The organism is Thiomonas sp. 13-64-67, assembly GCF_002282795.1.
Taxonomy (GTDB): Bacteria; Pseudomonadota; Gammaproteobacteria; order Burkholderiales; family Burkholderiaceae_C; genus Thiomonas; species Thiomonas arsenitoxydans.
In genome coordinates this window covers 1853-48750 of record NZ_NCKP01000016.1, presented here as the reverse complement: position 1 = coordinate 48750, position 46898 = coordinate 1853, and the positions used below count along the sequence as shown (strand labels likewise).

At 62.1% G+C, this 46898-nt stretch carries 40 protein-coding genes, 1 tRNA gene and 2 pseudogenes; 29 read left to right on the top strand and 14 right to left on the bottom strand.

The genetic code is table 11. The features are described 5' to 3' along the window. Positions 1 to 607 precede the first annotated feature (607 nt). Positions 608 to 2116 (top strand): YfjI family protein, encoded by a 1509-nt coding sequence (locus tag B7X30_RS06530; RefSeq protein WP_286729950.1) that lies wholly within the window; start codon positions 608 to 610, stop codon positions 2114 to 2116. A gap of 1185 nt (positions 2117 to 3301) precedes the next feature. Here B7X30_RS06530 and B7X30_RS06525 read toward each other — a convergent pair. The 3 genes from B7X30_RS06525 to B7X30_RS06515 all read right to left on the bottom strand — a co-directional run bounded on the left by B7X30_RS06525 (position 3302) and on the right by B7X30_RS06515 (position 5580). Then, positions 3302 to 3994, bottom strand: a complete 693-nt coding sequence (locus B7X30_RS06525; RefSeq protein WP_286729949.1) for a tyrosine-type recombinase/integrase — start codon at positions 3992 to 3994, stop codon at positions 3302 to 3304. Positions 3995 to 4036: 42 nt separating this feature from the next. Further along, positions 4037 to 4417, bottom strand: a complete 381-nt coding sequence (locus tag B7X30_RS06520) for an Arm DNA-binding domain-containing protein (RefSeq protein ID WP_286729948.1) — start codon at positions 4415 to 4417, stop codon at positions 4037 to 4039. A 215-nt stretch (positions 4418 to 4632) separates the two neighbouring features. Next, positions 4633 to 5580 (bottom strand): LysR family transcriptional regulator, encoded by a 948-nt coding sequence (locus B7X30_RS06515; RefSeq protein WP_286729947.1) that lies wholly within the window; start codon positions 5578 to 5580, stop codon positions 4633 to 4635. Between the two features lie 93 nt (positions 5581 to 5673). Here B7X30_RS06515 and B7X30_RS06510 point away from each other — a divergent pair, with 93 nt between their 5' ends. The 5 genes from B7X30_RS06510 to B7X30_RS06490 all read left to right on the top strand — a co-directional run bounded on the left by B7X30_RS06510 (position 5674) and on the right by B7X30_RS06490 (position 13466). Then, positions 5674 to 7059 carry a ribulose-bisphosphate carboxylase gene (locus B7X30_RS06510; RefSeq protein WP_156052524.1) on the top strand — a complete coding sequence of 462 codons (1386 nt, stop codon included), beginning with the start codon at positions 5674 to 5676 and terminating at the stop codon, positions 7057 to 7059. A 78-nt stretch (positions 7060 to 7137) separates the two neighbouring features. Further along, the gene (locus B7X30_RS06505; RefSeq protein WP_156052525.1) at positions 7138 to 7944 is read left to right on the top strand and encodes a CbbQ/NirQ/NorQ/GpvN family protein; all 807 of its coding nucleotides are present in this window, start codon (positions 7138 to 7140) and stop codon (positions 7942 to 7944) included. A 22-nt stretch (positions 7945 to 7966) separates the two neighbouring features. Next, entirely contained in the window at positions 7967 to 10228 is a 2262-nt protein-coding gene (locus tag B7X30_RS06500) for a nitric oxide reductase activation protein NorD (RefSeq protein ID WP_286729945.1), read from the top strand. A gap of 108 nt (positions 10229 to 10336) precedes the next feature. Then, complete coding sequence (locus B7X30_RS06495) at positions 10337 to 12865, top strand: ABC transporter permease (RefSeq protein WP_286729943.1); 2529 nt, start codon at positions 10337 to 10339, stop codon at positions 12863 to 12865. A 133-nt stretch (positions 12866 to 12998) separates the two neighbouring features. Continuing rightward, positions 12999 to 13466, top strand: a complete 468-nt coding sequence (locus B7X30_RS06490; protein WP_013106003.1) for a group II truncated hemoglobin — start codon at positions 12999 to 13001, stop codon at positions 13464 to 13466. Positions 13467 to 13531: 65 nt separating this feature from the next. On the opposite strand, the gene B7X30_RS06485 is transcribed toward B7X30_RS06490, so the two are convergent. Both B7X30_RS06485 and radC read right to left on the bottom strand, forming a co-directional pair. Then, a complete protein-coding gene (locus tag B7X30_RS06485) occupies positions 13532 to 14251 on the bottom strand; it encodes a Smr/MutS family protein (protein ID WP_286729941.1) in 720 nt (239 codons plus the stop codon). Further along, positions 14248 to 14928, bottom strand: coding sequence for a RadC family protein (gene radC, locus B7X30_RS06480; RefSeq protein WP_156052530.1), 681 nt, complete (start codon positions 14926 to 14928; stop codon positions 14248 to 14250). Before radC ends, B7X30_RS06485 begins: the two co-directional genes overlap by 4 nt. A gap of 80 nt (positions 14929 to 15008) precedes the next feature. Between radC and B7X30_RS06475 the strand changes: the two genes are divergently transcribed. The 4 genes from B7X30_RS06475 to B7X30_RS06460 all read left to right on the top strand — a co-directional run bounded on the left by B7X30_RS06475 (position 15009) and on the right by B7X30_RS06460 (position 18002). Beyond that, on the top strand, positions 15009 to 15473 hold the full coding sequence (locus tag B7X30_RS06475) for an FKBP-type peptidyl-prolyl cis-trans isomerase (RefSeq protein ID WP_286729939.1): 465 nt from the start codon (positions 15009 to 15011) through the stop codon (positions 15471 to 15473). After that, positions 15470 to 16456 carry a 4-hydroxy-3-methylbut-2-enyl diphosphate reductase gene (gene ispH / locus B7X30_RS06470; protein ID WP_286729937.1) on the top strand — a complete coding sequence of 329 codons (987 nt, stop codon included), beginning with the start codon at positions 15470 to 15472 and terminating at the stop codon, positions 16454 to 16456. The genes B7X30_RS06475 and ispH overlap by 4 nt, the downstream gene beginning before the upstream one ends. 85 nt (positions 16457 to 16541) lie before the next feature. Continuing rightward, positions 16542 to 17834, top strand: coding sequence for a serine--tRNA ligase (gene serS / locus B7X30_RS06465; RefSeq protein ID WP_156052533.1), 1293 nt, complete (start codon positions 16542 to 16544; stop codon positions 17832 to 17834). A 78-nt stretch (positions 17835 to 17912) separates the two neighbouring features. Then, a tRNA-Ser gene (locus tag B7X30_RS06460) sits at positions 17913 to 18002 on the top strand. Between the two features lie 342 nt (positions 18003 to 18344). On the opposite strand, the gene lspA is transcribed toward B7X30_RS06460, so the two are convergent. The 3 genes and pseudogenes from lspA to B7X30_RS06445 all read right to left on the bottom strand — a co-directional run bounded on the left by lspA (position 18345) and on the right by B7X30_RS06445 (position 22856). Next, positions 18345 to 18872, bottom strand: coding sequence for a signal peptidase II (gene lspA, locus B7X30_RS06455; protein WP_286729935.1), 528 nt, complete (start codon positions 18870 to 18872; stop codon positions 18345 to 18347). Between the two features lie 13 nt (positions 18873 to 18885). Next, positions 18886 to 21746, bottom strand: a pseudogene (gene ileS, locus B7X30_RS06450) (isoleucine--tRNA ligase). A gap of 138 nt (positions 21747 to 21884) precedes the next feature. Then, positions 21885 to 22856, bottom strand: a complete 972-nt coding sequence (locus tag B7X30_RS06445; RefSeq protein ID WP_286729933.1) for a bifunctional riboflavin kinase/FAD synthetase — start codon at positions 22854 to 22856, stop codon at positions 21885 to 21887. Here B7X30_RS06445 and B7X30_RS06440 point away from each other — a divergent pair. The 3 genes from B7X30_RS06440 (at position 22833) to B7X30_RS06430 (ending at position 24092) form a co-directional block, all read left to right on the top strand. After that, positions 22833 to 23054 carry a hypothetical protein gene (locus B7X30_RS06440; protein ID WP_286729932.1) on the top strand — a complete coding sequence of 74 codons (222 nt, stop codon included), beginning with the start codon at positions 22833 to 22835 and terminating at the stop codon, positions 23052 to 23054. The genes B7X30_RS06445 and B7X30_RS06440 overlap by 24 nt on opposite strands. 164 nt (positions 23055 to 23218) lie before the next feature. Then, on the top strand, positions 23219 to 23422 hold the full coding sequence (locus tag B7X30_RS06435; RefSeq protein WP_013105664.1) for a cold-shock protein: 204 nt from the start codon (positions 23219 to 23221) through the stop codon (positions 23420 to 23422). 106 nt (positions 23423 to 23528) lie between these two features. Further along, a complete protein-coding gene (locus tag B7X30_RS06430; protein ID WP_286729930.1) occupies positions 23529 to 24092 on the top strand; it encodes a DedA family protein in 564 nt (187 codons plus the stop codon). On the opposite strand, the gene B7X30_RS06425 is transcribed toward B7X30_RS06430, so the two are convergent. The 4 genes from B7X30_RS06425 to B7X30_RS06410 form a co-directional block, all read right to left on the bottom strand. Continuing rightward, a complete protein-coding gene (locus B7X30_RS06425) occupies positions 24081 to 25310 on the bottom strand; it encodes a tryptophan--tRNA ligase (protein ID WP_286729928.1) in 1230 nt (409 codons plus the stop codon). The genes B7X30_RS06430 and B7X30_RS06425 overlap by 12 nt on opposite strands. 36 nt (positions 25311 to 25346) lie before the next feature. Next, entirely contained in the window at positions 25347 to 26006 is a 660-nt protein-coding gene (locus B7X30_RS06420; protein ID WP_286729926.1) for a site-2 protease family protein, read from the bottom strand. A 90-nt stretch (positions 26007 to 26096) separates the two neighbouring features. Further along, on the bottom strand, positions 26097 to 26732 hold the full coding sequence (locus B7X30_RS06415) for an L-threonylcarbamoyladenylate synthase (RefSeq protein WP_286729924.1): 636 nt from the start codon (positions 26730 to 26732) through the stop codon (positions 26097 to 26099). Positions 26733 to 26743: 11 nt separating this feature from the next. Then, a complete protein-coding gene (locus B7X30_RS06410) occupies positions 26744 to 27595 on the bottom strand; it encodes a 3',5'-nucleoside bisphosphate phosphatase (protein WP_286729923.1) in 852 nt (283 codons plus the stop codon). A gap of 38 nt (positions 27596 to 27633) precedes the next feature. Between B7X30_RS06410 and B7X30_RS06405 the strand changes: the two genes are divergently transcribed. Then, a complete protein-coding gene (locus tag B7X30_RS06405; protein ID WP_286729921.1) occupies positions 27634 to 28122 on the top strand; it encodes an aminoacyl-tRNA deacylase in 489 nt (162 codons plus the stop codon). Positions 28123 to 28133: 11 nt separating this feature from the next. Next, positions 28134 to 28766 (top strand): glycerol-3-phosphate 1-O-acyltransferase PlsY, encoded by a 633-nt coding sequence (gene plsY, locus B7X30_RS06400; RefSeq protein ID WP_286729919.1) that lies wholly within the window; start codon positions 28134 to 28136, stop codon positions 28764 to 28766. A gap of 14 nt (positions 28767 to 28780) precedes the next feature. On the opposite strand, the gene B7X30_RS06395 is transcribed toward plsY, so the two are convergent. Then, positions 28781 to 29461, bottom strand: coding sequence for a retropepsin-like aspartic protease family protein (locus B7X30_RS06395; protein WP_013105672.1), 681 nt, complete (start codon positions 29459 to 29461; stop codon positions 28781 to 28783). A gap of 6 nt (positions 29462 to 29467) precedes the next feature. Next, positions 29468 to 29953, bottom strand: a complete 486-nt coding sequence (locus tag B7X30_RS06390; RefSeq protein WP_013105673.1) for a YajQ family cyclic di-GMP-binding protein — start codon at positions 29951 to 29953, stop codon at positions 29468 to 29470. A gap of 43 nt (positions 29954 to 29996) precedes the next feature. On the opposite strand from B7X30_RS06390, the gene murB reads away from it, so the two are divergent. From murB to B7X30_RS06320, 14 genes and pseudogenes are all read left to right on the top strand, one after another. Further along, entirely contained in the window at positions 29997 to 31022 is a 1026-nt protein-coding gene (gene murB, locus B7X30_RS06385) for a UDP-N-acetylmuramate dehydrogenase (protein ID WP_286729916.1), read from the top strand. Next, the gene (locus tag B7X30_RS06380; protein ID WP_286729914.1) at positions 31022 to 31360 is read left to right on the top strand and encodes a DUF4282 domain-containing protein; all 339 of its coding nucleotides are present in this window, start codon (positions 31022 to 31024) and stop codon (positions 31358 to 31360) included. Before murB ends, B7X30_RS06380 begins: the two co-directional genes overlap by 1 nt. Before the next feature lie 22 nt (positions 31361 to 31382). Continuing rightward, the gene (gene def / locus B7X30_RS06375) at positions 31383 to 31916 is read left to right on the top strand and encodes a peptide deformylase (protein ID WP_286729913.1); all 534 of its coding nucleotides are present in this window, start codon (positions 31383 to 31385) and stop codon (positions 31914 to 31916) included. A gap of 278 nt (positions 31917 to 32194) precedes the next feature. Then, on the top strand, positions 32195 to 35047 hold the full coding sequence (locus tag B7X30_RS06370) for a 2-oxoglutarate dehydrogenase E1 component (RefSeq protein WP_286729911.1): 2853 nt from the start codon (positions 32195 to 32197) through the stop codon (positions 35045 to 35047). A gap of 135 nt (positions 35048 to 35182) precedes the next feature. Then, positions 35183 to 36505: a 2-oxoglutarate dehydrogenase complex dihydrolipoyllysine-residue succinyltransferase gene (gene odhB, locus B7X30_RS06365; protein ID WP_286729910.1), complete on the top strand. Its 1323-nt coding sequence runs from the start codon at positions 35183 to 35185 to the stop codon at positions 36503 to 36505. A gap of 73 nt (positions 36506 to 36578) precedes the next feature. Continuing rightward, a complete protein-coding gene (gene lpdA, locus B7X30_RS06360; protein WP_286729908.1) occupies positions 36579 to 38012 on the top strand; it encodes a dihydrolipoyl dehydrogenase in 1434 nt (477 codons plus the stop codon). Positions 38013 to 38022: 10 nt separating this feature from the next. Further along, positions 38023 to 39120, top strand: coding sequence for a cell division protein ZapE (gene zapE / locus B7X30_RS06355; RefSeq protein ID WP_276728648.1), 1098 nt, complete (start codon positions 38023 to 38025; stop codon positions 39118 to 39120). After that, entirely contained in the window at positions 39117 to 39836 is a 720-nt protein-coding gene (locus B7X30_RS06350; protein ID WP_286729907.1) for a hypothetical protein, read from the top strand. Before zapE ends, B7X30_RS06350 begins: the two co-directional genes overlap by 4 nt. 66 nt (positions 39837 to 39902) lie before the next feature. Then, the gene (locus tag B7X30_RS06345) at positions 39903 to 41189 is read left to right on the top strand and encodes a mechanosensitive ion channel family protein (RefSeq protein WP_286729906.1); all 1287 of its coding nucleotides are present in this window, start codon (positions 39903 to 39905) and stop codon (positions 41187 to 41189) included. A gap of 73 nt (positions 41190 to 41262) precedes the next feature. Continuing rightward, positions 41263 to 42906: an acyl-CoA synthetase gene (locus tag B7X30_RS06340; protein ID WP_286729904.1), complete on the top strand. Its 1644-nt coding sequence runs from the start codon at positions 41263 to 41265 to the stop codon at positions 42904 to 42906. A 206-nt stretch (positions 42907 to 43112) separates the two neighbouring features. Further along, positions 43113 to 43862: an electron transfer flavoprotein subunit beta/FixA family protein gene (locus tag B7X30_RS06335; protein ID WP_286729903.1), complete on the top strand. Its 750-nt coding sequence runs from the start codon at positions 43113 to 43115 to the stop codon at positions 43860 to 43862. 51 nt (positions 43863 to 43913) lie between these two features. Next, entirely contained in the window at positions 43914 to 44846 is a 933-nt protein-coding gene (locus B7X30_RS06330; RefSeq protein ID WP_286729901.1) for an electron transfer flavoprotein subunit alpha/FixB family protein, read from the top strand. Positions 44847 to 44936: 90 nt separating this feature from the next. Next, positions 44937 to 46721, top strand: coding sequence for an acyl-CoA dehydrogenase (locus B7X30_RS06325; RefSeq protein WP_286729899.1), 1785 nt, complete (start codon positions 44937 to 44939; stop codon positions 46719 to 46721). A gap of 1 nt (position 46722) precedes the next feature. Next, positions 46723 to 46898: pseudogene (locus B7X30_RS06320) on the top strand (nitronate monooxygenase); the annotation flags it as partial.

The window sequence follows — 46898 nt, the reverse complement described above, 5'->3', positions numbered from 1 at the left end:
CGATCTGGAAAAGCGAGCGCTTCTGCAGGTCGCGGCCAGCTATTTGGTCAAGGTGGACTACGTGAGACGCCTGACGCTGGAGGGGGCGTATCGAACCTTCGGGAGAGGGGAGGTGTCCGCCGTGAGGTGCATGCGCTTGGGAAGGCCCAGCAACAAAGAACGGCACGTCGACGATCTATGCAGTCGCTCATTGGGGTGATTGGCTGGGGGTGGGCGGTGCGAGCCGATCACTGGAGGCAAGACAGCAAGGGTCGTCCCTGTCAAATGTGTAAAAGATCGTATCTGATTGACAACCTCTCCGACGACCTTTGCGTGATATTGCCTTTGATTGTGTTAATAGCCATAAGGATTAGTCGGGTAATTATCAATCAAGCCCCATCAAAAATGCTCAAGATGGTGTAGCAATGCGCAAAGCTCTGGCCCCATTTGCCATCAAGAAAAGCGGCCCCTAGCATGGGCCGGTGTTCTTTTTCTGGAGGGCAAAGATCAATTTAACTCAGGTCGGAGAGAACCACAAAAATTTACACGGATGCTCGCCAAGACGATATGTCGAGTGCGTACCTGATGTGGTTTCTTGATTGCAAATTTCAATTTTTAGGGATCCTTAATGGTGAATAAAGTTACGTATTTTCCTTCGCTCCACTTGCCCTATTCGCTCCACCAGAAAGTTGGGCAAGTGGCCCATTTAACACAGGCCGCGCCGTATTTAGTGGCGGTGACCGGATTGATGATGGCGTCTTTTTCTGTGCAATATTTGATCGATGTAGAGCGAGAGGGGGGCGGCACGTCGTCGGTCGGATTGAGCGCGGTGATTTTGGCAGAATCCGGCGCGCGAAAGACAACTGTCGCATCGCATTTTTTAGGTCCTGTCCGTGAATTTGAAAAAAAAGCGTTAGTTCGGTCAGCGCAGGCGCAGATCGATTTTGAATCCGAGCTGAGTGTGTGGGACGCGAAACGAAAAGGCATTCTCGCGGAAATTCGTGAGCGAACGAGGGCAGGGGAAGGTTCAGAGGATTTCGAATCCATACTACTCGATCTAGACCGAAAAAAACCCGAACCTCCCATTCAGGTGCAAGCGATATATCAGGATTTTTCGCCGGAGGGACTATTGCAAGGCATCGCAGGACGATGGCCAAGTGCCGCCATTATCTCCGATGAGGCCTCTGAACTATTGCGGGGGCGCTCATTCAGCGACTTGGCATTATTGAATAAGCTTTGGGATGGAGAGCATTCGATTCGAAATCGGGTCGACGAGTACGTGCCATTAAGGTGGCCAACGCGATTGACGACTTTGCTTATGGTTCAACCGGGGGAATTTTCTCGATTCATGACCAAGCGAGGCGATTCGGCGCGGGACATTGGAAGCTTGGCGCGCATGCTGATTTGTTCACCTCCCTCGACGCAGGGGGGGCGGTTTGTCAATCCGCAAGGGACGGTATCGCTAGAGGCGTTGGAATATGAGGCACGCGTTCACCAGTTGCTGGACCTGACCTTCGAGCGGATTTCTACGGGGAAAACTCACCGGGACGTGATGCGGATGTCGTACCCTGCCCGTTTGCGGTGGGTGGATTTTTACAACGAGATTGAGGAACGACTCGGCCCTGGGCGTGATTTGCAGAATCTGGGGGCCTTCGGATCAAAAATTGCCGAGAATGCCCTGCGTATTGCTGCGGTGCTGCAGTATTTCGACAACGGGGCGCTTGAAATATCCGATGCCTTGATGCAGGCTGGAGTTGAAATCGCTAGGTATTTTCTTTTTCAGCATGGGTGGCTTTTTGCGGCACCTTCTGCTCATATCAATATTTCTGATGCGCAGATTCTCTTTAATCGACTTTGCCTATGGAGTACCAGAACTGGCAAGCAAGGTTGGTCGCGCTCACAGATCCTCAGGAATCTTCCATACGCACTGCGAAGTGGCGGGCGCGGCGTTGCGGCGCTGCAGGCTTTGATCGGGATGGGATGGCTTTTTGAGGCTTTTGAGGTGCCGCCAGCCCAGTCACGCCGACCGCTAATCTGGCTCAACCCACAGGTATTTGCCCAGTCCATGGCCGTGCAGCCTTGGCAGCAAATGGTGCCTGGGTTGCCCCAAGGTGGTCTTGCGACGGTGGTGATGTGACCGCGAACACTGCGAGTCGCTGCGAAGTCGCAGCGACTCGCTTGGTGTCATGGCTGTTGGTTCAAAGTGCTGGCGAATTGGGTCCCACACTATAGGCCATGCCGCGCGAGGCTCTTTGCCTTCGATAGGGCGTGCGCCGCAGCGAAGTGCGCAGGGTTTGCGGTGGCTCGGCGGCTGTTTGCGGCTAGGGGTATTGGTTGCTTGCTTTCTTGGCGGCAGTGAGTTAAAATTAAGTTTTATCAGAAGTTCGAAGGAGAAGGGCAGAGGTTAGAAGGTATTTGAAAGATTTTCCCCAATCGCGCTCAGGCGCTTGCCAGATGTAGTATTATGCTAGCATAAATGATACAGAATATTTAAAGCCCGCGCAGCGCTGCGCGGGCTGGATATAGGTGTGGTATCGGTGCCCGTTGATCACGGGGTGCGCTCCGAACAAATCGTTGATTGCCACCTCATCCAAATACATCCGGAGCAAAGGCTTCGGAACATCCGCTCCGCAGTAATTGCGGTCTCCGGAACCGGCGAATTCGGCTGATCACCCGTTTCGCCCCGGCGATAATCCCAAGATATATGCCCTTTTCATGCGAAGGGGCGGGATTTCGATTCACGCCGGACGCCAGTGTATAGAATACCCGCCCTCCCTTTTCACTCATTATTTCTGATCTGGCGGCCGGGAACTTAACAATGTTTTCTAATAAACAAAATCAAAATTTATCTGATGTAAATTTCAATAAGTGCCAACTTGTGAGTAAACGGATAGCCGCTTTGTTTTTGTGCATTTCACGTTCAAAACTGGCTTACCTGACAAATCCGAACCACAAGTATTATGACCCGGATTTTCCGAAGCCAATTCTTGTCGGGAGGTCTGTCAGGTTTGATGTTGCTGACTTGCTTGCGTATGTTGCGCTCAAGAAATAGTGTTTGACTCAGATGGCCGCACCACATCGGTGCGGCCATTTTTTTCCTATGCGGCGGCGCTTGTAGGTGTATAGCGAAGAAGTAGGTTGCTTTATTGAGAAGCGAATCACTCAGGTGGATTTTTCTGATTCGCTCCTATATTGCACGCCCTGAGCGCAATTGGCTCTTTCGCCTTTCTCCCTGGTTTGTGACGCGACAAACGATTCCCAGGCATTCATCATCGGGCGACGTTGGTCGAGTAGATCGGTTCGGTGATAGGCTGCTTCTACCTTATTGGCCACAGTATGTGCAAAGAGCTCTCTCGGCGAGGTCACGGGGATACCCCTGCTCACTACACCAGTCCCGGAATGAAGAGCGAAAGCCATGTGCGGTTGCGCAACGATCTGGCACGTCACTCGGTGCATTAACGCGCCGCAGGAAACTCGTTAGCACCATATCGGACAACGGGCCTTCGGCATAGGGAGCTGGGAATACAAGACTCGGGTGATAGCCATCCTGTCCGCGAAGAATTTCCAAGGCACGCGGCGCGAGCGGCACACGATGAGGCATCTTTGCTTTCATGCGGGTTGCGGGAATCGTCCAGATCGCTTTGTCCAAATCGATCTCATCCCACGTCATCCCCCGCAGCTCTCCAGATCGGCAGGCGGTAAGAATCAGCAACTCCAGCATGGCACGTGATTGGTCTTGTCGAGCGCGCCGCCCCAAGTGCTCTGCGACGAACTTCGGAATGTCTCGCCACGGCATAGCGGGTTGATGCTGCACGCGCACCGCTTTGCCAGGCTGCTGGGGGAGTAGGTGGTGTACCACGTCTACCGGATTCGAAGTGCAATAGCCATGCGCCCATCCCCAGGCGATGACCGCATGCAGACGTTGCTTGATCCGGCTGGCAGTCTCAGCCTTGCCAATCCAGATCGGACGCAGCACGTTGGCAATGTGTGCCGGTTGAATTTGATCCAGGGTCATCTGCCCGATTTCGGGAAACGCATATTGCTCAAGCGTGTTGATCTATTGCTGCGCATGCTTGGGATTTTTCCAACCGGGGCAAAGCTCCTCATGCAGGATGCGCGCGGCTTCCTCGAAAGTTGGTGGCCTGATATGGGCCTTGGCTGCCGCCTGGGCTTTGATCTGCAGCGGATCGTCGCCTGCAGCAAGCTGCTCGCGCATGGCCAGAGCCCGTTTGCCTGCTTCGGCGATGCCGATCTCGGGATACGAACCCACGCCAGCGTTTCGCCGTTTCCCGGTCACCGGGCTGACGTACCGGAATACCCACTTACCCTGGCCTTTGACGCTGGACGGATGCAGGGTCAGGCCCGTGACGCCGCCGTGGGCGATAGGGCCATCAGAGAGCTTGAGGTTGCGCGCTTTGAGTTCGGAAATCACAGCCATGGTCAGTATCCATCAAGGGGTCGCGGAGCGTGTCCGGTATGCCATCCAGTATGCCATGAAGTGATGATTTCTCTTGAGCAGATTTTGGCGCTCTTGATCTTTCAGACTCCTAAGTTATTGAAAAATAGATGATATTTGAGCTGTTGTGATTGACGTTGATGGCTAATTAAGCAGACGTCCACTCCGCCAATAAAATCAATGGGTTAGCGATTTCGCTAACCCATTTTTGTTTCTGCGGCTGCCATGATGCTTGGCCCTTTACTTAGCACGAGTTCGGCGAAGGCTTGGGCGGCGGGGCTGAGTCGTTTACCGTCGCGCTGCACCAGAAACCACTGGCGCTTGAGCGGAAAACCTTCGACGTCGAGGACGCTCAACTGGCCAGATGTGAGTTCCGCTTGGACCGTGTGCAGCGAGACCAATCCCACGCCCAGACCGGCTTCGACGGCGTGTTTGATCGCCTCGTTTTTGTTCATTTCCATGGTCGGCTTGAACGGTAACTGTCGTTCTCGGATGAAGTTCTCCAGGGCGCCGCGGGTGCCTGATGCGGGTTCCCGCACGACCAGTGGCTCTTCGAGCAGGCGCTTTAGGGGGATTGCGCGTTTTCTGGCGAGCGAGTGGTCGGGGGCGGCGATGATGACCAGCGGGTTGTCCATGAAGGGTTGCGCGCTGAGTTGATATCCCTCGGGCGGCGTGCCCATCAGCGCGAGATCGCTGACGTTCTCGGTTAAGTGACGCAGCAGGGTTTCGCGGTTGACGACATTCAGGCTGACCTCGACGTCTGGAAACTGGCGTCGAAACAGCGCCATAAGGCGAGCGGCAAATACGCTGGCCGTGCTGGCGACAGACACCGTCAGCACGCCGCCTCTGAGTCCTTTCAAGTTGGACAGAGACTGTTCGAGGTCGTTTAGTTCGCGGGTGACGATTCCGGCGCTGCGCAGGGCGACGTTGCCAGCTTCGGTGAGTCGGATTTTTTTGCCCGCATGCTCGAACAGGGGCATATCGAGCAAATTCTCCAATTGTTTGATCTGCATCGAAACAGCAGGCTGGGTGAGATGTAGCTTTTCGCTGGCGCGCGAAAAACTGCCGCAGTCCGCTACAGCTTGGAGAATTTCGAGTTGCCGGAAGGTGATTCTGATCATCAGTGAAAAATTCTCTAACTGCAAAAAAGTCTTAGTTTACCTTATGAACTAAGCGATCCTATAGTTGATTTTTTTCAACCCACCCGGCCGACAAAGGCCAACGCACAGAGGAACGACATGGCTCACGATCAATCCAGCCGCTACGCCAATCTCGATCTCAAGGAATCGGATCTGATCGCCGGTGGCAAGCACATCCTTGTTGCCTACAAAATGAAGCCCAAAGCGGGCTATGACTATCTGGCGACGGCGGCGCACTTTGCGGCCGAATCGTCCACCGGCACCAATGTGGAAGTCAGCACGACGGACGATTTCACCAAGGGGGTCGATGCCCTGGTTTATTACATCGATGAGGCCACGGAAGACATGCGCATCGCCTATCCGATCGAACTGTTCGATCGGAATGTGATCGACGGCCGCTTCATGATCGTGTCCTTCCTCACGCTGGTGATCGGCAACAACCAGGGTATGGGGGATGTCGAGTACGGCAAGATGATCGATTTCTATGTGCCCGAGCGCGCGATCCAGATGTTCGACGGCCCGGCCACCGACATCTCCAACTTGTGGCGCATTCTGGGTCGGCCGATCAAGGACGGCGGCTACATCGCCGGCACCATCATCAAGCCCAAGTTGGGTCTGCGCCCGGAGCCATTTGCCCAGGCGGCCTATCAGTTCTGGCTGGGAGGCGATTTCATCAAGAACGACGAGCCGCAGGGCAACCAGGTGTTCGCCCCGGTGAAAAAGGTGATTCCGCTGGTCTATGACGCCATGAAACGCGCGCAAGACGAGACTGGCGAGGCCAAGCTGTTCTCCATGAACATCACCGCGGACGACTATCACGAGATGTGCGCCCGCGCTGACTTCGCGCTGGAAGTCTTCGGTCCCGATGCTGACAAGCTGGCCTTCCTGGTGGACGGCTACGTGGGCGGCCCCGGCATGGTCACCACCGCGCGTCGCCAGTATCCGAACCAGTACTTGCACTATCACCGTGCGGGTCACGGCGCCATCACCTCGCCCAGTTCCAAGCGCGGCTACACCGCCTTTGTGCTGGCCAAGATGAGTCGGCTGCAGGGGGCTTCGGGCATTCACGTCGGCACCATGGGTTACGGCAAGATGGAAGGCGAGGGCGACGACCGCAACATCGCCTACATGATCGAGCGCGACGAGTGCCAAGGCCCGGTCTACTTCCAGAAGTGGTACGGCATGAAGCCCACCACCCCCATCATCTCCGGCGGCATGAACGCGCTGCGCCTGCCCGGCTTCTTCGAGAACCTGGGCCACGGCAACGTGATCAACACCGCGGGCGGCGGCTCCTACGGCCACATCGACTCGCCAGCGGCTGGCGCCAAGTCGCTGCGCCAGGCCTATGAGTGCTGGAAGGCCGGAGCCGATCCGATCGAGTACGCCAAGGAACACAAAGAGTTCGCGCGCGCATTCGAATCCTTCCCGGGCGATGCCGACAAGCTCTTCCCGGGCTGGCGCGACAAACTGGGCGTCCACAAATAAGCCGCTCCTGACGACGTCGTTTTTGAAGGTTTCAGCGCCCCCGGTTTCACGGGGGCGTGTTGTTTTGGAGGTGGATGCATGAGCATTGACGCGCAGCAGTACCGGGTTCAAGCAGAGCCCTATTACCAGCCGCAGGGCCGCGAGGTGGCCTTGTTTGAGGCCGCCTACCGCAATCGTTTGCCGGTCATGGTCAAGGGGCCGACGGGATGCGGCAAATCGCGCTTTGTCGAGCACATGGCGTGGCGGCTGGGCAAGCCGCTCATCACCGTGGCCTGCAACGAAGACATGACGGCGAGCGATCTGGTCGGACGTTATCTGCTCGAAGGCGGCGGCACGCGCTGGCTCGATGGGCCGCTGACCACCGCCGCGCGCATCGGCGCGATCTGCTACCTCGACGAAATTGTCGAGGCGCGTCAGGACACCACCGTGGTCATCCACCCGCTGACCGACCACCGCCGCACCCTGCCGCTCGACAAGAAGGGCGAGCTGATTCAGGCGCATCCCGATTTTCAGTTGGTGATTTCGTATAACCCGGGCTATCAGTCGCTGATGAAGGATCTGAAGCAGTCCACCAAACAGCGCTTCACCGCCTTCGATTTCGACTACCCCGAGGCCGGGCTCGAAACCACCATTCTGTGCAAGGAAAGCGGCCTCGACGCCGAGACTGCCGCCAAGCTGGTGAAAATCGGCCACGCCGCGCGCAACCTCAAGGGGCACGGTCTCGACGAGGGCATTTCCACACGCCTGATGGTGTACGCCGCGCAGTTGATCCACGACGGCGTTGATGCAGGAGACGCCTGCCGCATGGCGCTGGTGCGCCCCATCACCGACGATGCCGACATTCGCCAGACGCTCGATCACGCCATCGACGTGACCTTCGCCTGAGTGCGGCAAACCAAGCCGAATCATGGTGAGTGACGCCCTGATGGACGATTCGATACGCGCCAGTTGGGCGCGGCTCGACACGCGCTTTCCTCTCGTGGAGGCCATCTTTCCGGCCTGCTTGGCCGATGCCCAGAGCGTGCTCACGCCCGATGGACTGAGCGCCTTCCTCGAAGCGGGCCGCATCATCGGCAAACTGGGGCGGGGCGCCGAGCCTTTGCTGGCCTTTCTGGAAGCCTGGCCGTCCACCGCCCGCGCCGTGGGTGAAGACCTGCTGGCGCCCGTGATGGCCGTGGTGCAAGGGCTGCAAAAATCGCCCAACGGTCGGGCCATCACGCCCTTTTTGCAGACCCTGGCTCCCGTGGCGCAGCGCCTGCAAGCGGGCGAGCAACTCCAGCACTATCTCGATCTCACGCTCGACCTGATGGCGCGCACCACGCGCTCCATCCACGGCTTTCACACCACCTATCCTAGCCCAGGGCTGCCGGACTTTTTCAATCAGGCGCCGACCTTGCTGGCCCAGCTCGACATTGGCGGCTTGCGCCGCTGGGTCGATTACGGCGTGCGCAACTATGCCACCCATCCCGAACGGCAAAAAGATTACTTCAGCCTGCAATCGGCCGACGCGCGCGCCGTGCTGCAGCGCGAGCGCCACGGCACGCTGCTGGTGGATGTAGAGCGCCATCTCGATCTGTATCTGCGCGCCTTGTGGCGGGACGGCGATCTGCTGATCCCTTACTCCACCGCCTTCGACGAACTGCGCAAGCCGGTTCCCTATTACGACCCGCTGGGCATTCGTCTGCCCGATGTGCAAGACGATGCTTTCGGCGTGTCGGGCCTCGATCGTTACCGGGCGATGCTCGCCCACATGGTCGGCCACCGCCGCTGGTCCACCCCGCAGATTGCCGACAACTGGAGCCCGTTTCAGCGCATGGCGGTCGAGTTTTTCGAGGACTGCCGGGTTGAATCCCTGCTGATCCGCGAATACGCCGGACTGCGGCGGCTGTTTCTCGCGCTGCATCCCCGGCCTGTCGAAGACGCCTGCAATCCCGAGACCACGTCCTGTCTGCGCCACCGTCTGGCGATGTTGTCGCGGGCGTTGCTCGACCCCGAGCACGGCTACCGCGACGCCGATCTGAATACCTTCGTTGCCCGCTTTCACGCGCTGATGGCGCAGGGCACCTCATCCACCCGAGACATCGCCGCGCTGGCTCTGGCCTATGTGGCGAAAACCCGCCGCCAGAGCGACCAGTTTGCCAAAGTGCACTTCGACGACACCGTCATCGACTACCGTGACGACAACCGGCATCTTTGGCGCTTCATCGAACAAGGGGACGAGGAAGAGCGCTTCGACGAAACTCGCCGCAACGATGCGCACGACGACTTGCCGCGCCTGCCGCCGCGGCACTATCCCGAATGGGACTATCACAGCCAGACCTATCGGCCCGACTGGGTCAGCGTGTACGAGGGTTTGCATCCGTCTGCACAGGCGGGCGACATCGACCGCTTGCTGCAAAAGCACGCCCCGCTGGCCAAGCGCCTGCAAAGACTGCTGGAACTGCTCAAGCCGCAGGATAAAGTGCGCATTCGCTATCAGGAGGAGGGCAGCGAACTCGATCTCGACGTGGCCATTCGTTCGCTGATCGATTTCAAGGCAGGCTCCAATCCTGATCCGCGCATCAATCTGAGCCACCGCACCAACGGGCGCGATATTGCCGTGACCCTGCTGCTCGACCTCTCCGCCTCCCTCAACGACAAGGTGAAAGGATCAGAGCAGACCATCCTCGAACTCTCGCAGGAAGCCGTCTCGCTGCTCGCCTGGGCGATCGAACGCTTGGGCGATCCGCTGGCGATCGCCGGTTTTCAGTCCAACACCCGGCACGAGGTGCGCTACCTGCACATCAAGGGCTTTGGCGAGCCGTGGGGCGATGAAGTCAAGGCGCGCCTCGCGGCGATGCAGGCCAACTACTCCACCCGCATGGGGGCGGCGCTGCGGCACGCCGCCCACTCGCTGCGCGCGCGCAAGAGCGACAAAAAGCTGCTGCTCGTGCTCACCGACGGCGAACCTGCCGATATCGACGTGCAGGACGAACGCCTGCTCATCGAAGACGCCCGCCAGTCGGTGCGAGAGCTCGAACGCGACGGTCTTTTTACTTACTGCATCAGCCTCGACCCGCGCGCCGATGCCTATGTGTCCGACATTTTTGGCCGCCGCTACACCGTGATCGACAACATCGAGCGCCTGCCCGAGAGATTGCCGGAAGTGTTCCTGGCGCTGACCAAATAGCGCGCGTTCCTCAGCGGTTTCAAATCCTCGCCCCGGCACAGAGTTGGGGGGCTGTGGACAATACGGCCTGTCCCCACCCAGCCTATTCACTCCACGGTCTATCTCTCTATGCAATCCTTGCGACAGCTTTGGCGTGACTGGCGCAGCGGCGAGCTGCGGCTCTTGTTCTTTTCGCTGGTGCTGGCCGTGGCCGCGTTGTCGGCCGTGGGCTTCGTGGCCCAGCGGCTGCAGGGCGCGCTGGTGCGCGATGCTGCGCAGTTGATCGGTGGCGACGTGGTGATCGTCAGCGATCATCCGCTGAAACCGCTGTATTTGCAGCAGGCGCAAGCGCAGGGGCTGCGCTCTATGCAGACGGCGGTGTTTCCCAGCATGGCGCTCGACGTCACGGGTGACCGCACCCGGCTGGTCTCGCTCAAGGCGGTAGGCGCGCATTACCCCTTGATCGCGCAGGTGGTGCTGCGCGACGGGCTGCAGGCGCCGGAGGTGTCGCGCAGCGGGCCGCCCGAGCCCGGTACGGTCTGGGTGAATGCCAGTGTGCTCGGCGCTCTGCGGCTGCAGGTGGGTGATCTGTTGCAGTTGGGCAATGCGCGGTTGCGCATCGCGGCCATTCTGGTGCGCGAGCCCGATACCGGCGCGGGCTTCATCAATTTCGCCCCGCGGGTGATGATGAATCGCGCCGATTTGCCCGCTACCGGGCTGATCCAGCCCGCCAGCCGGGTGACTTATCGCCTCGCGCTGGCTGGGCCATCGCAGGCAGCAGCCGCCTACGCCAAGTGGGCGCAGGAGCAGATTCGCCAAACCTCCGCGCGCGGCATGCGGGTGGAAACCGTGGCCGACAGCGGCCCGGCGCAAGAACAGACGCTCAAGCGCGCCTCTGATTTTCTGCATCTGGTGGCGCTGATTACCGCGCTCATGGCCGCTGTGGCGGTGGCGCAGTCGGCGCGCGACTTTGCGCGCCGACGTTTGCAGCCCTGCGCGGTATTCAAGGCTTTGGGGCTGCGTCAGGGTGTTTTGCTCCGTCGCTACGCCGCCGAGTTTGTCTGGCTGGGCGGCTTTGCGGCGGCGCTGGGGGTGTTGCTCGGCCTGGCGGTGCAGGCGGCGATGATCGGGCTGCTTCACGGGCTGATTCAGGTTCAGGTGCGCGAGCTGCCCGCGCCCGGTTGGGCGCCCGCGTTGTTCGCCGGGGCGACGGGCATGGTGCTGCTGCTGGCCTTTGGCCTGCCCTCGATTCTGCAGTTGGCGCGCATACCGCCCCTGGCGGTGCTGCGCCGCAGTCTGGGCCGCCTGCAGTCCGCGCCGTTCATCACGGTGCTGGCAGGCGTGGGGGCATTCGGCCTGTTGCTGTGGCTGCAGGCCGGCGACCTTCGCCTGGGGCTGATTGCCGCGGGTGGTTTCATCGGCCTGACGCTGGTGTTCGCCTTGCTGGCCTGGCTGATGATGCGGGGTTTGCGGCGCTGGATACGCGGCCATGCGGCGTCATCCGTCGCCGCCGGCGGTTTGATGCAGATGGCGGCGCGTCAGTTGGCCACCCGGCCTTGGAGTGCGGTGATTCAGATCACGGCGCTGAGTCTGGGTTTGTTCGCGCTGGTGTTGCTGGTGCTCATGCGCACCAGTCTGATCGACGCCTGGCGTGCCTCCATACCCGCCAACGCGCCCGACCGCTTTGTCATCAACATCCAACCCGCGCAGAGCCAGGATTTTCTGGCCGCGCTGCGCCGCGATGGCGTGAACCACGAAGACTGGTATCCCATGCTGCGCGGCCGTCTGGTGGCCATCAACGAAAAGCCGGTCTTTGGACGCGACTACGACAGCATCCGCGCCCGCGACCTGATCGACCGCGAATTCAATCTTTCAGCCAGCGCCACCCTGCCCAAGGCCAATACCCTGGTCGCAGGCGACTGGAACGATACCGGCGGGCCCGATGCCAAAGGCCTGTCGGTGGAACAGGGCATCGCCAAAACCCTGGGCTTCAAACTCGGCGACACCCTGACTTTCGACATTGCAGGCCAGCGCGTGACCGCGCCCATCACCAGCGTGCGGCATGTCGATTGGAGCTCCATGCATGCCAACTTCTTTGTGCTGCTGCCGCAGGCCCTGCTGAAAAATCAGCCCGTGACCTATCTGGCCGCCTATCGCGCCCCCGGAGATGCGCAGCGCATGGACGACACCCTGGTGCGGCAGTTTCCCAATCTCACCGTGGTCGATGTCGGCAGCCTGCTCACGCATTTGCGCAAGCTGGTCGAGCAGGTCATCACTGCGGTGCAGTTTTTGTTTTTGTTCGCCCTGGCGGCCGGGCTGGCCGTGCTCGCCGCTTCGCTGGCGTTGTCGCGGCAGGACCGCTCGCGCGAAATGGCGGTGTGGCGCGCCCTGGGCGCTTCTTCGCAGTTGCTGCGGCGTATGGCCCTAGTGGAAATGATGTGGGTCGGCGCGCTGGCCGGACTGCTCGGCGCAGCCGGGGCGGCGGGGGTGAGCGCCGCGCTGGCGCACTGGGTGTTTCTGTTTCCCTGGCAGCCGCCCTGGTGGCTCTGGCCCGCGGCCATGCTGGCGGCCTCCATGCTGGCGATGGCGGCCGGGTGGTGGAGTCTGCGCGATGTGCTGCGCCGGGCGCCGGGTCAGAGTTTGCGCACCTTGACTTGAAAATGAGCTGAAAATCTATTGCCGCTTTGCGGGATGATTGATTGCAGATTGACCTGAGGCAAGTTCTGCCGGGGCGCATCTCCCATAATCGCGATTCTTTTGTTTCAGCCTTGTTTGCAAACTGCTCCGCTCCATGTCAGAAACCATCGCCATCACGCCCGCCGCACCTGTCCCCCAGCCGGTTTCCAGCACGCCTTATCAGCGCCTCGGCGGCGCGGAGGGCGTGCGTCGGCTGGTCGATCATTTCTACGACCTGATGGATCTGGAGCCGCAATATGCCGATCTGCGGGCCATGCATCCCACCAATTCCGAAGAAACGCGGGAGAAGCTCTACCTGTTTCTCAGCGGCTGGCTGGGCGGACCCGATCTGTATTCCCCGCAATATGGGCATCCGCGCCTGCGGATGCGCCACTTTCCCTACGCCATCGGCACCAAGGAGCGCGACGAGTGGATGGCTTGCATGGTGCAGACCCTCAACGAAGTCGAGATGGACGACACACTGCGCCGCCAGTTGCACGAAGCCTTCGCCGGCACGGCCGACTGGATGCGCAACAAAGCCGAGCCCGGCAATATGCCGGCGGGCAATGTGGTGCATGGTTGACCGCTTTGCCCCAATGAGCCCGCCGCTCTGTGCTCTCATCTTCGCTCTCAAATCGCGGGCTTGTTTTAAGCATTGTTTGAACCGCCGCGTCCAGTGCGCCGGGCCGAGCGCAGCAGCACCACCAGAGCGCCGGCGCCGCCATCGCTGGGCCGGGCCTGCACATAGGCCATCACTTCATCGCGCTGCATCAGCCAGCTTCGCACCTTGTGTTTGAGCACCGGCTCGCGCAGCGGCGAACTCAGCCCCTTGCCGTGGATCACCCGCACGCAACGCCATTCGCGCTGCAGCGCGGTGCGTAAAAACTGCCCCAGCGCCTCACGCGCCTCGTCACGGCGCAGACCGTGCAGGTCGATTTCGTTCTGGATCGTCCAGTGCCCCCGGCGCAACTTGCGCAGGGTGTCCGATCCCACGCCTTCTCGCCGCCAGGACAAGGCGGCGTCGGTCTCCAGCAAATGATCCAGATCGAGCTCGTCGGACATCGCCTCTAACAGCACCAACCGTTCGTCGCGTAGCGATTGGTGCGGAATGGGTTTGGGCGGCGCGGGCTGCAATCCTGGCGGGGGAGGGTGGATCGATGCCCCCAAGACCTTGGCGCCCGCAGTGGCCGCGCGAAACAGGGCGCGATCTGCGGAGGTGGGCACAGACTCGGCGGGAGCGGCCGCGATGGGCGGTGGAGTTGGCCCAGGTTTCGTGCGCGCAGGCTGCGGCGGCTGGCGCAGGCGCCGGCGCAAGTCGCGCAATGCGTCCTGGCTGCTTGCCTTGGGCGCAGGCGCGGCGGGTTTCACAACAGACCCCGTTCGGCAAACGAAACCACGCTATGCCGGGTCACCACCAGATGATCGAGCACGCGCACATCCACCAGGGCCAGCGCCGCTTTCAGGGTTTGCGTCAGCGCGCGGTCGGCAGCGGACGGTTCGGCCAGGCCGCTGGGGTGGTTGTGCGCCAGAATCAGCGCGCCGGCATTCAGGCGCAGCGCGGCTTTCACGACCTCGCGCGGGTAGACGCTGGTGCTCGCCAGCGTGCCGCGAGAAAGCTCTTCCGAGGCGATGAGCTGGTGCTGGTTGTCGAGAAACAGCACCGCGAAAATTTCCACCGGTTGCGGCCCGAGCCAGAGTCGCAAATAGTCGCGCACCGCAGCGGGCGAATCGAGCAGGGGTTGCTGCATCATCTGCTCGTTCAGGGTGCGGCGAGCGAGTTCCAGCACGGCGGCAATCTCGGCATATTTGGCCGCGCCCAGTCCTTTGATTTTGCGGAGTTGCTCGGATGAGGCGTTGAGCAGGCCGTGCAGGCCGCCAAACTGATCGAGCAAGGCGGCGGCCAAATCGAGGGCGCTCTGCCCGCGCACCCCGGTGCGCAGCACGATGGCGACCAGTTCGGCGTCGGCCAGGGCGTGCGGGCCGCGCGCCAGCAATTTTTCGCGCGGTCGCGCATCGGCAGGTAGATCGGCGATACGTGTGGCCATGCAGGGTTCCCCCTAAAATGCGGTTTACGTCGCCTTTACGGCTCGCTTTCAGCCGCTATTTTGCCTGCCCGCCCATCATCGTGCCTTGCGTCCAGCCTGATTCCTATCTCACCCTGCATTACCGCCTCAGCGATCCGGGCGGCGTCGATGCGGTCAACACCTTCGGCGGCACGCCCGCGACGTTTACGCTGGGACAGGGGCAACTCAGCCCGGCGCTGGAGGCCTTGCTCGTCGGCCTCGATGAAGACGCGCACACCCGTTTCGATCTGCCTGCGGGCGCAGCTTTTGGCGCGCGCATTCCAGGCTTGCTGCGTTGGGTTTCGCGCAGGGAGGTTGAGCGTGCGCGCGAATATCCCGGGCCCGCGGCGCAGGTCGGCGATGTGATGCGCCTGCGTTTGCCGACCAGTGCGGATGGCGAAGCCGGTCTGCTCACCGCACTGGTGCGTGAAATTGACGAAGCCGGCGACGCGCTGCTGCTCGATTTCAATCATCCCCTGGCCGACTGCCCCACGACGTTCGAGGTCAAGATTCTCGCCGTGCTATGAAGCCAGACGCTTTCGCCTCATCGCCAGACCCTGAAGTTTCAGCGTCCGAACCGCAAGTGTTGCTGGCCAGCCCACGCGGTTTTTGCGCCGGTGTAGACCGGGCCATCGACATTGTCGAGCGCGCGCTGGAACGCTTTGGCGCGCCCATCTATGTGCGCCATGAAATCGTGCACAACACCTATGTGGTCAACGACCTGAAGGCCAAGGGCGCGGTTTTTGTCGAAGAACTCGAACAAGTGCCCAAGGGCGGCACCGTGGTGTTTTCTGCGCACGGGGTGTCGCAGGCCGTGCGTGCGCAGGCGCAGGCGTTGGGCTTACAGGTGTTCGACGCCACTTGTCCGCTGGTTACCAAAGTGCACGTTGAAGTGGCCAAGATGCGGCGCGACGGGCTGGAAATCGTGATGATCGGTCACGCCGGTCATCCAGAGGTCGAAGGCACCATGGGCCAGGCCGAGGGCATCCATCTGGTGCAGACCCTCGACGATGTCGCGCGCCTGAACATTGCCCCCGATGCACCGCTGGCCTTTGTGACTCAAACCACGCTGTCGGTCGATGACGCCGCCGAAATCGTCGCGGCTCTGCGCGCGCGGTTTCCTCAAGTGCATGAGCCGAAAAAGCAAGACATCTGCTACGCCACCCAAAATCGCCAGGACGCGGTGAAGATGCTCGCCCCACAGGTCGATGTGGTCATCGTGGTCGGCAGTCCGACTAGTTCGAATTCCAATCGCCTGCGCGAAGTCGCCCAGCGGATGGGCAAGCCCGCCTACATGGTCGATCAGGTCGAAGACCTGCGCGCGGAGTGGCTGGAGGGCGCGCGCCAGATCGGCCTGACGGCGGGCGCTTCGGCCCCCGAAGCCCTCGTCGATCAGGTCGTGGCCCGGCTGAAGGCATTGGGCGCCGTAGCGGTGCGGCAGCTCGACGGCGTGACCGAATCGGTACAGTTTCCGCTGCCGCGCGGCTTGGTGGTCAAGACCGACTCCTGACCGACTCGCCGCCCAGCCATACGGCGCAAGGCCTGGCCCGGATCGCTCGGCGGCGGCTTCATTTCTCGTTCAACTCAAACGCATCATGCTCGACATCACCCTGCTGCGCAAAGACCTGCCCCACGTCATCGCCCGGCTCGAAACCCGTCAGTCCCCTCAGCCCTTCCTCGATGTGGCCCGCTTTGAAGCCCTCGAAGCCGAGCGCAAAACTCTGCAGAAACAAACCGAAGATCTGCAGGCGCGGCGCAACCTGCTCTCCAAGCAGATCGGGCAGGCCAAAGCCAAAGGTGAGGATGTCGCGCCGATCATGGAAGAGGTCGGCCACATCAAAACCACGCTGGAAGCAGACGCCGCCCGGCTCGATGCCTTGCAAGCCGAACTGCAGGGACTGCTCATGGCCGTTCCCAATTTGCCCGCGGCCGACGTGCCCGTCGGCGCGGATGAGACGCAGAACGTCGAACTGCGCCGATGGGGCACCCCGCGCACGTTTGAATTCCCGGTGCGCGACCACGTCGATGTCGGGGCAGACCTCGGGCTGGACTTCGAGGCCGCAGCGCGCATCTCCGGTTCGCGTTTTGCCGTGCTGCGCGGGCCGATCGCCCGCCTGCACCGGGCCCTTGCCCAGTTCATGCTCGACGTTCACACCACCGAACATGGCTACACCGAAGCCTACGTGCCTTACATCGTGTCGGCGCAAGCGCTGCGCGGCACGGGGCAGCTCCCTAAATTCGAGGAAGACCTCTTCCCCGTGAAGCACGGAGAGGGCGAGAGCCACTACCTCATTCCCACAGCCGAAGTGCCGCTGACCAATCTGGTGCGCGATCAGATCGTCGATGCCGCCCAACTGCCGCTGCGCTTTGTGGCGCATACGCCGTGCTTTCGTTCCGAGGCCGGGTCGGGCGGGCGGGACGTGCGCGGCCTCATCCGCCAACACCAGTTCGACAAAGTCGAGCTCGTCTGGGTGACGCGGGCAGAAGAGTCGGCCACCGCGCTGGAACAACTCACCGCCCACGCCGAGAGCATCCTGCAACGCCTGCAATTGCCCTACCGCACCATCGTCCTCTGCACCGGCGACATGGGCTTCGGTAGCGCGCGCACCCACGATATCGAGGTCTGGCTCCCGGCGCAAAACACCTATCGCGAAATCTCGTCCTGCTCCAATATGGAAGCGTTCCAGGCCCGCCGCATGCAGGCGCGCTATCGCGCCGAGAGCGGCAAGACGGAGCTCGCACACACCCTCAACGGTTCCGGCCTGGCAGTTGGTCGCACGCTCGTGGCGATCCTCGAAAACTACCAACGCGCTGACGGGGGTATCGACATTCCCCAGGCGCTCCAGCCCTACATGGGAGGACTGACCCAGATCGAGCCGCGTGCCTGATATACTTATTGGCTTTTCGCGACCACGACAGCTCGCAAGCTTGAAGCGACCTGTGAAGCGAATAGCAACGAACACCCCGGAAAGGTGGCAGAGTGGTCGAATGTACCTGACTCGAAATCAGGCGTAGGCGCAAGCCTACCGAGGGTTCGAATCCCTCCCTTTCCGCCAATGCACTGAAATAAACCCTTGATTCAACGGGATTCTTTCCTTTCTGGATCGGCGTGGCCTTGTCGGCGGCATTTCCCGCATGGGGCGGTAGTTCAGTTGTGACTTTGCAAGGATGTCTCATCATGCGGGAACTCCGGCAGGAATTGTGGCACCGTCTCCAGGGTCTGCGCGTTGGTCTGACCTGCATCTGCCAGCCGTACCAGTCTGAAGTTAGCGAGGTCCACCAACCAAAAGAGGCATGACGGAAGCTAAAAAAGTAGATTCAGCGGAGAACAGATTATCAGGTTCCTCAAGCAGGTCGAGACTGGACGGCCCATTAAGGAACTGTGCTGCCATGAAAAGTCAAGACCGGTGCTGGCGAGCGCGTCGGAGTTCGTCCACGATCAGCAGCATGGCGCCGATGAAAATCGCCGAGTCGGCCAGATTGAACGCGGGCCAGTGCCGCTGCTGGCCGTTGAGGGTGACGTAAAAGTCGAGGAAGTCGGTCACCTTGCCCCACAGCACGCGGTCGATCACATTGCCCAAGGCCCCGCCGAGAATGCACGCCAGCGCCAGGTTGAACAAAGGCTTTCCCCGGTTGCGGAACATCAGCCATAGGATGAACAGCGAAGCGGCGAGGCTCAGCGCGGTGAAAAACCAGCGCTGCCAACCCGGCGCACTGGCGAGAAACGAGAACGCCGCTCCGGGGTTGTGGATGTAGACCAGATTGAAAAAACCGGTCACCGGATGGCTGCTGTCGAGCGGCAGGTCTTGCCGTACCCACCATTTGGTGAACTGGTCGGCGGCAATGATCGCCAGCGAGACCAGCAGCCAGGGCCAGACCCGGCCGCGCCGGGCGGTGAAGGAGCTGTCAGACAGTGCAGAGGGCATGGGCGGGGGAGTCTCAGGCGAGATGGCGCGGTTCGCCCGCGCCGAAAAGGTTGCTCACGCAGCGTCCGCACAGCGCGGGATGCGCCGGATCGGCATCGACATCTTCGCGCCAGTGCCAGCAGCGTTCGCATTTGGGATGCTTTGTGGGCGTCACCACGATGCGCAGTTCTCCATCGCTCGGATGCAGGCTGGCACGCGAGGTGATGAGCACAAAGCGCAGGTCGTCTCCTAAGCGTTCGAGCAGGGCGTGCTCGGTCTGCGGAGCGTAAATATCGACTTCGGCCTGCAGCGAGGCGCCGATTTTGCCTTGCTCGCGCAAGGCCTCGATTTCCTTGTTGGTCGCCTCTCGTAGGGCGCGAATACGCGCCCACTGATCGAGCAGCACGGCGCTGTCGGTCTGCTCGGGCCACTGCCAATAGGTCTCGACAAAAATGCTCTCGCTCTTGCCGATCAGCGCCCAGGCTTCTTCGGCGGTGAAGCTGAGGAAGGGCGCCATCCAGCGCAGCATGCCTTGGGTGATTTGCCACAGCGCGGTCTGGGCGCTGCGTCGGGGGTGTAGAGGCGGTCTTTCAGGGCGTCGAGATAGAACGCGCCCAGGTCTTCGGAGCAATAGACCTGCAGCTTGGCCACCACCGGGTGGAACTCGTATTGGTCGTAATGCGCCAGGATGACCGATTGCAGATTCTCTGCTTGCGCCAGCGCCCAGCGGTCGAGTTCGAACATCTGGCTCAGCGGTACGGCATGCTGGGCGGGATCGAAGTCGCTGGTATTGGCTAGCAGAAACCGCAGTGTGTTGCGGATGCGGCGATAGCCGTCGACCACGCGGGCGAGGATTTTGTCGTCGCCCGCAATGTCGCCGGAGTAGTCAGAGGCGGCTACCCACAGGCGGATGATCTCCGCGCCCAGCTTGTTGCAGGTCTGCAATGGATCGATGCCATTGCCCAGCGACTTGCTCATCTTGCGGCCCTGGCTGTCCACGGTGAAGCCGTGGGTCAACAGCCCTTTGTAGGGCGCGCGGCCGTAAATGGCGCACGAGGTGAGCAGCGAGGAATGAAACCAGCCGCGGTGTTGGTCATGGCCTTCCAGATAGAGATCGGCCTGCGGGCCTTCGGCATGGCCCGCGCCTGCATGACTGCCCATGAGCACGGTGGTGTGCGTGGTGCCCGAGTCGAACCAGACTTCGAGGATGTCAGCGCTTTTGCTGTAATGCGCCGCGTCGTCTGCGCAACCCACGCGGCCGAGGATGTCGGTGGCGCTGGCCTTGCTCCAGGCCTCGATGCCGCCATGCTCCACCATCTCGGCAGCGACATCGAGGATGTCCATGGTGCGCGGGTGCAGTTCGCCGCTGTCCTTGTGCAGAAAAAACGGGATCGGCACGCCCCAGCTCCGCTGGCGGCTGATGCACCAGTCCGGCCGGTTGGCGATCATGTCGTGCAGGCGCGCCTTGCCGTTCTCGGGGTAAAAACTGGTGTGCTCAATGGCCTCGAGCGCCATCTGCCGCAGCGTTTTCGGCGCCTTGTCCTTGGTGAACACGCCTTCGCCTTCGTCCATGCGGATGAACCATTGCGCCGCCGCGCGATAGATCACCGGCACCTTATGACGCCAGCAGTGCGGGTAGCTGTGGGTGATGCTGTAGGTGGCCATCAGCCGATCCGCCTGACGCAGGGTATCGATGATGTGAGGCACCGCCTTCCAGATGTTCTGCCCGCCGAACAGCGGAAAGTCGGGCGCGTAGTTGCCGTCGCCCTGCACCGGGTTGAGGATGTCCTCATAGGCCATGCCGTGCGCAACGCAGGAGTTGAAGTCGTCGACGCCGTAAGCGGGTGAGGAATGCACGATGCCGGTACCGTCGTCGGCGGTGGCGTAGTCGGCCAGATAGACCGGCGACAGTCGGCGGTAACCCGCATCCACCTCGTAGAGCGGGTGGCGGAACTCCAGCCCGCCCAGCGCCCTGCCGGGCGCGGTGGCCACGGTCGCGCCCTCGGTCTCATAACGCTTCAGGCAGGGGTCGACCAGGCTGGCCGCCAGCACCAGGTAGCCGCGCGGCGTATCGACCAGGGCGTATTCGATTTCCGGGTTGAGATTGAGCGCCTGATTGGCGGGAATCGTCCAGGCGGTCGTCGTCCAGATGACGGCGAAGGCGGGCTTGGCGGCATCGGGTAGCGCGGGCAGGCCAAAAGCCGCAGCGAGTGCCACGCGATCATTCGACTCAAAGGCGACATCGAGCGTCTGCGATTTTTTGTCGGCATATTCGATCTCGAATTCAGCCAGCGATGAACCGCAGTCAAAACACCAGTACACCGGCTTGAGGCCACGGTACACAAAGCCGCGCTCGATTACCCGTTTGAAAGCGCGAATCTCCGCCGCTTCGTTGACGAAATCCATGGTGCGATAGGGATGATCCCAGTCGCCCAGCACGCCCAGTCGCTTGAAATCCGTCCTTTGCTGGTCGATCTGCGCCGTGGCATAGGCGCGGCTCTTGGCCTGCATCTCGTCGCGCGGCAGGCAGCGGCCAAACTGCTTTTCAATGGCGTTTTCGATCGGCAGACCGTGACAGTCCCAACCGGGAATGTAAGCCGCATCAAAGCCGCTCAGCTGACGTGCCTTGACGATCATGTCCTTCAGAATTTTGTTGACCGCATGTCCCATGTGAATCTGACCGTTGGCATACGGCGGGCCGTCGTGCAGCACGAATTTCGGCGCCTCGGAGCGCGCCAGGCGCAGCCTCTGGTAGAGACCGTTTTCGTTCCAGTCCTTGATCCATTGCGGTTCGCGCTTGGGCAGGTCGCCGCGCATGGGGAAGGGGGTGTCTGGCAGGTTCAGGGTGGCCCGGTAATCGGGTTTTTCGGCTGCGGAGGAGTCGGCGTGATCCATGGAATGGCAGTGCTGTGCTGGAGCCCCGAGCAAAGGGTCCAATGAGAAGGAGTGAGCGAGGAAAAAATGAACGGCGATATCACCCGAAGCAACCGATCGTCAAAGCTGGGCGAGTCGGGTGCCCGAGGGCGAGCGCCGTCAAATTCGATCGCGGGTGGTTTGTCGGGCGAGCTGAGCAAACCAGGCACGCGCCTGGTCGCTGTCGTTCTGAATCGCCGCAATCAGTTGAGTCAGGTCGGGGTAATGCGCTTCGTCGCGCAGTTTGTGCATGAGTTCCACCCGGATGAGTTTACCGTAGGCCTCTCCCTGCCAATCGAACACATGCGTTTCCAGCAACACCCGCCCGTCGGTCTCGACGGCCGGTCGTGTTCCCAGGCTTGCCACGGCGGGCAGGGGCGCCAACTCCAGCCCGTGCACCCGGGCGACGAAAACACCGCCAAGCGCGGGGCGTGCGCGATCAAAACGCAGATTCAGCGTAGGAAATCCCAGCTTGCGGCCAAGTTTGGCCCCGTGCAACACATGCCCCGAAATGGCATAGGGGCGACCCAGCAAAACCTGCGCGGTCTCCATGTCACCCGCCTGCAGCGCCTGCCGCACAGCCGAACTCGAGATTCTCAGCGCGGTTTCCGTGACCACAGGCATCTGACGTGCTTCGCCGCCCAGGTTGCGCATCAAGGTATCGAGCTGGGCGAAATCTCCCGCGCGCCTGGCGCCAAAGCGGAAATCATCGCCGACCAGGACGAATTGCGCCTTGAGGCCTTGCCACACGATCTGCGCCACAAACTCCTCTGGAGACAACGCGGCGATGCGGGGATCGAAGCGCAGCACGACAACTTGCTGCACTCCGGCTTCACGCAAGGCGCACAACTTGTCGCGCAAGGTCGAAATATGGCTGGGTGCGGAGTCAGGGTGCCCCTGGAGTGTTGCAAAAAAATCACGCGAGTGCGGCTCGAAAGTCAGCACCGTCGGCACCAGCCCACGCGACCGGGCGACTTGCACCAACTGGTGCAACATGGCGAGATGCCCCCGGTGCACCCCATCGAAATTGCCGATGGTCAGTGCCGTTTGCGAGGCCAACGATTTGTGATGAATTCCTCTAAAAACATGCATAAAAACAATTTGTTAGAGTGTTATTTTGAGAGATTTTTTGAGCTGCTGCGGCAATCAAAAAATTTTAAGGGCGCGCTCCAATCTGATGCGCACGTCGGCGCATCGCTGCGACCTTGCCTGCCTGAAAAACGTCTATTGTCCGCCTTATCCAACACCGCGCCTTTTGCAGGAGTGCACAGAGGGTTTGCCCTGCGCTGAATTGTCGCGCGCGCTGGTTTTTTGCGTGTATAGTTAGTGCGCAGTCGAAACAAGAGCCAAGGTTCTCATTTGCTTGAGAGTTGGCTTGTGTCGGTTTCACAGTAGTGATTTGCCGGGCTTGTTGAAGATTTGCACTTATCTATATTTTCTTTAAAGGTTGATTCATGGCTACCGGTACTGTGAAATGGTTTAACGAGTCCAAGGGCTTCGGCTTCATCAAGCCTGATGAAGGCGGCGAAGATCTGTTCGCGCATTTTTCTGAAATTCAGGCCAAAGGTTTCCGCACTCTGCAGGAAAACCAGCGCGTCGAATTCACGGTGAAGGCTGGCCCGAAAGGTCCCCAGGCTTCTGCCATTCGCCCAATCTAATTTAGGTAGGGCGGCGGCTTCCTGATCAAAAGTCAGGGCGCTGCAAAATCAACCGGCCACTGGCCGGTTTTTTTGTGCGCCAACTATCCCGATAGATCTGTAACCCATGGTCGAGGACTTCGTTCGACATTACGGCTATGCTGCAGTGGCTTTAGGCGCATTTGCCGAGGGAGAGACCGTACTGCTGCTTGCGGGGTATGGGGCCCACCGTGGCTGGCTGGAGTGGCCTTGGGTTGTTTTGGTGGCTGCACTGGCAGCTACTCTGGGGGATCAGTTTTTTTTCTTTCTGGGGCGTTGGTTTGGGCCGCAGTTGGTCCAGCGTTTCTCGGGCCTGGAAAACAATCTGCCCCGCGTTCAGCGCTTGCTGCATCGCGGGGCGCCCTGGGCGATTGTGAGCGTGCGTTTTCTCTATGGCTTGCGCATCGCCGGTCCTGTGCTGATCGGCATGGCGGGCGTAGCACCCTGGCGGTTTGTGCTTTACAACACCATAGGCGCCGCCTTGTGGGCGCCGCTGGTCACGGGGCTGGGATGGTTTTTCGGCGCAGGCGTGGCGGAGTTGGCGTCTCGCTTGCAATGGGCCGAAGAAATCCTGCTGGCTATCGCCATCGTCGGCGTGTTGATCGTCTGGCGTCTGTGGAAACGCCGAGAACGAGCATCTTCAAATCTTTAGGCCCATCGCGTCTCGGACGGCGTGCATGGTTTGTTGTGCCGTGGCGCGCGCCTTGTCGCTACCGTGCGCCAGGATGTCGTGCACCAGCGCGGGGTTGTCGAGGTAGGGCTGCGCCCGCTCGAACATGGGTTGCTGTTCACGCAGGATGGCATCGATGACGGGCTGCTTGCACTCCAGGCAGCCGATGCCCGCCGTGGTGCAGCCGCGTTGCACCCAGTCGCGGGTGGCGTCGTCGGTGTAGGCCAGGTGGAATTGCCAGACGGGGCAGCGTTCGGGCGTGCCGGGATCGGTGCGTTTGACGCGAGCGGGATCGGTGGGCATGCGTTTGATTTTGTGCTCGACGCTCGCGCGCTTCTCCCGGATGGCGATGGAATTGCCGTAGCTCTTGGACATCTTGCGGCCATCCAACCCTGGCAGCTTGGACTCAGGGGTCAGCAGCGCTTCGGGTTCGCGCAGGATTTGCCTGCGACCACCGCTGAGTTGCGCTCGCAAGGCGTCTTTTTCTGCACGCGACAGTTTGCTGGCGGCGATCAGTTCGCGAGCCTGTTCGCGTTTTTCGGTCAGCCCCTCCTGATCGGCGGCACGACGCAGGGCAGCGAGTTGTGCGCGAACGTCCTCGGGCAATTTGGCCGCCGCGGCTCGCGCCTGCGCCTCAACCGCAGGGTCTTTGCCATAGAGGTTGTTGAAACGGCGCGCGATTTCACGGCTCATCTCGATGTGCGGCACCTGATCGGCCCCGACGGGCACAAAACGCGCCAGATAAATGAGGATGTCTGCGGCCTGCAGCAGCGGGTAGCCGAGAAAGCCGTAGGTGGTCAGGTCTTTGTCCTTCAGATTGGCGATCTGATCTTTGTATGTGGGCACACGCTCCAGCCAGGACAAAGGGGTGCCCATACCCAGCAGCAGAAACAGCTCGGCGTGCTCCAGCACCCGGCTTTGTACGAATAGGGTGGCCTTGTTCGGATCGACGCCAGCGGCCAGCCAGTCGATCACCATCTCGGTGGTGTGCGCGTGGATGGTTTCCGGCGTTTCGTAATGGGTGGTCAGCGCGTGCCAGTCGGCGACGAAAAAGTAGCAGTCGTGCGAGTTTTGCAGCTGTGCCCAGTTTTTCAAGGCGCCGTGGTAATGCCCCAGGTGCAGCGCACCCGTGGGGCGCATGCCGGACAAAACGCGATCATCGGCGCTCGTTGCGCCAGCGGCCTGTGCAATAAGAGTCATAAGGAAAAGAGTCGGGTGATGAAGAGAGGGTCGGGCTCAGAGGAGCATCTGAAAGGGGCTGAGCAGAATCTTGAGAACTTGCATGGATAGTGCCATGAGCGGACTGAGCCAGAAGTTGGTGACGATGCCGGTGAGCACCAGCGCCATCACGATGAAAAAGCCGTAGGGTTCGACCCTTGAGACGGCGATGGCTTGCCGCACGGGCAGCAGCCCCACCAGAATGCGGCCGCCATCGAGTGGCGGCAGCGGAAACAGGTTGAACACGAACATCACCAGATTCACCAGAATGCCGGCCTGGGCGACATCGTAAAAATAGACCTCGTTGACGGCGAAGGCGTGCAGGCCGACAAGCAGCAGGCCCCAGAGAAAAGCCTGAAAAAAGTTGGAAGCAGGGCCGGCGAGCGCGACCCAGATCATGTCGCTCTTGGGGTTGCGCAGTCGTCCGAAATTCACTGGGACCGGCTTGGCATAGCCAAAAAGAAAAGCCCCGGAGGTGGCGAAATAGAGAATGAGAGGCACGAGGATGGTGCCGATCGGATCGATGTGCCGCACCGGATTAAGCGATACGCGGCCCATCATGTAGGCGGTGTTGTCGCCGAAGTAGCGCGCCGCATAGCCGTGCGCCGCTTCGTGCAGGGTGATGGCGAAGAGCACCGGCAGGGCGTAGACGGTGACAGCCTGTATGAGTTGATCCATGCGGGAATTGTAGGAAGGGCGTTGTGACAGGGCGGGCCAGGGGCGGCTTGACCCGCCCTGCGCCAAGGATGAAGAGCTTGCTTGCGGGGTTTACTGCAAGGCCGGGAGGCCGAGCGCATCGAGCGGGCCGCGGCCGATGCGAATGACCACGGGCTCGGCGCCGCACAGATCGACCACGGTGGTGGGCTCGCTTGGGCAGGGCCCGGCGTCGAGCACCAGATCGACTTGATGCTCGAGCTGGTCGCGAATGTCGGCGGCGTCGTTCAGCGCGTGTTCGTCTCCGGGTAGAATCAAGGTGGCGGCGAGCAGGGGCTGGGCCATTTCCACCAGCAGGGTGTGGGCAACGGCGTTTTGCGGCACCCGCACGCCGATCGTCTTGCGCGAGGGGTGCGACACCCGGCGCGGCACTTCCTTGGTGGCTTCGAGAATGAAGGTGTACGGCCCGGGCGTGCAGGCGCGGATGAGACGGTATTGCCGGTTGTCCACGCGGGCATAGTTGCCCAGTTCGGACAGGTCGCTGCACAGCAGGGTGAGGTGATGCCGCTCATCCACCTGGCGGATTTGCCGCAGGCGTTGCACGGCGGCTTTGTCGTCGAGATGGCAGACCAGGGCATAAGACGAGTCGGTCGGAATCGCCGCCACGCCACCACTGTGCAGCACGGCGGCGGCTTGCTTGATCAGCCGAAGCTGCGGGTTGTCGGGGTGCAGGTTGAAGTATTGCGCCATGGTGGAGGGGTTCAATGCAGCAAATCCCAGACGGGAGCGAGATCGGCAGGCAGGGGGGCGAGACGCCCGAGGTCGCAGATGCTTTCTCCTGGGCTGTGAAAATCGGAGCCGCGCGAGGCGTAGAAGCCGAATTCCAGCGCGAGCTTGGCGTATTTGCGGGCCTGCGCTGCGGTATGGCTGCCGGTCACCACCTCGATGCCCTGACCGCCCAGCGACTTGAAGCGTTCCAGCAGGGCCCACTCTTCGGTTTCGGTGAAGCGGTAGCGCCCGGGATGAGCGATCACGGTGATTCCCCCGGCGGCGCGAACCCAGCTCAAGGCCTCGTCGAGGCGGGCCCATTCGTGTTCGACATAGCCGGGCTTGCCCGGTGTGAGATAGCGGCTGAACACCTCGTGGGTCTGGCGGCACACGCCGAGTTCCACCAGCAAGCGGGCAAAGTGCGTGCGCGACATCAGCGCCGGATTGCCCGCATAGCGCAGCGCGCCGGCGTACACGTCGGACAGACCCAGATGCTTTTCAAGATCGGCCGCCATGTCTCTTGCGCGTTGGTCGCGACCGGCGCGAATCTGTTGCAGGCCGCCTTGCAAGACCGGATGAGAATCGTCGAAATTCAGCGCCACGATGTGCACGGTCTGCGCGGCAAAAGATACCGAAATTTCCACCCCAGTTACAAAACGCAGACCCAGCGCCTCGGCGCTTTGCCGCGCTTCGGTCAAGCCGCCGAGTTCATCGTGATCGGTGAGCGCCCAGAGATCGACCCCATTCGCATGGGCCCGCTGCGCCAGGGCGGCAGGCGCCAGTGTGCCGTCTGAAACCGTGGAATGACAGTGCAGATCGGGGTTGCGCGCAGAAGAAGCAAACATGATGCCGCATTGTAGGGAGGACGTCTAAACTGCGCCGGATGGGCAAATCTTGTCGACACATCAGCCTGACCCCGGCCACGCAATGGCTGCGCGCGCAAGGCGTGGCCTACACCGAGCATGTGTATGACTACGTCGATCATGGCGGAGCCGCCTGGGGCGCGCAGAGCTTGGGGCTGCCGGTGCACGCGGTGATCAAAACCCTGGTGATGCAAGACGATGCCTCGCAACCGCTGGTCGTGCTCATGCATGGCGACCGGGAGGTCTCGACCAAGCAGTTGGCCCGGGCGATCGGTGCGCGGCAGGTTGAGCCCTGCAAGCCTGAGGTGGCGCAGCGGCATAGCGGGTATCTGGTCGGCGGAACGTCGCCATTTGGACTGCGCAAGGCCATGCCGATTTATGGCGAGCAATCGGTGCGGGCGCTGGAGCGCATCTACATCAATGGCGGGCGGCGCGGCTATTTGCTGGGGCTCTCCCCCGACGTGCTCGACGCGGTTTTGCAGGTGCGCTGGGTGAACTGCGTTCAATAGAATCACAAAGCATGAATACATCGAACGTTGTGGCCCTGATCTTCGCCGGGCTGGCCTATCTGTTGGGATCGCTGTCGTTCGCCGTCTTGGTCAGCCGCGTCATGGGCATGGCCGATCCGCGCACCTACGGTTCGGGCAACCCGGGCGCCACCAATGTGCTGCGCAGCGGCAACAAGCTCGCCGCCATCCTGACCTTACTGCTCGACGCCTTCAAAGGCTGGCTGGCGGTCTGGCTGGGCCTGGTGATCGGTCCTGGCTTCGGGCTTAGCGCGCCGGGTGTGGCCCTGGTGGCTGTGGCCGTGTTTCTGGGGCATCTCTACCCTGTGTTTTTCCATTTCAAGGGCGGCAAAGGCGTGGCGACTGCTGCGGGCGTGTTGCTGGCCGTCCAGCCCTGGCTGGGGCTGGCTACGCTGGCGACCTGGCTGATCGTGGCCGGGTTTTTTCGCTACTCCTCTTTAGCGGCGTTGGTGGCTGCGGTATTCGCGCCGTTTTACTACTGGTTTGGCGGCGGGCTGGCCTGGAACGTCGACCCCGCGCTGCTGCTTGCTCTGGTGATCATCAGCGCGCTGCTGATCTGGCGACACAAAAGCAATATCGGCAAGCTGATGCGCGGCGAAGAAAGCCGCATCGGGCGGAAGAAATAAAAACCGCGCGCCCCTCAATATCGAGGGCTCAGGGTCATGCGGTCGCCGTCGTGTTGCATATTGACCCGCTGCAGAAAGCTCATGCCGAGCAGGGCGTAGGGCATTGGGGTGTTGATCACCACGGCGGGTACGTTGTGCAGCTCAATATGGCCCACGCGCACTTTGTCGAGATCAATCAAGGTTGCAGGGATGGTGCCATTGGCGGTGTTGACGGCCGAGGTTCGCCTATTCTGCAGATTGATTCCCAGCCGCTGGGCTTGTTCGCGGCTGAGGGTGATGCGGGTGGCCCCCGTGTCCACCATCATGCGCAACAGTTCGCCGTTGATGCGGCACTCTGTCACGAACTGTCCGTTTGATTTCGCAAACAGAACGGTGCGCTGCGCGGCCGTCGCCCCCACGCCCAGCGGCGCGGCGCCCAGGCCCAGTTGCATTTTCTGCCCGCTGACTTCCACCGTGGCCTGTTGGTCCGAGAGGGCCAACAGTTTCATGCCTTGCACCGTTTGACCGATGCGCATTGTGCGCGGCGCGCCACCGTCGATCACCAGCAGCGCCTGATCGCCAAATTTTCCGGCCAGACCCACGCTTGCCGCCGCAAAGGCCGGGTTGCCGCCAAGCGCAAAGACCGTGCAGGCTAAGACCCAGCGGGCAGCGCGCGCAGCAGACCAAGGGCGCAGCAGCCTGGCGGATTTGCTCACGCCAGCTCAGTCCCGAAAATTGTTGAATGACAGCGGCGCTTCCTCGATGTCTTTGCGCAGCACCGCCATAGCTGCCTGCAGGTCATCGCGCTTGGCCCCGGTGATGCGCACGATGTCGCCCTGAATCGCTGCGGTCAGTTTGAGCTTGGAACCCTTGATCGCTGCGGTGATCTTTTTCGCCAGCTCCTGCGGAATGCCGGCCTTCACGGTGATGACCTGTTTGACCTTATCTCCGGAAATTTTTTCGATTTTCCCGAGATCGAAAAAGCGTGGGTCGATTTTGCGCTTGGCGGCCTTGGCCATGAGCACATCGCGCACCTGCCCGAGCTGAAAGTCGCTGTCGGCCGTCAGCGTGAGCGCCTTGTCGTTCTGCTCGACCTGGGCGGAACTGCCCTTGAAATCAAAGCGGGTGGCGATTTCCTTCGCCGCTTGATCGCAGGCGTTGCGCACTTCGACAAGATCGGGTTCGAGAACGGCATCGAAAGAGGGCATAAGTGAACCTTGAAGATAATGGACGTTTGATTTGTGGGATTCTATGAGCCTGGAACTCGAAACCGATGTGCCCCTGCGCGCATTCAACACCTTTGGCATCGAAGCCACCGCGCGGCGTCTGGTGCGGGTGCGCAGTGCGCGCGATGTTCGTCTGGTGGTCGATCATCCCGAATGGGGACGTTCGCCCAAATTCATTCTGGGCGGCGGAAGCAACGTGCTGTTCACCCGCGACATTGACGATGCGGTGGTGGTGAAGACGGAAATTCGCGGCCTGCGCGTGCTCGAAGACGACGCCCGTTCCACCCTGATCGAAGTGGGCGCAGGCGAGCCCTGGCATGACGTGGTGATCTGGGCGCTGGAGCAGGGCTTCGCTGGGCTGGAGAATCTTGCCCTCATTCCCGGCACGGCGGGGGCGGCGCCGGTGCAGAACATCGGCGCGTACGGCTTGGAGTTGTCCGACCGGCTGGAGTCGGTCGATGTGGTCGACTTGGTCACCGGCCGCAGCGCCACCTTGCCTGCGGCACATTGTCGGCTGGGCTACCGCGACAGCATTTTCAAACGCGAACTCGCGGGCAAGTCGGTCATCACCGCGATTCGCCTGCGTCTGCCCAAGCCCTGGGCGCCTGTGGCGGGGTATGCGGATGTGGCGCGGTGGTTGCAGCGCGAGCGCATCTCCGATCCATCGCCCCACGACGTGTTCAAGGCCGTGTGCGCCATCCGAACCAGCAAATTGCCGGATCCTGCCCAGCTGGGCAACGCCGGGAGCTTTTTCAAAAATCCGGTGGTCAATCGCACCATCCGCAATGAAATCCTGGAAGAACATCCCGACATCGTCAGCTACCCGCTGGACGACGGCACCTACAAACTCGCCGCAGCGTGGATGATCGCCGCCTGCGGCTGGAAAGGGCAAACGCTGGGCCGCGCGGGGGTGCATGAGCAGCAGCCCCTCGTTCTGGTCAACCGCGGCGGGGCTACGGGCGCCAACGTGCTGGAACTGGCGCGCGCGGTGCAAGACAGCGTCGAGCAGAAATTCGGCCTTCGACTTGAGCCCGAACCGGTCATTCTGTGATGCAGGCGATCGTCGATTTTTTCGCCTTCCGCACCTTTGTCAGCCTGGACGTGCTGCGCGTGGTTTACGCGCTGGGCGCCATCGGCATGCCGATGCTGGCCTGGGCGTTCTGGCTGTGGCTCGATCGTTTCGCGCTTTGGCGGTCGATGCGCGGCGTGTCAGCGTCTGCGGTTCGCCGGGTCGTTCCCAAGCGTTGGCGCGTGATCTCTGTTTTGTTGTTTCTACTGTGTTTTTTCTGCATGGAACTCATGTGGCGCATGATGTTTGAATTCATCATCGCCTATCTGCAGATGCACGAGGCCTTGCAATTGCTGTCACAACGCGCGGGCCTGCGCTGACTGCCAACTGGAGAGCTAGCCGATGACGCCCCACACCATTTTGCGCATGGGCGACCCCCGGCTGTTGCGCGTCGCCAAACCGGTGGTCAAGGCGGATACGCCCGAACTTCACGCCCTGATCGCCGATCTGTTCGAGACCATGCAGGCGGCCGGTGGTGTTGGCCTTGCCGCGCCTCAGATCGGGGTTGACCTGGCCGTGGTGATTTTCGGTTTCAGCCAAAGCGCCCGTTACCCCGAGGCGCCTGCTGTGCCGCAGACGGTCCTCATCAACCCGGAAATTTCAGTGCTCGACGATGCCGAGGAAGAGGGCTGGGAAGGCTGTTTATCGGTGCCCGGCCTGCGCGGCTGGGTACCGCGCTTTCGCCGGATTCGCTACCGCGGCATGGATGCCCATGGCAACCCCATCGACCGCGAGGCCGAAGGCTTCCATGCTCGCGTCGTGCAGCATGAGTGCGATCATCTGATCGGCAAGCTCTACCCCATGCGCATCCGCGATTTCAGCCGGTTCGGCTTTACCGACGAGTTGTTTCCCGGGCAGGACATCGCTGACGACTGATGGCGGTTTCCAAAGACTCAACTGAATGGATTTGCAAGCCCGAGCGATTCCGGGGAAATTCACCCGGGATGCCGCCAGCCACGCCAAGCAGCGACGCTCTGCAGAAACGCTCACTTACATCCCTGCTTTGCGTTGCATCAAAACTGCGTGCTAGAGTGTTGCCAGACTCGTTTGAGTCCAGGCCCTTCTAAAGCCGCAATCCGCCAATCGGGCAGCCCGAGCCGCGGAAGGATGTTTTCCCACTGAGCGCCGGGGTGCCCGGCAGACTGTGAGCGCATATGTTGATGCAGAAATTCAAAGCCAATTCCTATCTCTTCGGCGGCAATGCCCCGTATGTCGAAGAGATGTACGAGAGCTATCTCTCTAATCCCGGTTCGGTTCCCGACCATTGGCGCGAATACTTCGATGCGCTGCAACATGTGCCCGCGCTCGACGGCAGCAATGCGCGCGATGTGCCGCATGCCCCGGTGGTGTCGGCCTTTGCCGAGCGCGCCAAATCCGGCCCGATCCGCACCTTGCAGGCAGTGGCCGATGGTGAACTGGCGCGTAAACGGGTTGCCGCGCAGCAACTGATCGCCGCCTACCGCAATGTGGGAGTGCGCTGGGCCGATCTCGACCCGCTCAAACGCACCGAACGACCGAATATTCCGGATCTGGAGCCGTCGTTCTATGGCTTTACCGATGCCGATCTGGAAACCGTGTTCAACGTCAGCAACACCTTTTTCGATCGCGAAAATCTGTCGCTGCGCGAATTGCTCAACAACCTGCACGAAACCTACTGCGGCTCACTGGGCGCCGAGTTCATGTACCTCAGCGATCAGGACCAGAAACGCTGGTGGCAACAGCGGCTGGAATCCACCCGCACGCGCCCGGATGTCGATGTCGAGGCGAAAAAACATCTGCTTGAACGGTTGACCGCTGCCGAAGGGCTGGAGCGCTATCTGGCGACCAAATATGTCGGCCAGAAGCGCTTTTCGCTCGAAGGCGGCGAGAGTTTTATCGTCGCCATGGATACCCTGGTTCAGCGCGCGGGCGCGCTGGGCATTCAGGAAGTGGTCATCGGCATGGCGCACCGCGGCCGCCTCAACGTGCTGGTCAACACCCTGGGCAAACGGCCGCAGGACTTGTTCGACGAGTTCGAGGGCAAACATGCAGATGACTTGCCGTCCGGTGACGTGAAGTATCACCAGGGCTTTTCCAGCGATGTGTCCACGCCCGGCGGCCCGGTGCACCTGAGCCTGGCGTTCAACCCGTCGCATCTGGAAATCGTCAATCCGGTGATCGAAGGCTCCACCCGGGCGCGGCTGGATCGGCGCGGCGACGCGCTCGGCGAAACCGTGTTGCCGGTGCTGGTGCATGGCGATGCCTCGTTTGCCGGGCAGGGCGTGGTGATGGAAACCCTGGCGCTGGCGCAGACTCGCGGCTACACCACGGGCGGCACGGTGCACATTGTCATCAACAACCAGATCGGCTTCACCACCTCCGATCCGCGTGATGCGCGCTCCACGCTGTACTGCACCGATGTGGCGAAAATGATCGAGGCGCCCATCCTGCATGTGAATGGCGACGATCCTGAGAGCGTGGCCTTTGCGACCAGTCTGGCGCTCGACTATCGCAAACAGTTCCATCATGACGTGGTGGTGGATATCGTTTGTTTCCGCAAACTGGGGCACAACGAGCAGGACACCCCCGCCGTCACCCAGCCGCTGATGTACAAAAAGATCGTGGCGCATCCGGGCGCGCGCAAGGTCTATGCAGACCGTCTGGTGAGCCAAGGGGTGATTGCCGCGGCGGATGCCGATCAGTTGGTGCACGAATTCCGCGCCGAAATGGAGTCGGGCATCAGCCTGGAGCCGGTGCTCACCAACTACAAGAGCAAGTACGCGGTCGACTGGTCGCCCTACCTCAACCGCCGCTGGACCGACAGCGCTGACACGGCCCTGCCGATGACCGAGCTCAAGCGGCTGGCCGAGCGCATTACCACCGTGCCAGAGAATTTCAAGCTTCACCCCTTGGTCGAAAAAGTGATTGCCGATCGCGCCAAGATGGGCCGCGGCGAACTGCCGCTGGACTGGGGCATGGGCGAGCACATGGCCTTCGCCTCGCTGGTGGCCAATGGTTTTCCAGTGCGGCTTTCCGGCGAAGACAGCGGTCGCGGCACCTTCAGCCATCGCCACTCGGTGCTGCACGACCAAAGCCGCGAAAAGTGGGACGTCGGCACCTACATCCCGCTGCAGAACGTCGCCGAAGGGCAGGCGCCGTTCACCGTGATCGACTCCATTCTGTCGGAAGAGGCTGTGCTGGGTTTCGAATACGGCTACTCCACCGCCGATCCCCGCACCCTGGTGATCTGGGAGGCGCAGTTCGGCGACTTCGCCAATGGCGCGCAGGTGCTCATCGACCAGTTCATCTCGGCTGGCGAAGTGAAGTGGGGCCGCGCCTGCGGCCTGACGCTGATGCTGCCGCATGGCTACGAAGGGCAGGGGCCGGAGCACTCTTCGGCGCGCCTGGAGCGCTATCTGCAGCTTTGCGCCGAAACCAATATGCAGGTCTGCCAGCCGACCAACCCGTCGCAGATTTTTCATCTACTGCGGCGGCAGATGCTCCGGCCCTTCCGCAAGCCGCTGATCATCATGACGCCCAAGTCGCTGCTGCGGCACCCGCATGCCAAGTCGCCGCTATCCGATCTGGCGAACAGCCGTTTCGAGGTGGTCTTGCCTGAGGTGGAAGAACTGCAGGCCGATAAAGTCAAGCGCATCGTGGCCTGCTCCGGGCGGGTGTATTACGACCTGCTGGCGGCGCGCGCCGAGCGCAAGATCGACGATGTGGCCATCATTCGTCTTGAGCAGCTCTATCCCTTCCCGCACAAGGCCTTTGCGGCTGAAGTCAAACGCTACCCCAATGCGCGCGACATCGTGTGGTGCCAGGACGAGCCGCAGAATCAGGGCGCATGGTTCTTCGTACAGCATCACATCCACGAAAACATGCTCGAAGGGCAGAAGCTCGGTTACGCCGGGCGGCCCGCCTCCGCATCGACCGCGGTGGGCTATTACGCCAAACATGCCGAGCAGCAAAAAGAGCTTCTGAGCGCGGCCTTCGGCAAGCTCAAAGGCTATGTGCTGACGCGCTGATTGATGACGGGCGGCGCGCGTACCGGCCGCCCTGAAACCCCACAAAAAATCTTCTGACACCGTTCACTGGCCGCGCAGTTCCCGCAGTTCCCTTCCTTTCTTCTCGCGGCCGCCTTAAAAATACCGGACTCCATCATGGCGCTGATCGACATCAAAGTTCCCCAACTCTCCGAATCCGTGGCTGAAGCCACTCTGCTGACCTGGAAGAAAAAGCCCGGCGAACCCGTGGCGCAGGATGAAATCCTGATTGAAATCGAGACCGACAAAGTGGTGCTCGAAGTGCCCGCTCCCGAAGCCGGGGTGATGGCGCAGATCGTCAAGAACGACGGCGAATCGGTGACCAGCGACGAAGTCATTGCCAAGATCGACACTGAAGCCAAACCGCAGACCAGCCCGTTGCCCGTGGCGCCGGTCAAGGCGGCTGAATCGGCTGTTTCGGCTCCGACCGCGGTTGCATCTGCAGTTGCGCCTGCGGCTCCCTCCGCAGGCGCTGCGGTGGCTATGCCGGCTGCGGCGAAGATCATGGCCGAGCAGGGCGTGAATCCGTCTGATGTGGCGGGCACCGGGCGCGGCGGCCGCATTACCAAGGGTGATGCCTTGCAGGCTGCGGCTGCGCCCAAGCCGCCGTCCGTTCCAGCCCCAACGCCCGCGCCGAAACCGGCGCCGAAACCGGCGCCCGCTGCGGCCGCAATGCCCTCGCTCACCATCCCCGCGTTGCAGCCGGTGGAGGCCGATCTCGATCTCGCCGCCTACACCGACCGGCCCGAACAGCGCGTGCCGATGAGCCGCCTGCGCGCGCGCATCGCCGAGCGGCTGCTGCAGTCGCAGGCCACCAATGCCATCCTCACCACCTTCAACGAAGTGAACATGAAGCCGGTGATCGACATGCGCAATCTGTACAAAGACAAGTTCGAGAAGCAACACGGCGTGAAGCTGGGTTTCATGAGCTTTTTTGTGCGCGCCGCGGTGCATGCGCTGCGCAAGTTCCCTCTGCTCAACGCCTCGATCGACGGCAATGACATCGTCTATCACGGCTACTTCGACATCGGCATCGCCGTGGGCAGTCCGCGCGGGCTGGTGGTGCCCATTCTGCGCAATGCCGATCAGATGAGTTTTGCCGACATCGAAAAAGCCATCGCCGATTTTGGCGCCAAGGCGCGTGACGGCAAGCTGACCATCGAGGAGCTCACCGGCGGCACCTTCTCCATCAGCAACGGCGGGGTGTTCGGCTCGATGCTGTCCACGCCCATCATCAACCCGCCGCAGTCGGCCATTCTGGGCATCCACGCCACCAAAGACCGGCCCGTGGTCGAAGACGGTCAGATCGTGATTCGCCCGATGAACTACCTGGCGCTGAGCTACGACCACCGCCTGATCGACGGCCGCGAAGCGGTGCTGAGTCTGGTGGCGATGAAAGAGGCGCTCGAAGACCCGGCGCGTCTGCTGCTCGATCTTTGATCCGGGCGCCAAGCCAAGGCTTCATCCGCTTATTCGCGTCGACGCGCCGCGTGCGCGCAACCAGGAAACCATCATGTCTTCGGAATTTGATCTCATCGTCATCGGCGCTGGCCCTGGCGGCTATATCGCTGCCATCCGCGCCGCTCAACTGGGCCTAAACGTGGCCTGCATCGACGCCTGGCGCAATGCCCAGGGCGGCCCTGCGCCGGGCGGCACCTGTACCAATATCGGCTGCATTCCCTCCAAGGCGCTGTTGCAGTCGAGCGAGCATTTCGAGCAGGCGGGGCACGATTTCGCCGCGCATGGCATTGGCGTGAGCGGCCTGTCCATCGATGTGCCCGTCATGCAGCAGCGCAAGGCCCAAGTGGTCAAGCAGAACAACGAAGGCATCCTCTACCTGTTCAAGAAGAACAAGGTCACGTTTTTCCACGGCACAGCCGCGTTCAAAGGCGGCAACGCCGACGCCGGATGGCAGGTCGCGGTGACCGGCAAGGACGCCGAGCAGGTGCTGTCGGCCAAGCAGATCATCGTGGCGACCGGCTCGGTGCCGCGCAGTCTGCCCGGTCTGGACTTCGATGAGCAGCGCGTGCTGTCCAACGACGGCGCGCTGGCCATCGACGCTGTGCCCAAGACGCTGGGCGTGATCGGCGCCGGGGTGATCGGGCTGGAGACGGGCAGCGTGTGGCGCCGCCTTGGTGCGCAAGTCACCCTGCTCGAAGCCATGCCCGACTTTCTCGCCGCCGCCGATGCGCAGATCGCCAAAGAGGCGCTCAAGCAGTTCACCAAACAGGGGCTGGCGATTCATCTGGGCGCGAAGATCACGGCGACCAAGGTGCTGAAAAACGGGGTGACCGTCGATTGGACCAACGCCAAAGGCGAAGCGCAGACGCTCAAGGTCGAGCGGCTCATCGTCTCCGTCGGCCGCAAGCCGAATACCGACTCGCTCGGTGCACAAACTATCGGCCTGCAACTCGACGAGCGCGGCTTCATTCAGGTGGACGCCGACTGCCGCACTAACCTGCCGGGCATCTGGGCGGTGGGTGATGTGGTGCGCGGCCCCATGCTGGCGCACAAGGCCGAGGAAGAGGGCGTGGCCGTGGCCGAGCGCATCGCCGGGCAGAAACCGCACGTCGATTTCAACACCGTGCCCTGGGTGATTTACACCGCGCCCGAAATCGCCTGGGTCGGACAAACCGAGCAGCAGCTCAAGGCCGCAGGCCGCGCTTACAAGGCGGGAAGTTTTCCCTTCATGGCCAATGGCCGTGCCCGTGCCCTGGGTGACACCACCGGATTCGTCAAAATGCTGGCCGATGCGCAGACCGATGAAATTCTCGGCGTGCACATCATCGGCCCGATGGCCTCGGAGCTGATCGCCGAGGCTGCCGTGGCGATGGAATTCAAGGCCGCCAGCGAAGACATCGCCCGCATCTGCCACGCGCACCCCACGCTGTCGGAGAGCCTGAAGGAAGCGGCGCTGGGCGTTGCCGGCCGCACGCTGAACTTCTGATCGGCAGCGCATGAATGTCACCGAGTATTTCGAGCAATCCCTGAGTGAGAGAGGCTTTACCGCGGATGCCGCCCAGCGCGCGGGCGTGGCCCGTCTGCAGCAGTGTTACGACGAATGGGTCGAGTACAAGTCGCGCCGGTCGAGCGCCATTCGCCGGGCCCTGGTGCACCCCGAACTGCCGCGCGGGGTTTACCTCTACGGCGGCGTGGGGCGGGGCAAGTCGATGCTGATGGATGCGTTTTTTGTCACCGTGCCGCTGCTGCGCAAAACGCGGCTGCACTTCCACGAGTTCATGCACGAGGTGCAGCGCGAAATGGCCGCATTGCAGGGCACGGTCGATCCGCTGACCGAGCTTTCCAAACGCATTGCGCGGCGCTTCAGATTGATCTGTTTCGACGAGTTTCACATCAGCGATGTGACCGATGCCATGATCCTGCATCGCCTGCTCGACGGGTTGTTCGATCATGGGGTGCAAATGGTTGCCACCTCCAACTTTCATCCCGACGATCTTTATCCTGACGGTCTGCACCGCGACCGCATACTGCCCGCCATCGAACTCATTAAACAAAAAATGGATGTGGTCAAAATCGATGCCGGTGTGGACTATCGCCACAAAGCCCTGCGCGAACTCAACCTCTACATCACCCCGCTGGGAGACGAGGCGCAAGCCCGCATGGAACAGGCCTTCGAGCGTATGGCTTCCAGCACCGAAGAAGACCCGGTGCTGACCATCGAAGGCCGCGAAGTGCAGGCGCTGCAGCGGGCCGGCGGCGTAGTGTGGTTCAGCTTTCACGAACTCTGCGAAACCCCGCGTTCGCAAAACGACTACCTCGAACTCGCCAGCCGCTTTCACACCGTGCTGCTGTCCGACGTGCCGCTGATGACCGAAGACATGGCCAGCGCCGCGCGTCGCTTCACCCTGCTGGTGGACGTGCTGTACGACCGTCGCATCAAACTGATTCTGTCAGCCGCCGTGCCGCCCGAGCAGCTTTATGTGCACGGGCCGCTCGACTATGAATTCACCCGCACCGTTTCGCGCCTGAACGAAATGCAGAGCGCCGAGTATTTGCGCGAGGGGCGGCGCCAGGGCGAGGCCACGCTGGTATGAACGTCTTCCAAAAGGTTTTCCCAGTCGGGTGGGTGCTGATGGCTTGCCTAGGTTCGAGCGCTGCCCTGGCGGCGGCGCAACCCACCCCGGCTCAAGACGCTGCGCAACAAGTGGTCTTGCAGCAGCAGCGCGCGCAGGTGCAGGCGGAGTACGCGGCGCAGCGCGGCGCCTGTCTGCAGCGCTTTTTTGTCAACGACTGCCTCGACGCGGCACGCGAGAAGGAGCGTGCCGCACTGGCCCCCATCGACACCGATCTGCAGGCCATTGCATTGCGCGGCCGCCTGCGCGCTGCCGAAGACGAACTCCGCCGGGTGCAGGCGAATAGGGCCGCCTCACAGCGCGGACAGCCCGACCGCGCACAAGCCGAGCAGCAGAGCGCGGCGCGCGAAGCCGACCTTGCACAGCGACAGCAGCGGGCCGCCCGACAAGCAGCCCAAAACACAGCACATTCCGCAGCACAGGCCGCTGCAGCGCCGCCGAAGACGCCTGCCACCGCCGCTGCGCCCGTGCCCACGCCTGCGGGGCGCCTGTTTCCGGCCCCAGCGCCGCAAAGCCAGATGAGCCCGGCGCAGCGCGCGGCGGAGGTCAAGCAGGCGGAGGCCGACTTCGCCGCCAAGCAAAAGGCCTACGCCGAGAAGCAGGCCGAGCAGGCGCGCCAGAATGCCGCCAAGCCGTCGGCAGCGCCGTTGCCGGTGCCGCCACCCAGCGCACCGTAGAAGAGCACGCGGGTGCGGCGGGCTACCATGCCCGCCTGTTCATTCGGGCCCTTCGGGCTATAGCGCATGTTGATTGAATCTCCTCTTATCGCGGCGTTCACGCACCAATCCCCAGAGCAACTGCGGCTGCAGATCGGCATTCTGCTGGGCGTTGTGGCGCTGGGTGTGCTGCTGGGCTCGGCGCTTGAAAAGCAGGTGCGCAAGCTGCCCAACTGGAAGACGGCGTTTCGCGCGACCTGGCGCTACGGCCTGGGATTTCCTGCGGTGGCTTTGCTGGCGCTGGTTCTGGTGCGGCATGGTTCGCATCTGCTGCTCAAACTGCCGCTGCTCAAACTGGCGCTGCCGGTGCTGGCGGTGCTGCTGCTGGTACGTCTGGCCGGTTCCGTCGCAAGGCAACGGTTTTCCAAGGATGGCGGCGTGCACTATCTGGTGCGGGTGGTCAGTATCGGCCTGTGGGTGACGCTGGCGCTGCATCTGGCGGGTGTGCTGCCTGAAATTCACGAAGCGCTCGATGCGCTGTCGATCTCCCTGGGTAGTCAGCGCCTTTCCGGCTGGACCTTGCTCAAGGGCGCGGCGTCCATCGCCGTCACGCTGCTGCTGGCGCTGTGGGTTTCTTCGCTGCTGGAATCGCGGCTGATGCGCTCGCCGCTGGACGCCAGCCTGCGTCTGGTGTTCACCCGGCTGCTGCGGTCGGTGGTGCTGTTGGTGGCCATCCTCACCGCCTTGCAGATGGTGGGCATCGATCTCACCGTGCTCAGCGTGTTCGGTGGTGCCTTGGGCGTCGGCCTCGGTCTGGGTTTGCAGAAAATCGCAGCCAACTACGTCTCGGGCTTTGTCATTCTGCTCGAGCGCAGTCTGCGTGTGGGCGACAACGTGCGGGTGGAGACTTTTCAGGGTCAGATCATCGACATCAAGACCCGTTACACCCTGGTGCGCAGTGCCGGGGGCACGGACTCCATCGTGCCCAACGAAATGCTGATCGCCAACCGCATCGAAAACCTCTCGTATAACGACCCCAACGTCTGGCTCTCGACCACGGTGGGCGTGTCGTACGACACCGACGTTGAAAAGGCGCTGGTGCTCATCAAAGAGGCGGCGCAGTCCGTGCCTCGCGTCTTGCAAAGCCCCGGCCCGAGCGCGGTACTCGATGCGTTTGGCGAAAGCGCCATCAACATCACCGTGGGCTACTGGATTGCCGACCCGGAACACGGCACACTGGGCGTGCGCGGCCAGGTCAATCTCGCCATCTGGCATGCGCTCAAACAAAACGGGATCGAGATTCCGTTTCCGCAGCGGGTTTTGCAGTGGGCGCCAGGCAAGGAGCCAGCCGCGCAGGCTGCAGAGCGCCAATAGCGAGCGCAGGCTCCCAACGCAAGGTCTGCGAAAGGCGTCTGCTGCAGCATGTTGTCGAGACAAGGAGACCGATATGCAAGACGCCGACCTCACCCCCAATCGCGCCAACCACGCGCCGCTCACGCCGCTGATCTTTCTGGATCATGCCGCCGACCTTTATCCGCAGCGCTTGGCCGTTCTTCACGGCAGCCTGCAGCGCAACTGGGCGCAGACGCGTGAGCGTTGCCGACGGTTGGCATCGGCCCTGGTGCGACGGGGCCTGCAGCGCGGGGATGTGGTGGCGGTCATGCTGCCCAATGTGCCGACCATGGTGGAAGCGCATTTCGGCGTGCCCATGGCCGGGCTGGTGCTCAACACCCTCAACACCCGGCTCGACGCCGAGGCGCTGGCCTACATGCTGTTGCACGGCGGCGCCAAGGCCGTGCTGGTCGACCCTGAACTGGCGGCCGTGATGCAGCGGGCCGTGGCGCTCGCGGTGGAGCAAGGTCTGGCGCCGCCGCTGGTGATCGACGTGCCCGATCCGGAGTTCGTGCCCGGCGGCCAAGGCATCGGCATGCTGAATTATGAGGCGCTGCTCGCAGAAGGTCTGGCGAGCGAGGCGTTGCCCGATGTGGCCGACGAGTGGGATTCGATCTCCTTGAATTACACCTCCGGCACGACCGGCAAACCGAAGGGCGTGGTGTACTCCCATCGCGGCGCGTATGTGAATGCGGTGTCCAATATTCTCGAATGGGACATGCCCAAGCACCCGGTCTATCTGTGGACCCTGCCCATGTTTCATTGCAACGGCTGGTGCTTTCCGTGGACGGTGGCCGCGCGGGCCGGGGTCAACGTCTGTCTGCGCAAGGTCGAGGCGCAGGCCATTTTCGATCGCATCCGAAGCGCGGGTGTAACGCATTACTGCGGCGCCCCGATCGTCCACAATCTGCTGGTCAATGCACCCGCCGAGATGAAAGCCGGCATTCACCACGCGGTGCGGGCCATGGTCGCCGGCGCCGCGCCACCCGCGGCGCTGATCGAGGGGCTCGAAGCCATGGGTTTCGACCTGACTCACACCTACGGCCTCACCGAGGTGTATGGCCCGGCGACGGTTTGCGCCAAACAGGAGTCCTGGACTGAGCTGCCGCTGCCCGAGCGCGCGCGTTTGAATGCGCGGCAGGGCGTGCGCTATCACCTGCAGAATGCCGCGACCGTGCGGAACTCAGACACCCTGGAAGAAGTGCCGCACGATGGGCAAACCCTGGGCGAAATCATGTTTCGCGGCAACATCATGATGAAAGGCTATCTGGGCAACCCCGAGGCGACCGAGCAGGCTTTTCATGGCGGTTGGTTTCACAGCGGCGACCTCGCGGTGGTCGATCCCGATGGCTACATCAAGATCAAGGATCGCAGCAAGGACGTCATTATTTCGGGCGGGGAAAACATCTCCAGCATCGAAGTCGAAGACGTGCTTTACCGTCACCCCGCTGTGCTGGTGGCCGCCGTGGTGGCCATGCCCGATCCGAAATGGGGCGAGAGTCCCTGCGCGTTTGTCGAACTCAAGCAAGGCCGAACGGCGACCGAAGAAGAAATCATCGCGTTCTGCAAAGCTCACCTCGCAGGCTTCAAAACGCCGCGCAAAGTGGTGTTTGGCGAGGTGCCCAAAACGTCCACCGGCAAGATTCAGAAATACGCCTTGCGCGCACAGGCGCATTCCCGCGAGGCGATTGATCTGTAGATTGATCTGTAGAAATCCGCGTTGAAAGCGGCCCTTCCTGATTCCGCCAAAGGTAATGGGCCCTTTGCGCGGGGCTTGATTTGCGGCCGCGTCCGTCGTTACACTGCCAAAAACGAACGGTCGTTCTATTATGGGTCGGTCGGCCCGTTCAGATCAGGGCGCTGCCTATACTGACCCCACACAACAAACCCTACTGGAGCAATTGCATGAAAGTGCTGGTCGCGGTCAAGCGCGTGGTGGATTACAACGTCAAGGTGCGGGTCAAGTCGGATGGCAGCGGCATCGATACCGCCGGTGTGAAGATGAGCATGAACCCGTTTGACGAAATCGCCGTGGAAGAAGCGGTGCGGCTCAAGGAAAAGGGCGCAGCGACCGAAATCGTCGCGGTGAGTTGTGGTGTAGCCGCCTGCGGCGAGACCCTGCGCACCGCCATGGCGATCGGCGCCGACCGCGGTGTGCTGGTGGAAAGCGAGGCTGTGTTGCAGCCCCTGGCTGTGGCTAAGCTGCTCAAGGCTGTGGTCGAGAAAGAGGGTGCGCAGTTGGTCATTCTGGGCAAGCAGGCCATCGATGACGATTCCAACCAGACCGGGCAGATGCTGGCTGCTCTGCTGGGCTGGTCGCAGGCTACCTTTGCGTCCAAGGTCGAACTCGACGGCACGCTGGCGAAAGTCACCCGCGAGGTGGATGGCGGTCTGGAGACGATCGCGGTCAAGCTGCCCGCCGTCATCACCACCGACCTGCGGCTCAACGAGCCGCGCTACGTTACTCTGCCCAACATCATGAAGGCGAAGAAAAAGCCGATTGATACCCTCAAGCCGGAAGAACTGGGCGTGGATGTGAGCCCGCGACTCAAAACGCTGAAGGTTGCCGAACCGCCCAAGCGCGGCGCGGGCGTGAAGGTGCCCGATGTCGCCACGCTGGTCGCTCGTCTGAAGACCGAGGCTAAGGTCATCTGACCTGCCTGCCCTGAGCGGCTTTCCGCAAGCAACCCATTCGAGGATTTTTCCATGACCGCACTCGTCATTGCCGAACACGACAACCAGGTTCTCAAACCCTCCACCCTCAACACCATTGCCGCCGCGCTGCTGTGCGATCCGCAAGTGCATGTGCTCGTTGCCGGACGAAACTGCGCAGCGGTTGCCCAGGCTGCCGCGCAGGCTGTCGGCGTGAGCAAGGTGTTGTGCGCCGACGCGCCGCAACTCGCCGCGGGCCTGGCGGAAGCCAGCGCTGCGCAAGTGCTGGCTTTGGCGCCGTCCTACAGCCACATCCTGGCGCCGGCCACGGCCTTCGGCAAAAACATCGCCCCGCGCGTGGCGGCCCTGCTCGATGTGGCGCAGGTTTCCGACATCATTCATGTGCATAGCCCTGATACTTTCGATCGCCCCATCTACGCTGGCAACGCCATTGCCACGGTGCAAAGCAGCGACAAGATCTTGGTCATCACCGTGCGCACCACGGGCTTCGACCCGGTGGCCGCGACCGGCGGCACGGCCGAGGTGAGCAGCGTTGAAGCCGTGGCCGATGCCGGGCTGTCCAGCCTGGTCGGGCGCGAAACCACCAAGAGCGAGCGGCCGGAACTCACGGCGGCGAAGATCATCGTCTCCGGCGGGCGCGGCCTGGGCAGCAAGGAAAACTTCGAGGCCGTGATGACCCCGCTGGCCGACAAACTCGGCGCCGCGATGGGCGCCAGCCGCGCTGCGGTCGATGCGGGCTATGCCCCCAACGACTGGCAGGTGGGGCAAACCGGCAAGATCGTCGCGCCGCAACTCTATGTGGCCGTGGGTATATCCGGCGCCATCCAGCATCTGGCCGGTATGAAAGACAGCAAGGTCATCGTCGCTATCAACAAGGACGAAGAAGCGCCGATCTTCGGCGTGGCCGATTACGGTCTGGTGGCCGATTTGTTCACTGCCGTGCCGGAAATGGTCAAGCAGATTTGAGGCTTAAACCCCGCCCGTTCACAACGTGTTGACACCCGACGACAGCCGCGCAGACGGCTGCTCCACAAACATCCCCAGACGGAGACTCGCATGAGCTATACCGCCCCCATCCGCGACATGATGTTCGACCTCGAACATCTCGCAGGCCTGGAGTCCATTTCCAAACTGCCAGGCTTCGAGGACGCCACCCCCGACACGGCGGCCGCAGTGCTGGAGGAATGCGGCAAATTCAACCGCGATGTGATCGCCCCGCTGAACCGCGAGGGCGACCTCCATCCCAGTGCCTGGGCAGACGGCAAGGTGACGACCACCCCGGGGTTCAAGCAGGCGTTCCGGCAATTCGTCGATGGCGGCTGGCAAGGGCTGCAGCATTCGGCTGAATTTGGCGGGCAGGGTTTGCCCAAAAGCATCTCGGCGGCCTGCACCGAAATGCTCAACAGCGCCAACCTCAGTTTCGCGCTGTGCCCGCTCTTGTCAGACGGCGCCATCGAAGCCTTGCTCACCGCGGGTACCGATGCGCAGAAGCAGCGCTACATCCCCAAGCTGATCTCGGGCGAGTGGACGGGCACCATGAACCTCACCGAGCCGCAGGCGGGCTCTGATTTGGCGCTGGTGCGCAGCCGCGCCGAGCCTCAGGGCGACGGAACTTACCGGCTGTTCGGCCAGAAAATTTACATCACTTACGGCGAGCACGACATGGCGGACAACATCGTCCACCTGGTGCTGGCCCGCCTGCCGGATGCACCGGCCGGGGTCAAGGGCATTTCGCTGTTCATCGTGCCCAAGGTGCTGGAAGACGGGCGGCGCAACGACGTTTGGTGCGCCTCTATCGAACACAAGCTGGGCATCAAGGCTAGCCCGACGGCGGTGCTGATTTACGGCGACGGCAAGGGCGAGGTGGGAACCGGCGCGATTGGCGAGCTGGTGGGCGAGGCCAATCGCGGGCTGGAATACATGTTCATCATGATGAACGCGGCCCGCTACGCCGTGGGCCTGCAGGGCATTGCCGTAGCCGAGCGGGCTTACCAAAAGGCGGTGGCCTATGCCAAGGATCGGGTGCAGTCGCGCCCGGTGGACGGCAGCGCGGCGCAGTCGGTGAGCATCGTGCATCACCCCGATGTGCGCCGCATGCTCATGACCATGCGCGCGCTCACCGAGGGCTGCCGCGCGCTCGCGCTGGTGGCCGCGAGTCTGCACGACGTGGGCCGCGCCCATCCCGATGCCGGGCAGCGCGCTGCGCACGAGGCGGCCTACGAGTTTCTGGTGCCGCTGGTCAAGGGCTACTCGACAGAGATGAGCATCGAGGTGGCGAGCCTGGGCGTGCAGGTGCACGGCGGCATGGGCTTCATCGAAGAGACGGGGGCGGCCCAGTATTACCGCGACGCCCGCATTCTCACTATCTACGAGGGCACCACGGCCATCCAGGCCAATGATCTGGTGGGACGCAAGACGGTGCGCGATGGCGGCGCCCTGGCGCTGCACTTCGCCGCGCGGGTGAGCAAGGTCGAAGAAGCACTCACGGCCACGGGCGATGCGCAGGCCGTGGCCATGGCCGGCCAGCTGCGGCAAGCCCGCGAAGCGTATTCGCAGGTGGTGGCGTTTGTCGCGGCGCACGGCAAGTCCGACCCCAACGCGGTGTTCGTGGGCAGCGTGCCTTATCTGATGCTGGCGGGCAACCTGATGGCCGGTTGGCAGATGGCGCAAAGCTGGCTGGCCACGCGCGACCTTCCGGCGGATGAAGCCGCCTTCGCCCAAGCCAAACGGGCCACCGCTGCGTTTTACTGCGCCCACATCCTGCCGCGCTGCGGCGGTTTGCGCGACGCAGTCTTGAGTGGCGCCGACAGCGTGATGGCCCTGCCGGTGGAGGCGTTCTGAGATGAGTCTGCCCGCCATTCTTTCCAAGCTGCGGCTGCCTGTCATCGGCTCGCCGCTGTTCATCATCTCCAATCCCAAGTTGGTGATTGCGCAATGCACCGCGGGCATCGTCGGCAGTTTTCCCGCGCTGAATGCCCGCCCGGCGTCGCAGCTCGACGAATGGCTGGCCGAAATCAC

Excerpts from the sequence above, each read along its gene's own strand:
- B7X30_RS06435 (WP_013105664.1), top strand. The coding sequence starts at position 23,219 with ATGGCTACCGGTACTGTGAAATGGTTTAACGAGTCCAAGGGCTTCGGC.
- B7X30_RS06520 (WP_286729948.1), bottom strand. The coding sequence starts at position 4,417 with ATGGCTGTGATTTCCGAACTCAAAGCGCGCAACCTCAAGCTCTCTGAT.
- B7X30_RS06390 (WP_013105673.1), bottom strand. The coding sequence starts at position 29,953 with ATGCCCTCTTTCGATGCCGTTCTCGAACCCGATCTTGTCGAAGTGCGC.
- B7X30_RS06340 (WP_286729904.1), top strand. The coding sequence starts at position 41,263 with ATGCAAGACGCCGACCTCACCCCCAATCGCGCCAACCACGCGCCGCTC.
- murB (WP_286729916.1), top strand. The coding sequence starts at position 29,997 with ATGAGCCTGGAACTCGAAACCGATGTGCCCCTGCGCGCATTCAACACC.
- lspA (WP_286729935.1), bottom strand. The coding sequence starts at position 18,872 with ATGCCCTCTGCACTGTCTGACAGCTCCTTCACCGCCCGGCGCGGCCGG.
- B7X30_RS06410 (WP_286729923.1), bottom strand. The coding sequence starts at position 27,595 with ATGTTTGCTTCTTCTGCGCGCAACCCCGATCTGCACTGTCATTCCACG.
- B7X30_RS06530 (WP_286729950.1), top strand. The coding sequence starts at position 608 with ATGGTGAATAAAGTTACGTATTTTCCTTCGCTCCACTTGCCCTATTCG.
- ispH (WP_286729937.1), top strand. The coding sequence starts at position 15,470 with ATGAAGCCAGACGCTTTCGCCTCATCGCCAGACCCTGAAGTTTCAGCG.
- B7X30_RS06345 (WP_286729906.1), top strand. The coding sequence starts at position 39,903 with ATGTTGATTGAATCTCCTCTTATCGCGGCGTTCACGCACCAATCCCCA.
- B7X30_RS06370 (WP_286729911.1), top strand. The coding sequence starts at position 32,195 with ATGTTGATGCAGAAATTCAAAGCCAATTCCTATCTCTTCGGCGGCAAT.
- B7X30_RS06445 (WP_286729933.1), bottom strand. The coding sequence starts at position 22,856 with ATGCATGTTTTTAGAGGAATTCATCACAAATCGTTGGCCTCGCAAACG.
- plsY (WP_286729919.1), top strand. The coding sequence starts at position 28,134 with ATGAATACATCGAACGTTGTGGCCCTGATCTTCGCCGGGCTGGCCTAT.
- B7X30_RS06350 (WP_286729907.1), top strand. The coding sequence starts at position 39,117 with ATGAACGTCTTCCAAAAGGTTTTCCCAGTCGGGTGGGTGCTGATGGCT.
- B7X30_RS06380 (WP_286729914.1), top strand. The coding sequence starts at position 31,022 with ATGCAGGCGATCGTCGATTTTTTCGCCTTCCGCACCTTTGTCAGCCTG.
- serS (WP_156052533.1), top strand. The coding sequence starts at position 16,542 with ATGCTCGACATCACCCTGCTGCGCAAAGACCTGCCCCACGTCATCGCC.
- B7X30_RS06330 (WP_286729901.1), top strand. The coding sequence starts at position 43,914 with ATGACCGCACTCGTCATTGCCGAACACGACAACCAGGTTCTCAAACCC.
- B7X30_RS06440 (WP_286729932.1), top strand. The coding sequence starts at position 22,833 with ATGAATTCCTCTAAAAACATGCATAAAAACAATTTGTTAGAGTGTTAT.
- lpdA (WP_286729908.1), top strand. The coding sequence starts at position 36,579 with ATGTCTTCGGAATTTGATCTCATCGTCATCGGCGCTGGCCCTGGCGGC.
- B7X30_RS06425 (WP_286729928.1), bottom strand. The coding sequence starts at position 25,310 with ATGACTCTTATTGCACAGGCCGCTGGCGCAACGAGCGCCGATGATCGC.
- zapE (WP_276728648.1), top strand. The coding sequence starts at position 38,023 with ATGAATGTCACCGAGTATTTCGAGCAATCCCTGAGTGAGAGAGGCTTT.
- B7X30_RS06525 (WP_286729949.1), bottom strand. The coding sequence starts at position 3,994 with ATGACCCTGGATCAAATTCAACCGGCACACATTGCCAACGTGCTGCGT.
- odhB (WP_286729910.1), top strand. The coding sequence starts at position 35,183 with ATGGCGCTGATCGACATCAAAGTTCCCCAACTCTCCGAATCCGTGGCT.
- radC (WP_156052530.1), bottom strand. The coding sequence starts at position 14,928 with ATGGCCACACGTATCGCCGATCTACCTGCCGATGCGCGACCGCGCGAA.
- B7X30_RS06325 (WP_286729899.1), top strand. The coding sequence starts at position 44,937 with ATGAGCTATACCGCCCCCATCCGCGACATGATGTTCGACCTCGAACAT.
- B7X30_RS06335 (WP_286729903.1), top strand. The coding sequence starts at position 43,113 with ATGAAAGTGCTGGTCGCGGTCAAGCGCGTGGTGGATTACAACGTCAAG.
- B7X30_RS06430 (WP_286729930.1), top strand. The coding sequence starts at position 23,529 with ATGGTCGAGGACTTCGTTCGACATTACGGCTATGCTGCAGTGGCTTTA.
- B7X30_RS06495 (WP_286729943.1), top strand. The coding sequence starts at position 10,337 with ATGCAATCCTTGCGACAGCTTTGGCGTGACTGGCGCAGCGGCGAGCTG.
- def (WP_286729913.1), top strand. The coding sequence starts at position 31,383 with ATGACGCCCCACACCATTTTGCGCATGGGCGACCCCCGGCTGTTGCGC.
- B7X30_RS06405 (WP_286729921.1), top strand. The coding sequence starts at position 27,634 with ATGGGCAAATCTTGTCGACACATCAGCCTGACCCCGGCCACGCAATGG.
- B7X30_RS06420 (WP_286729926.1), bottom strand. The coding sequence starts at position 26,006 with ATGGATCAACTCATACAGGCTGTCACCGTCTACGCCCTGCCGGTGCTC.
- B7X30_RS06510 (WP_156052524.1), top strand. The coding sequence starts at position 5,674 with ATGGCTCACGATCAATCCAGCCGCTACGCCAATCTCGATCTCAAGGAA.
- B7X30_RS06415 (WP_286729924.1), bottom strand. The coding sequence starts at position 26,732 with ATGGCGCAATACTTCAACCTGCACCCCGACAACCCGCAGCTTCGGCTG.
- B7X30_RS06490 (WP_013106003.1), top strand. The coding sequence starts at position 12,999 with ATGTCAGAAACCATCGCCATCACGCCCGCCGCACCTGTCCCCCAGCCG.
- B7X30_RS06505 (WP_156052525.1), top strand. The coding sequence starts at position 7,138 with ATGAGCATTGACGCGCAGCAGTACCGGGTTCAAGCAGAGCCCTATTAC.
- B7X30_RS06500 (WP_286729945.1), top strand. The coding sequence starts at position 7,967 with ATGGTGAGTGACGCCCTGATGGACGATTCGATACGCGCCAGTTGGGCG.